We start from the raw sequence: 56563 nt of genomic DNA, 5'->3' as shown, positions 1-56563 counted from the left end.
CAATTATCACAGGGATCACCACACTGATCGGCTTTTTGGTGGGACTCTATGTACACAACATTTTTGTTTACACGATTGTCGGACTCGCAGTCGGCTATTTGATCGTCTTTTGGATTCCCTCGATCGTTGCATGGAAGCAACGGAAAAACCGCCACAAGTAAGCAAAACTCGCCATATTTTGACGCATAAATTTAAGCTAAATAAGCACTAAAAAATAGACGTTATTGAACGATTGTGATAAACTTGTTCAATACGTTTTTTAGAGTGTGGAAAGCAACGGGTTGAAATTATTGGCTAAGCCGCCAACAACTTAAAATCCTGCACTTGGATTTCAAGTTGTTGGTGCTTAGACACTAATTTCAGTTGCTTGGAACACGTTTTAATAAGAGTGTTGTGTAGCACGTTTCAATGAGAGTGTCATGTAGCACGTTTCCGTCCAGTGCAATTAGCACGTTGAATTTCAGCAAAGGTTGTGGGAGATTGTCAGATTCACGAGAACCGATTCGTAATTCGCAGGCAGCAGAACAGCGGTATTTAGATGATGTGATCCAGAAGATCCGCCGAGCAGAAAAAAAGGCACAATCTTCGATCGACCAAGCCGAAACGGACAAGCAGTCGATCAACAAGCAGTACAGTGAAGAGGTCAGGCTGAATTTTGGTGATGATGGGACGAGTTTAGAAACCGCATTGTCGATTCATCAGCAACAACAAATGTTGGCCGAGCGCGAAAATAGTTGGCAAGCCTCAAATAAACGGTTGACGATTTTGCGTCGTTTGATCGGCAATCCTTATTTTGCGCGTCTTGATTTCCAAGAGCATGGTGAGCCTAAGAAAGAAACGATTTACATTGGCTTGAGTTCATTTACAGATAAGAACGATAAGTTTCTGATTTACGATTGGCGCGCACCGATTTCATCGATTTATTATGATGGCAAGCTGGGCGATGTGACTTATCAGACGCCTGATGGTGAGCAATCAGTCAACATTTCGTTGAAGCGTCAATTTTTAATTAAAAAAGGTCAAATCGATTCGATGTTTGACACCACGGAAACAATTGGCGATCAAATGTTACTCGAAGTTCTGGGTGAGAAGTCTAGCACGCAGATGAAATCGATCGTAACCACGATTCAAAAAGAACAAAATAAAATTATTCGCAACACCAAAGCCGATTTATTATTTGTGCAAGGGGCTGCGGGTTCAGGGAAAACCTCGGCAATTTTACAACGGGTCGCTTATTTGTTGTATCGTTATCGCGGTAATTTGACGTCTAGCCAAGTGGTCATGTTCTCGCCCAATCAATTGTTCAACGATTATATCGAGAACGTTTTGCCAGAGTTAGGCGAGCAGAACATGGTCCAAATGACTTATCAGCAATTTGTTGGCCGTCGTCTACCTAATTACACGATCATTAATCCGGCTGCCCAATTCGAGGTGCCACAAACAGAGACGGCTAAGAAAATCTCGCGTGTGAAGACGGACTTGAAGTTCTTCAAGGTTTTGCAGAAATACAGTCGTTTGTTAGAAACTGGCGGGATGTTTTTCCGCGACTTGAAGTTCCAAGACAAACCTTATATTACGAAAGAAAAAATTTCAGAGATCTATTATAGTTTCAACGAAAATTATCACTTGGCTAATCGCGTGGATGCCACCAAGGAACGATTGGTACAGCTCCTGAATAATCGCGTACAACCCGAATTGCACAAGTCTTGGGTCTCGAAACAAATTGAGAATATGGATCAGGAACAGTTGCAAGCCATGTATTCAAAAGCAGATCAAGAATTCAATTCTAGCGATGATGAATACAACTATCTGGCCCGCAAAATAGTGACTAGTTCATTGAAGCCAGTTAATCAAGGCATCAATCGAATGCGTTTCTTCAATATTAATAAACAATATCTCCATTTTCTCGCACAGGTTCCGCAACTCTTGAATTTGAGTGACTATGGATTGACTGCGGAAGAATGGCAGCAGGAGTTGGCAGCAACGCAGGAAAGATTCAAGGCGCACACGATCGAGTTAGATGATGTCAGTCCTTACTTATTCTTGTTTGATTTGATCACGGGCAAGCGCGGCGATCGCACGATGCGGTTTGTTTTCATCGATGAAATTCAAGACTACACTTCCTTCCAACTTGCTTACTTGCAGTTCCAATTTCCGAAAGCTAAATACACGATGTTGGGCGATTTAAATCAGGCCATCTTCACCTCGTCTGACAGCCGCTCATTGCTAAGTCGCGTGCAAAAATTATTCGATCGCGATAAAACCGAAGTTGTGCAGTTGACGCGTTCTTATCGTTCAACGAAACAAATCACCGAATTTACGCGAGCAATTTTGAAAAATGGGCAAAAAATCGATACCTTCGAACGAATCGGTGACTTACCCAACGCGATTATTCGTGACGATCAAGATGAATTAGCCGAGCACTTGTTGGCGCAGCTGAAGAGCAATGATGAACGCAAAATCACAACGGCGATCATTTGCAAAACGAAACGCGAAAGTGAAATCGTGACCAAGTTCTTGCAGACGCGCGACTATCCCGTCACCATGATCCGTTCAGAAAACCAGCGTTTAGCTGCAGGCACACTTGTGATTCCTGCTTATTTGGCAAAAGGACTCGAATTCGACGCAGTTATCTTGTGGAATCTTTCGGCAGATAATTATGCCGATGAAGACGAACGTCAATTGGTTTACACCATCGCGTCGCGGGCAATGCATCGATTGACGATGCTAGCCGAGAATGAATTAACACCGATTTTAGCAAATGTGCCGGCGCAATTATACGAACGACAATAACGCTGTAATTTTGGAATTTTCTCAAAATAGCGATCTTGGAGTTAATTAGCATGAATTTACCGAATAACTATAATTATTTTACGCGTCAAGAATGGGCGACTTTCCACGGGCGCAATCAATTGAACACGGTCACGGCTGACGAGTTGGCGCAAATAGCTGCTCTCAATGACCGCATTAATCTAGAGGATGTGCAGGAGATTTACGTGCCTTTGCGGCATTTGCTGCATATTTATTTGCGCCGTTATCAACAATTGGTTCACGACAAAGCCGATTTCATGGATAATGAGCCGCACCAAACACCATTTCTGATCGGCATTTCTGGAAGTGTGGCGGTTGGTAAAAGTACAACGGCACGTTTATTGCAATTGTTACTGAGCCGTTCTTTTACCGATCACAAGGTACAATTGATCACGACCGATGGTTTTTTGTATCCGAATGCCGAGTTGAAACGGCAAGGACTCCTTAAACGCAAGGGTTTTCCCGAGAGTTACGATATGGAGCACCTACTGACGTTCTTAGATCAGGTTAAAAGTTGCAAGCCCCAAATTCACGTCCCGCGTTATTCTCACCAGATTTATGACATTATCCCCAATGGTTATGATGTGGTCGATCAACCGGATATTTTGATCGTCGAGGGAATTAACGTGTTGCAATTGCCAAGTAATCAGCAGTTGTATGTGAGTGATTATTTCGACTTTTCGATTTATGTGGATGCCGATCCTGATCTGATCGAGACGTGGTATTTGGATCGATTCAAGGTTTTGCTCGACACCGCGTTTACCGATCCGGATAATTATTATTATCAATATGCGATCGGGGATCGTGATGACGCGTTGAAAATGGCGGATAAGGTTTGGCGTGAAGTTAATTTGAAGAACCTGGACGAATATATCTTGCCAACGCGTAACCGCGCGGATTTGATTCTGCATAAAACGGATCGTCATTTGATCGACACGGTGGGTTTGCGGAAATATTAGGGTTTTTGTGGTTTAAGACAAAACATTTAGGGCGAAATCGGTCAGATGTGACCGATTTGGGGAATATAATCTACCTGCGGTCGAAAGTGCTGGGGCAGGCAGGTCTGTGGCTGTGGGACCGCTCCAAGCCTTTCGAAGTTCGCGAAAGTCTCGAATCGATCCACCATGTAAGGCGGGGAGAACCATCCCGCCAACATGGTTGTCACTGCCACGACTGCCTGCCCCAGCACTTTCGACCTAAACGTATTATGTTTAGTGTAGGATTTGAATTGATGGGTTCCTGAAAACTGGATTATCAAGGTAGCCTTTGCTCTAAATAACAAAGAATGTTATGCGATAAACTTCAAATTTGGACCAAATGACATGCGGTAAATATTATCGAGCTCTTCTGAATAGACTAGGCGAAATTTGTGGTGGGAACTGGGACTGCAGTGGTATTTCTGTTAACGAGTGGTCTTTACGAGTTTACAGAAAGGGGAAATGTGAGCTCCGACGGTTTTCGGAGCTCACATTTCAGGCGGAAGAATTTCCGGTCTTTGGAAATCCTGCAGCCGTCCCCACAGCAGTTTCCCAGTTGCCGCCACAAATTTAGCCGAAACCGCACAAAATCCACCTAAAATATAGATTGATTTTTAACCAAGTAGCACATATTTACATTCCCACCAAAAATCGTTATGATTAATAAGATAACTACCTGAATGAACCACCTGAACTCAATCAAAAAAATAGGAGCGTGACAAACATGGCGCAAGCCGACTTGAAAGATGTCGACAAAATTATCGTTCTCGATTACGGGAGCCAATATAATCAGCTGATCACTCGCCGTATTCGCGAATTTGGCGTTTATTCTGAACTGCTACCAAACACGATCACGGCCGCTGAAGTGAAGAAGATGAATCCTAAGGGAATTATTTTTTCTGGCGGACCAATGAGTGTTTATGATGAGGGCGCCTTTAATGTGGATCCCGAAATTTTAACGTTGGGCATTCCGATCTTGGGCATTTGTTACGGCATGCAGTTATTGGCATACAAGATGAATGGCAGGGTTGAACCTGCCAACAATCGTGAGTATGGCAAGGCAGATATTACTGTGACGGATCCAGAGACACCGCTTTTCAAGGGGTTGCCAACTGAGCAAACGGTCTGGATGAGTCACGGCGATTTAGTGCGTGAATTACCAGCCGGTTTCCACGTCGTTGCCACGAGTAAAAATGCGCCGATTTCTTCTTTTGCTAATGATGAGAAGAAAATGTACGGTATTCAATTCCATGCCGAAGTTCGAAATACAGAATATGGGAATGATATTTTACGTCACTTTACTTTTGACGTTGCCAACGCCGAAGCTAATTGGTCGATGACTGATTTTATCGATCAACAAATCGAGAAGATCCGTGCCACTGTCGGTGATAAAAAAGTATTGCTCGGTTTATCCGGCGGTGTCGATTCGAGTGTTGTCGGTGTCTTGCTCCATGAGGCAATCGGCGATCAGTTGACGAGTATTTTCGTCGATCACGGTTTGTTGCGCAAGGGTGAAGCTGATCAAGTCATGGCGAGCCTCGAGGGTAAATTCGGCCTCAATATTATTAAGGTGGATGCCAAGGCACGTTTCATGAACAAGCTTGAAGGCGTCAGTGATCCCGAACAGAAGCGGAAAATTATCGGCAATGAATTTATTCAGGTCTTTAATGACGAAGCCACAAAACTCGATGGTATCGATTTTCTCGCACAGGGAACCTTGTATACCGATGTAATCGAGAGTGGTACTAGCACCGCGCAGACAATCAAGTCACATCATAATGTCGGCGGCTTGCCCAAGGATATCCATTTCCAATTGATCGAACCACTGCGGACTTTATTTAAAGATGAAGTGCGTGATCTCGGCGAAAAATTGGGCATGCCTAGTGATCTCGTTTGGCGTCAACCATTCCCAGGTCCTGGCCTTGGAATTCGGGTTATCGGTGCAATTACCGAAGATAAATTGGAAATTGTCCGCGACAGTGATTTAATTCTTCGCGAAGAAATTAAAAACGCTGGTCTCGAAAGAGAAGTTTGGCAATACTTTACGGTTTTACCAGGCTTCAAATCCGTCGGTGTCATGGGTGACGGTCGCACGTACGATTACACCGTCGGCATTCGCGCGGTCACTTCGATCGATGGCATGACCGCCGACTTCGCACAGATTCCATGGGATGTTCTCCAGAAGATCTCGGTGCGAATTGTCAACGAAGTCGCACACGTTAATCGCGTCGTGTATGATATCACGAGCAAGCCACCAAGCACGATCGAATGGGAATGAAGTTTTAAATATTGTATCTGTTTCAGTCAATCTGTATCAGCTTAAAATGCTGATTTGATTGGCTTTTTTTGTTTTATAAGTACGATACAAATTGATATAATTTGATGCTTATACGGTACCGTTGACGGTACAAGATTTTATTTGTGTTTTGTACCGTCAAAATCGTGTAAATCCTTGCCAACATTGGAATACAATTCAAGTGATTCAAATGCAGTTGGCCGAGTGTAATCGGCGGTCATTTGCAAATTTCTGTGTCCCAACCAATGCATAACTTCTATATCAGCAGAAGTCGACGCCATGCCCTTGGTCGCAAAATAGTGTCGCAGCATATGAGGTGTTATTTGCATGTCTGATGCGTCGTTGATACGCTTGGTTAATTTATTGGCGTAATAAGGGTGCAGTGGACTACCTTTTTCGTTCAGCCAGAGCCAATGATCATTAGCGTTGATGTTATTCCTCTCTCTGATATTGTCAGACGTTGTGATTGCGTACCTGATGTTCTTGATAATTTCACCAGTAACCCACAGTGTGCGATACGAGCTTTGTGTTTTAAGCGTTGTTCCGTTCAATTCGTCAGCAGTGCGTTGCAAGTCTATTTTGATCGCGCACCTTTCTTCACCGGTATTTTTATCGGTCTCGAATTTGAACGAGCTTGTTCTTAATCCCATCAATTCACCACGACGTTCACCAAGACAACCGATATAGACCAATGACAGCATATACTTATCGAGAATATTCTCAGCTGTATCAATCCATTTTTCATAGTCTGTTGTTTGGATCGTCAGATCTTTGGCTGCACGCCCCTGAATCAGCATGCCTTTTAGTTTATTCTTAGGTATAACGTCTTCATATTCTGCGTTGTTCATGATTGCAAGCATAACTGAAGTGATTGTTCTTATGGTTGATTTTGCCAGATTTTTTATCGCCAAGCCGTCCAGAAACGACTGAAAACTTGACCGAGTAACGTCGCTTAAATAGGTATTACCAAAAACAGGTTTAAGGTAGCCCTTATAGAAATTGGTTGAGTTTTTGCGAGTGGATTCCTTCCATATTTTCAACTTAATTTTACGGGAACTCATTCGTTGCCAGTACTGATCAACTGTAACTTTTTGTGATGTAATTGCGCCGATGTTACCCGTGGCTAAATCAGCCTCAAACCTTTTCAAAATGATGTCTGCGTCACGCCAAGTCTTTAATCCTGATTTTGTGAACTCGTCGGCTTTTCCTAAACTATTTTTAAATCCACGTCTAACGCCGTATCGTTTGCCCTTGGCTGTCTGATACTCATAGATATTCGGGTGGTTCTTAACTGGCGTCCAATTTCTCATAATGATCAAATCTCCTAATTTGTGTACATATTGCAGAATAATACAAACGTATGTTCTTTTTGAAATTAAAAAAATAAGCCATTAGGCACGGTGCTTGCGAAAACTATCGATGTTGATCACATTATCGGTTCCACGTCTTAGTAATTTATTTATCACCTTCATATCTTTTAACGACGTTTGATATTCTCCTTCATTATGTGGAATCATCAAATCAAAGGCGAAGAATCCAGGGTTGTCTAAATCTTTTCGCAATCTGTTGATTAGTTGTTCATAAGTCATAAATTCATTGCCATATTGCCTATCTATTCTCAGTATATTATCGCTATCCATGCTGGTGCCTCCAATGTTTATTTGTTTAATCCCCATCCGAGAATCGAACTCGGATCGTCACCAGAGTGGGGACGTTGATTAGTTTAGAGTTACATCAACGGTTTTATCATTCCAAAAAGATGTTTGATATTGTAATTTCAATTTGGCATCTTTCTTAGCTTGACCTACCATATTTCCAGTAACGGTGGCATCTTTATCAAGCGTTCCACTATTTAAAGTATCCTTATTGTATTCTTCATTGATGAGAATTTCGTTAAGGTCAGTTGAGTTGCCATCAGCATTCAACTTAAAATCATATGGGTTATAATCTTGCTTTTCAGCGCTTTTATTAGTAATTGTTACATTAACAATTACATACTGTTTTCCACTATCTGGCGTGTCCATATCGTCACCGTCCCAGAATTTAACGCTATTTACTTTAAATGAATAACCCTTGTAAGTAGCAGTTTCTCCAACTTTGTATGAATCTTTTAATTCTGCTTCTGATTTTTTAGAAGAACTTGATTTTTTAGTCTCCGTAGTTTTTTCAGATGAATCTTTAGCATCACTATCATCGTTGCCGCCCATTTGTGATCCAACGATTGCTACCACAATCACAACTAAAATCCAGAACCATACACGTTTGTAGAAAGGTTTCTTCTCCTTTACCGTATAGGTTTTGCCATCGTCCCCTGTGATTTGTTTCTTTGCCATAATATATTCCTCCCATACCAGTTATCTGGTATAATTTATTTTGTAATAAGTAATACTTAAGTCTCTGTGCCAGCGGAGGCTTTTTTATTTGCTGTTTCTTCAATACAATTTACTTGATATTATTTCATTTTTTATTTTGAAGTTGTTGTGCTTTAGTGATTCGTTTTAGGAATTTTTCTTTATATTCATCGTATCGATATTGACCCATTTCGGTATTGATATATGACTCCAACACATTGATTTCTTGACTATATTGTTTAAGTTTACGCGAATCAATTGCAATGCGTTCAGTAATCAGGGCGCGTAAAAAGCGATTTTTGCCTTTAGCCTTGAGCAATAGGGGAATGAGTATTCCTATAGACTTTTCAGGTTCACCTTGTTTACCCAATTTCTCTGCCGCAAAATAAGGCCTACTAATTTTGTCGTATGCCTTTTCTTCTGTTATTTCTTGCCGTAATTTTTTGGCGTCGTCAGCCATTCCCAAAACTTCGTCTTGCTTGGCATAATTTTCTATCCGTTCATGGTACAACTCATTGTTTTTGGCGTTCTCTTCGGGCGTGTGCCAGTTGTTGCGGTGTTTTTCAATGAATTTAAAATTTTCTGATAAAGCAATCTTGCCTAGTTCAGTTAGTTGTCCAGACGGTTCGATATAACCGAGTGTTAATAGCCGTTGTCGTTCCGCTCCAAAGTCTTTAACATAGTTTCTTTCAAAATATAATGGAATGGCTCTATTTCTATTCCAATATTTATCCAGCCACCAAAGCATGATAATGTTGCCGATTGTCACCTCGCCATTATAAACAACATTATCGGACCAAGGATAGATTGCGTTCGGATTAATCTCTGCCATAGGATAGTTATTGATTGTCATTTTGGCATCAATTTCTCTATTTTTCTCAAAATAGTCAACCTTTTCTACAGGATTATCTTTAGATTTATCTTCAGGCTTTTTATTACCGAACAAAAAAGAAATTAACCCCATTGTTATTCCTCCACTTTTTCAACGACATCTTGAACCATAAAATAATAAGTATATGGAATCTCGAAATTATCTAGGAAATTAATAATGTTAAAATCACGAATCTCAATACCCGTCGAATTCATATAGTACCTAATCAGTAGGCTAATTGCTCCGCTGTTGGCTTCGTTCTCCACCTTCAAGTAAGTTACATAGCTACTGTCCAGATAGGCTGCAGGGACGTCGCCAAGGACGTTGTGCGTCAGCTCGTGAGCAACTAGAAAGTTAGAAAAAGGTTCGCTGACTTTTTCGTTGATGAAGATAGCTTTTTGGATTGGATCAGAAAGCCCAAGATAAGCGTCTGGTAATTTGTCTGTATAGCAGATGTCGATGCCTAATGATTCGCATATCGTTTCTGGATCTTGTCCGGACAGTTTATCAGTGTCGATAAGGAATTCGTCAAGCGTTTCGTATAACGCCATGGGCGATCACTCCTTATCGTCTTTTTTGTCGTGTTGAACTCGATTGCGTCCTTTGCGCCAGTAGTAGCCTTCAAGAAGACTTTTAACGGCTTCCTGAGCTTCATCTGAGACTGGTTCTTCACGGTAAGTTAGCTGGCCTTGATCGAGTATTCGATGTAAGTCCTTAGTTTCCTGGTTGGTTGCATCTTTGGGCGTGTTATTAATACCAAGAAGATAATCAACGGTTACATTGAAATAATTAGCTATTGCAACAAGGGTTTCTTGATCAGGTTGTCTTTTACCTTGTTCATATGAAGCAAGAGTTGTGGGAGCAAATCCAAGACGTTTTGCCGTCTCGACTTGAGTTTCACGTTTATTTTTTCGTAGTTCTTTGAGGCGTTCTGCAAACATATTTTTCCCTCCAGATATGATACTACTACACAATTTGTGTGGTTTAAATACAACAAAAGAAAATACTCAAAATGAGTAATTAATTGTTGACTATATACTCATAACGCGTTATTATATAAACATACCAATACTAAATGCGTATCGGAGGTGATATTGTGAGAAAATGGTTGAAGGATATACGTAAACAAAATAAGTTTACTCAAAACGACATGGCCGAATTTCTTAATATTCCGGTAACGACTTACGCTTCTTATGAACAAGGTAAAAGAACACCCAATGTGCGTAAGGCCGCTGAATTGTCGGAAAAGTTAAATGTTAAATGGACCATTTTTTTTGGAGTTGACGTACGCGATTCGAGTAATTAAACATCGAATAAACTATATCAATGTTAGGGAGGTGATCGCATGACACGAGAAGAAATGATCGAAGACATCATGGAATGGCGTCCGGATACTCGCAGATCAACATGGGAGCGTAAGAGCGAAAAACAGCTCAAAGCCAACTGGGTAATTCTAAACAGCATGGCTGATCGTGAAGCTGATGAAATATTGTCAAGCAACTGTTGACTATATGGTACCGGAAAACAACGTTTACATTCAACCGCAAACGTACACGAATACTGAAAGGAGGTGAATATTTTGAAAGAAATAGATATCAATCAAGAATTGAAGGATGCGCTAAATCGAAGCAATTGGACACAGACGTTACTAGCGACATCATTACATGTTACCAAGGGCGCTGTCACCAACTGGACGCTACGTGATAATATTCCAGACAAGATGTTGCTTGGATCAATGAGACTGCTTAATGATTATCGTTTCAGCCTTGCGGTTGCGGAATATTTAACGGGTGTTAAGACTTATTCGATCAAGCGGGTTGAAGATACACCGTACGCCAGATTTTTTAGCCAAGCTAAAGAAGAACACGATCGGCAAGATTTAGACCACGATTTCACGCTCCTAATGGGCAAACGTAAGGAAGACCGCACGCAAGACGATCGTAAAAAAATCGTCCATTACGCCAAAGAATTAAGCGAAGAAATTGAAGAAGAGAACAGCTTGTTGGCTGCGGTCATGGAAGACTGGGATTTGATAATTTGATGGGAGGCGAAAATTAATGCAGGCATCGGTTGAATTGAGTAATGATGACGTTAAAAAGATTGCTGCGGCTGTAATCACACTATTACCATCAGCACTTGACACAATACCCAAAAAAATAGAACCAGAAATGAATAAGAAACAAATTGCAAAGATGGTACTCGGATGTGATGTTAGCCAGATTGAAAAATTGGAAGATCTGGGGATGCCATTTGTCCTCACGGGAAACCACCATCGATACATTCCTGAAGATGTTCGCAAATGGAGAAGAAAACATCAAGAAGGTGATTGGGAATGATCAAATTTATTCGAAATTACTTTGCACTACCAGACGACATCTGGGGCGATCTGTTCGTTATCATGCTGATTATCGTTCCTGTGTTGGTAATTGCTAGCGAGGTGGTTACACATGCACTTTATTAAAACAAAAAAGACTCCCGCGTATTGGAGTACGCAGAAGTCAGTAACAAAGTAAAACATTTATACGGTAATTATATCAGAAAAGGTAGGTAAATGAAATGACTGTAATAACGCTTGAATCACTGTCTGTTCATAATTTTAAAGGCATTCGAGATTTCACGTTGGTGCCAAAAGGTAATGATAGTCAGATCTATGGCATGAACGCAACTGGTAAAACTACTATATTTGACGCGTTTACGTGGCTACTTTTTGGAAAAAATTCTGAGGAATCAAAACAATTCAACGTCAAACCACTTGATGAAAATGGCGACGAGGTGCTTGGCCTTGAGCCAGAAGTTGTTGCAACCATTGCTGTTGATGACAAGAGTATCACTTTAAAACGCGTGCTCACCGAAGTGTGGACGAAGCCGGCCGGTAAACTCGAAAAAGTCCGGAAGCCAGATAAAACAGTTCTCTATATCGACGATGTGCCACAAAAGGTCAAGGAATATGAAGACTACATCAACAGTCTGATCGATATGGATTCCTTCAAAACGCTTACGAATCCAGCAGCGTTTACCAATCTGAAATGGGACGTCCAGCGGTCAATCTTGATGAATCTTATTCCAGATATTGATGATCAGTCAGTCTTAGCTGACCACCCAGAATTGTCAGAGCTGGTCACTATTTTAGATAACAGTTCTGTCGAGGATCAGCACAAACGTATCAGTGCTCAAAAGAGCCAAATCAAAAAAGATATTGATGCCTTACCTGCAAGAATCGACGAAGCAACACGTGCAATTCCTGAAACCATCAAAACCAGCGATAAAGAACTGAATGAGATGAAGTCGACTTACGAGGCTGAAATCACTGACCGTAAAGCTAAAGCATCAATGCTCCAGCAAGATACTTCTGGTATTGAAACTCAGCAAAAGATTGCTGGTCTAAACGTAAAACTTTCTAAACGTGAATCGGAATTTCTTGGTGGCAAAAATCTTCAAATGTCGTCTTTGAGGAAAGATATCAATACCGCAGAGGACGAATATCGCAGTGCACAACGATCACTGCAAGAAATACAAGATAAGCTTAAACGGGTTACCAACGAGCTGTCTGATACAAAAGTACGCCACTCTGAATTAGCTAGTCAATATGTTGAAGCAGATAATCAGACGTTTGACGAACATGCTGAGCAGTGCCCGACTTGTGGTCAAAATTTACCGCCGGATAAAGTTGAGGAATCAAAAGAGAAATTTAATCAACAAAAATCAGTCAAGCTCGCACAGATTGCAAAAGTGGGGCAAGAATTTAGCAAAGATAAGATTGCAGAATTAACTGATCAAGTCTCAAAACTACAATTAGACGTTAAAAGCGAAATGGTCAAGGCGGCTACTACACAATCACACTACAAGAAGCTTAAGGCTGAGCTTGAGAGCCAAGAAAATGGCTTTGGCGATTTCCAATCAACTGAAATCTACACTCAGATTATTAATGAAATTGCTGAACTAAGAGCCAAACCAGATGACGCCCAAAATAATAGTGACGAAATTGAAAAGCTCGAAGCTGAAATAGCAGGTTACCGTCATGATATTGACAATATCGAGTCTGTTCTTCGTGATAAGCATGCAGCACGTGAACAGCGCAAGCGTATCACCGAACTGGAAGACCAAGATAAAGCATTGAAGCAGAAGTTCTCTGAGCTTGAAAAACAAGCCTATCTCATTGATCAATTCACCCGGGCCAAAGTTAACGTAATCGAAGACAAGTTAAACACTATGTTCCAGATGGTCAGCTTTAAACTATTCGAAAATCAAAAAAATGGTGAGTTAAAAGAAACCTGTGAAGCAACTGTTGATGGTGTGCCATTTAGCGACCTGAACAACGCTGCACGCATCAATGCAGGACTGGATATCATTAATACCCTAACTGATTATTATGGCGTCAATGTGCCAATTTTCGTCGACAACGCCGAATCAGTTAACGAGTTGATCAAGACAAAATCTCAGCAAATTAGTTTAATCGTTTCAACCGACAAAAAGATGAAAGTGGTGGCTTAACATGGAAAAAACATTTGAAACAAGCTTAGCTAAAATTAATAACACGTATGCACCAATGATTGCAGAACAACTGCATAACAACGGCATTGAAATGACGGAGTATCAGAATCAAGTTGTGCTTTCTGCAATTTCATCAATCAACGAAGTGGTTGCAAACGAAGGCTTGACGATTGGTCAAGTTGAGCAAGGTAATCTAACACAAATTCTATTGACTGTCGCTGCATTACAACTCAACGCAAGTGCGGATCCACGCGAAGTCTACTTCATTGTTCGCAACAAAAAAGATAAAAATGGGTCGCAGCATAAGATTATCGAAATGAATATTGAAGGCGACGGTAACGATGCTTTACTGGATCGGTTTGGTCGCAACATCAAAAACGTCTATCCATACTGGGTCGTCCGTGAGAATGATGAGTTTGATTATCCAAAGCATAAGGGACTGACTGTTGAGCCACCAGCGTGGTCCGAATCTGGTGTTGGCAAGGTTTTACATGTTGTTTATCCACTAGAGTATCAAGATGGAACGATCGATTATAAAATCGGCGAACGCGAAGACGTCAAGAAAAACCTGCTAGCACATGTGAGCCAAAACTTAATGTGGGACAAGAGCGGTGCTAAACAGCAGTTCATGGAAAAAACGGCTGATATGACGCTTGATGAAATCTTAGACAGTAAAGAGTTAGTTACACTTGGAAAAATTTCAGGAGCATGGTCTTCCCCTCAAGCACGCGAATCAATGATCATACGTAAAATCAGAAATAACATTGTCAAAAAGATTCCAAAGGATTTCTCAACTGGGTTCTTGGCACTCAAATATCAAGAGGCTGAGAGAACAGACATTGAAGACATGCGCAAGGACGTCACAGACAGTGCCAATCAAGAAGATTTTGAACGGGCTAAGTTAGCAACTGCCAACCAATCTTCACTAGAAGACGCGTCAGAAGCAGTGATTGAACGCCCTGAGGAAGTAGAAGAACAATCGCCAACAGAATCAGGCGAAACTCAACCAGATGAAGCGCCTGAAAGTATTGAAACGGAAACTAAAACAGTCGAGGTTCCATTCTGATGATTGGCATAACAGTATTTGGCTCAGGCAGTTCCGGAAATTGCTACTGTCTGGATAACGGTACCTCTCAATTGTTGATTGAGACCGGTATTCCGTATAAAAAAGTTGCGCCAAAGATGGGATTTGATTTTACACGCGTGACTGGAGTGCTGATCTCCCATGAGCACGGTGATCACTCTAAATACCTGAATCAGTTTTTGCAGCATACAAACTCAAACATCTATATGACTTCGGGGACAGCAGGCGTACTCAACATCGATGATTCATATAACTATCGTATCAAAGCTGTTAAACCACTTGTTGATACCGTGATAGGTGACTGGAAGGTAACACCATTCAGTGTTGAGCATGATGCTGCTGAACCGGTCGGCTTTTTGATTGAGAGTGGTGGTGACAAGCTGATTTATGTAACTGACACATACTACGTTAAATATAAATTTAAGGGCATAACTAGAATGATGGTCGAGATGAATTATTCAGCCGAGATCGCAGCTAAAAACACAACTGACGGCGTATTGAATCGGTCATTAGAAAAGCGAATACTGACATCACATTTTGAAATGGATAATTCATTATCATTTATCAAAGCTAACATGTCACTGACGCTTAGAGACGTCCTGTTGATCCATATCAGCAAGACTAACGGTGACCCTGAACTATTCCAACACAAGGTACAAGAATTGACTGGCGTGCCAGTTTATATCGCTAAATAGGAGGTGCCCGTGATTGGCAATATACAGACAGATACACACCACAATCTGGAAAGATGACTGGATAGGTGGTCTGTCTTTAGCCGACAAGAGCCTATGGCTCTATCTGTTGACTAATGACAGGACGACCCAATGTGGAGTTTATGATTTTTCCTGGCGTTATGCCACCTTTGAAACAGGAATCAGTCAAGAGTCGCTTAAAACAGCGTTACAGAAGTTTCAGGACGATGGAAAAGTTGTTTTCAACCCAAAAACCAACGAGATCATGATTGTTAATTGGCTGAAATATAATTCTGCCAGGTCACCTAAAGTTGCACCTGTAATTGACAAAGAGCTAAAAGAAGTAAAAACACTTGAATTTGAATCAGAAGTCATCAGGAAGTGTTTATCGTATCAATACCCTATTCGGACTAAAGAACCTAAAAAAAATACCGTATCGATAGGGTATCAATATGGTATAGATACGGTATTGCAACCAGAACCATCACCAACATCATCACCAGAACCATCAACAGCATCAACAGCAGAACCAGAAAAAGATGCGCCTGCTGATGTGCTAGCGGAATTGTCGCAATTTTACCAACAAAACTTCGGTGTGATCAACCCGACGATTGCGCAAGAACTTGAATATTCACTTGCTGATTTTGATGGCAATGCTGAAATGCTAAAAGAAGCAATGAGACGTGCTGCACTAGACCAGAAAGGCTTCCGCTACGCGCAAGGAATCATGAAGAACTGGAAAACAGCAAACGTAAAAACTTTGGATCAGGTCAAAGCTGAGGACGTCAGTCATGAAAATAGCGTTCGGAATAAACGACCGCAAAAGAAAACTGGCGTCACTCCGTCGTGGTTTAAGGACGTTGTTCAGCCTGAAAATAAGCCAGATGACACTCAAAAAACGACACCTGAGCAAAAAGCTTCAATAGCAGAAAAGTTAGCAGCGCTTAAACAGGCTAACGAACAGAAGGCAAAAACAACATGACAATATCAGAAATTAAAGCACAGCACCCCGACTGGCGTATTCTGGTCTATTCATATAATTGGCTAGAAGAAATTAACTGTGCTAGCTGTGGGAAATTAATGCCCTATTACGACACCTATACTTCACGAGAGCAGACAACTGATAACGGGTACTTTGGACTTCCCGTTTGCTGTCGCTGCTACGGACATGAAACACAGCACCTTATGACAAGTTGGAAGGGGAAGAAAAATGGATAAGCAAGAACTGATTGATGTACTAACCAAGAATAGCAAAGAAGCTCAAGATGTGCATGTTCGCGCGGCCAATGGATCCGTTATGAAAGCTTATTATGACGGTGTGCTAAACGCACTTCGCAACAGCTATCTTCTTGCGATTGAATTAGACGAACCCATTTATAAAAAAGTAACTTTACCAAAAGAAGTCGGAGAAGAGCTGGATATTGCCAAAGCAGATTACGCTATTCAAGATTTTGACTTATATATTGGGAATGTCATTGATGATAGTGTAAGTATTGCTAGAGCTAGTAATCATTATTATGTTGATAGCACCAATGCGATTATTAAGTTAGCTGACGCATGGCGCTACGGCTACACGGTTGAGAAAGAGCCAGTAAGTTTAGTCTATGTATCTGGAACAAACAAGAAATTTGTTTATAACAAACGTGGCGATACATCAACTCGTATGGCTAAGCTTGAAACGCCAGTCGTTCCATCACCAGTCACGTCATATGAGACTGCATATGACAAATACAAGCCACTATATGAATTTACTGATGCAGAAATTACTAAGTTTGGTTTGCAAGATTGCGAACGGGAAGAGGTAACTGATGATGGTATGGGTTGTTAAAGGCGAGGAAGCAGGCGTCACCGACTATTACTTTGATAAGTTAGCAGGCCGTCAAAAAGTCGTCATTGGGGACTTCGCAGCAATGTTTGATGACCCACTTTATCATTTCAAAAGCGAGCAGGAGGCAGAAATGGTTGCCAGAAATGTTTATTATGACGAGGAAGAAATGAACCCATATGAGGTGACTGACGATGAGCAATGAGACGAAGCAGGACGTGTTCGAAGAATTTGCAGATGAATGCGCCGGACTTAATGATGAAATATATAAGCAATACATGCAACGTTATGACGCCGCCTTGCCAGATGATCTGCCGGTGATTCCACGAGCCGTTGCAGACTGGATAGAGCATTGTAAAAACCGTAATTACTCGCTTTGGGTTGCGTTGTTTGATTTTCAAGGAGATTCAAAAATCGACAGGTGGTTTAATGATAATGGTTTACGTTCTATTCGGACACAGCGACAAGATATATTTGCCCGTGCATGGCTAGACGGATATACCGTGGAGGAAGATTAATGAGAACAATTAAGTTCAGAGCATGGAACGGGCGTGCCAAGCAAATGGCGAAATATGTAACAGCTATTCAAATGGGTGACACACAAGGTACACCGTCAAGCGTCAATGTAATTGTTAATAGACACAGCGAAACATGGGAAGTTGAGCACGATAAAGTTGAACTGTTACAGTACACGGGTCTTGAGGACACCTATGAAGGCGACATTTTGCAAGATGATGATGACGTTGGATCTGTCTATTATGAGCAAGGTCAGTTTTATGTACTTAGTGACGGCGATGAGTACCCACTAGATGAATGGCAATATGCCACGGTAATCGGTAATATCTATGAAAACCCTGAAATGTTGGAGGAAGATAAATGAAACGAGAGATTAAGTTCAGAGTGTGGAGCAAATCACAGCGACACATGGATGTTCCAACAAGTATAACTATTGATGACAGTGGACACGTCGAAGGTGTCAGAGGCTATGGTGGCGAATATCCATACAATGATATCGAGATCATGCAATTCACTGGACTACACGACAAGAACGGACGGGAAATCTACGAGTCAGATATTCTGAGAGTCACAACAGGAGAAGACGGTGAATCATATGTAGCAACCGTAAAATGGTTTGACGATGAAGACTACCCAGCGTTTGATTTGGAAGGCATACCGGCAGCATGGAATTATGATGCAAATGCACTTGCAACCATTTTTCAAAGTGGTGTTGAGACGTGCGAGGTCATCGGGAATATTTATGAGTACGGCGGTTTAATTGGTGACACTCAATGAAGTTGATCATTAATGGAGAACCAATTCCCCAAGGTCGCCCTAGGTTTGCCAACCGTGGCAAGTTCACAACAACGTATGATCCGCCTAAGTCCAAAGCGTATAAACAGTTGGTTAGAGCGCAGGCAACTCAGCAGTGGCATTCTCAGCCACTTTCAGGAGCTTTGAAGTGTGACGTGACCATTTACCGACCTATTCAGCAAAGTGGCTCAAAGAAGCTAAAATTGATGAAATCAAGTGGGCAAATCAGGCCGATAATCAAGGGTGACATCGATAATTATTTCAAGGCCGTTACTGATCCATTGACCGGAATCGTGTGGGTTGATGACGCGCTGATCGTTGAATCGCAAATAAGAAAATTCTATTCGAATGAACCACGTGTTGAAATCGAAGTTGAAGAATTAGAACAATAAAAAAGTCCAAGTAAGCAATTGTTGAGGAGCGTTGACGATGACGACTGAGTTTCTAGAACATTACTATCCGTTGGAAAGACAATATCCAACGATTAAAGAAATACCCGAAGAAGAATTACGATCGCTGCGAAAGAAATATAATCACCACCACCAATTAGATAATTACACTACTGCAGACAAAAGACCGGTAAAAAGAGCCGAAGAGCTGCAAAATTACTGGGATAAAGGTTTGACTGGTGAACAGATAGCTCAAGATATGGGAATTTCAAGGTCTACTGTTCAAAACTATCTAGCAAGAATGGGATTGACAGATCATAAACAATACACAATCAAGATAACTCGCAAGAAATCTGTTCATTATGCCAGAAATATTAGAAGCGCTGCTCGAATAGCTGGAAATTGGAACAATGCAAGTAAAGAACAGCAGTTTCATTGGCTGAAAAAGAACGGATGGACAATTGAATTTGGACATTGGAATGAAACGGAGGTGGGTTAGTTGGAAAAATAAAAAAGCCACCATCTCTGGCAGCCTCAGGTAATTACTCAACAACTAATTATACCATAAGGGGTGCTGACGTGGTGGGCTTATTACCAGAAATTGATGAGCGAGCAAGTAGAGAATTGGCTAGGGAATTATTATCGAATTATCGCAGATACTCACGCATGGCTGGCGTCAAGTTGACTGATATTAAATCGCCGACTATCGATGGTATGCCGAAGTCGCCTAGTTATGATAATCGTATAGAAGACAAGATAGTTAATCACATTGACGCAGAACAAATCATTCATAACGTTCAGCAAGCTATGCAATTTCTTGATAAAACTAGCTATTGGGTCATTTATTATTCGTATTTATGCGAGCCTCAATTATCGTATTATGACATATCACAAAAGTTAGTCGGTTACTCCGAAGAATCGATCGACTATCTTAAACGAAAGGGGTTGATAGAGTTTGCTGAAGCTTATCCGAACGGTAAATTGATTGTATACAAGTGAACTCGGCGATTGGTAGCGAACGTTCGGCTTTCTCTCAGTAACATAGCACAGATAACGTGATATATTGGTATTATCGATAAGAACAAGGTGGCGCAAAACAACCAGTAGTATCGGAAAATACGGCGCTGTTATTAGGTGCAGACGCAACTCAACGTCTTTAGAATCGGTCGTGGCTCGGTAGTTGATCGGTGGTTCGACTCCACCGCACGTTATTCGTTGCCAACTCCTTCAGAGAATGACAGACAATAGACAATAACAGGGCAACGACAATTACACTCACAGTGATGTGAGTTTTTTTGTACATAACAATAATAGTTTAGGGGATGTGGTGATCTATGTGATCCGTAAATTAACACCGAAACAACGAAAGTTCGCAGATGAATATATCAAGAGTGGTAATGCAACACAATCTGCTATTGTCGCTGGTTACAGTAAAAAGACAGCTAAGTCAATCGGTCAAGAAAACCTGACTAAACCTGACGTTAAATCTTACATCGAAGAGTGCATGAATAAGATTGAATCTCAAAAAATCATGGGAGCGAAAGAAGCAATTGAGTTATTGAGTAGCATTGCTCGTGGTGAGGTAAAAGAGACAGTAGTTGTAGGTACACCGGTTGGTTTCGAAGAAGTTAAAAAGGAAGCCGATTTCAAAACGAGAATCAGTGCTGTTCGTGAAATACTTAAACGTTATCCAGAATCTGATAAGTTGACCGAAGCTCAAGTCAGACGTGCTAACGCAGAAGCGGATATCGCCGCATATAAAGCTAAGCTGCTTACTGAATCAAATGATAGCGATGGGACGGTGATCATTGATGACATCCAAGATGAATAAAATCAAACTCACATCAATGATTAATCCTCACTTCTACAAACTATGGCGTACCAAGAAGCCATATATCATTGCTAAAGGCGGACGTGGTTCATTCAAATCATCTACAATCAGTTTGAAACTAGTCACGATGATGAAGAAGCACATTCAGCAAAACCATAAAGTTAATGTGGTGATTGTACGTGAGAATACTAATAACCTGCGTGATAGTGTTTATGCGCAGATTGGTTGGGCGTTAGATATGCTCCATATGACAGATGACTTTACATTTAACGTGTCTCCAATGAAGATCACGCATAATCGTACTAAGTCATCTTTCTACTTCTATGGCGGTGATAAGCCTGAGAAGCTTAAATCTAACACGGTACGTGATGTGATTGCTTTGTGGTATGAAGAAGCGGCTAACTTTAAGTCAGCCGAAGTATTTGACCAGACCAATCCAACATTTATCAGACAGAAGTCACCTTATGTTGATCAAGTTGACGTGTTTTACAGCTATAACCCGCCAAAGAATCCTTATTCGTGGATTAACGAGTGGGTAGACAGCTTAGCGGGTGACCCTGATTACTTGGTTGATCATTCAACTTATCTTGATGACAAGCTGAATATCACGACTAAGCAACAGCTTGAATTAATTGAGAAATATAAAAAGAATGACTATGACTATTACCGTTATCTGTACCTGGGTGAGGTGATCGGGCTTGGAACCAATGTTTATAATCTTGATCTATTCAAGCCCATTGATGAGCTGCCTGATGATGACCGCATTGTCGGTTTGGCGTATGCAGTCGATGCAGGTCATCAGCAATCAGCAACCACTTGTCTGTGCCTTGCAGTGACGGCTAGAGGTGATGTGATTTTGATTGACACTTACTATTACAGTCCAGCTGGCAGGTCGCTCAAAAAGGCTCCTAGCGAGTTATCGAAGGACATCAATGCATTTGTACTCAGGACGAGCAAGCAATTTAAGCACGTGCCAATCATTAATCGCACGATCGATAGTGCTGAAGGTGCGCTTAGAAATCAATATATGGCTGACTTTGGTATCAGGTGGAATCCAGTCAACAAATTAAAAGAAGCAGATATGGTCGACTTTGTGCAAGATTTACTCGCACAGGGTCGCTTTTCATATCTCGACAATGAAGACAATCAGATTTTTATTTCTGAGCACAAACAATATCAATGGGACGAGAAGACTGTTAATAGTGACAATCCCAAAGTCATCAAGGAAAACGATCATACAGTCGATGCTTTAAAATATTTTGCAATCGACAATGCTAGGTTACTCAAGCTCACGGCAACTCGAAAGGTGGTGTAACGGGTGTTTGAGCGATTAAAAAACTTATTCAGGAAAGGTGGTGCCAAATTAGGTATGGTAGCAAGTCTAACCAATATTACTGATCATCCCAAAATCAGTGTTGTGCAAGAAGATTATGATCGAATTCAACGAGATCTTAATATCTATGAAAACAGATTTAAACCGGTTGAATATCGCGGTGTGACTGGCAAAGACTGGAATCGTGAATATGTCGCACTGAACATGAAACAAGTGGCCGCTAGACGTATGGCCAGTATTGTGTTCAATGAGAAAGCCAAGATTGAAGTTGCAGATAAGACTGCAAAAGAGTTTGTTAACGGTGTCTTGTCTGCCAACGACTTCGAAAAGAACCTCGAAAAATATCTCGAATCTATGTTCGCGCTTGGCGGGTTGGCAATCAAGCCATACTACGACAGCACCGCCAAGACTATTAAATTATCGTGGGCACAAGCACCGACCATCTACCCATTACGATCAAACAGCAACAACATCTCCGATATTGCGATTGCCACACGAATCACTAAATCAGAAGGCAAGAAACAAGTCTATTACACGCTACTAGAATTCCACGAGTGGCGTGATAGCAAAAATTACACGATTACGAACGAGCTATATCGCTCCGAGATTAATAGCATGGTCGGCATTAAGGTGCCATTGGCAACTCTCTATCCTGACCTACAAGAACAATCAGTACTAAAAGGCTTTAGCAAATCAATGGTGACTTATATCAAGCCTGCTGGGTTTAACAATCTAGATATCACAAGTCCGTTAGGATTGGCAATCGACAGCAATGCGCGGTCAACGGCGAAACAGATCAATGATACTTATGACCAATTCCATTTGGAGATTGCGTTTGGTCAGCGACGTATTGCGGTGCCTGATAGCATGTTGCAGACCTTGACCGACGAACGCAACGGCACGATTAAAGAAGTGTTCGATCCAAAAGACCCCGTATTTAAACAAATACCAGGCATGAATATGGACGACTTTGGGATTAAGGATTTAACCTCCGATATTCGTGCAGACGCCTATATCAAGTCAATCAACCACTTCATCAAGACGTATGAATTTCAGACTGGTTTTTCACCTGGCACATTCTCGTTCGATAAAGACGGTTTGAAGACTGCCACTGAAATCGTCAGCGAAAATAGCATGACTTACCAGACTAGAAATAGCCAAGTGAGCCAAGTTGAGCGTGGTATTCGTGAAGTCATCGTTTCAATTTGTGAGTTGGCCTCCGCTGTTGGTTTATATCATGGCAAGATTCCAGCGATGGACGAGATCACCGTTGATTTTGATGATGGTGTGTTTGTCGATAAGAATGCGCAAGCCGATTACTTAATTAAGCTGTTTCAAGCGGGATTAACACCAAAATATCGTGTGCTAATGCGTATCAACGGTCTTGATGAGAAGTCAGCCAAAGCAATGGTTGCTGAGATTGATGACGAAACAATTAACTCAACGCCAACGACGCAAGAAGAGCCACCTGCAGTTGACCCAACGAAGGAATGATTAGATGGTTAAATTAACGGCTGATCCACATCAATTAACCATGTCATCAGCTCAAATACAGGACATTTATTCAGGCTTAGAGCAAGATATATTTAAAGCGTTTGTCGACCGGCTTAAAACCAAGGGATTAACTGGTGATAACGTCCAGCAATGGCAGATGCAGAAGCTAAATGAGCTACATCTCGTCAATAAGGACACCATTAAATTAGTATCAGAAGCAAGCGGTCAGTCTGAAAAGCAACTCAATAAGCTGTTTATTGATGGTGGCGTTGCAATTTACAATGATGAGATTGCCAATATCGACAGTGGTATCTCTGGAAAGGTCGTCGAGAACAATCAAATCGATCAGGTACTCGAAGGATATCTTGACCAAACGAGGCTAGATCTCGATAACAACGTCAACCAGACATTGCTGACAACTAATTTCGGGGATAGTCCGGTAGCAAAGACTTATCAGCAGATAATCAAGGAAACAACGGCTGACGTTTTAAGCGGTCTAAAGACGCCTGACAGAGCTTTGGCTGACACCATATATAAATGGCGTAATCGGGGTATAACTCCCGTCATGATTGATAAGGGCGGGCATCAGTGGTCACTTGAAGGATATGCACGCACGGTTATTGATACAACGACTAATCGAGCGTTTCAAGTAGTGCGAGATACTGCTGCAAGCGACAATGGAATTGATACATTTGTCATGAGCTCACATGCTGCGTGTCGTCCTGCGTGCGCGCCTATTCAAGGAAAGTTGGTAACTACTCGCCGAGAAGGATTCAAAGCCGAAGGAGAGTGGTTTGAGCCACTTGATAATCACGGATATGGTGAGCCTGGTGGCACATTTGGCATTAACTGCTCACATATTAAGTGGTCATATATTCCTGGAGCCAATACCAACGATCAAGAGCAATTTAATCCGAAAGAATCTGTTGAAAAGTATAAATGGCAACAGAAACAGCGTGCACTCGAACGTAAAGTACGTGAATCTAAACGGAACGAAGAACTAGCAGATCAACTCGGTGACGAAGACGGCAAAGCAAAGTTTGGTTTGCAAAAGCTAAAATACCAGTCAGCGTTGCGGAAGATAGTTGACGACCACGACTTTTTGGTGCGTGATTATAATCGTGAGAATAGTTTTGGGTTGTCAGCAACCAAACGATTAGTTAAAAAGTCTGCTCCAGTCGCTAAACAATCTGTAATTTCTAAAGATTACAAATAAAAACGGTGATGGCAAAGTTGTCTCGGCTGAATTGCACGATAGCGGGTCTTATTCGGTTGTTTGGCTCTATATTCTATTTGAAAATGGCGTTAAACAGCACTTTACTGCTGACCAGATTAAGGAGCGATTGAAATGAAAAAGGATAAACCTTTATCTATTGCCGAACGTGCCAAGGTTGAAGGAGAAGCGTACAAGAATGCTGATTCAAATCCCATTAAAACTATCAAAAAGGTAACGTTGGACGATTACAAAAAAGCAAAACAACATAAATCGGGAGGAAAATAAAATGGAATTAATTGTATTTACAAACAACGGACAAACTTATTATTTCAATAACGTTGAGGACTTTAAACCAACTACAACAGGATTTTCATTCTCGTATGTTGGTAAAGCTACCGGTGTCAAACGCTCAGCAATGTTTAACAATACGTCAACGGTTGGATATGCCCTAGCGCCAACAAAATAATATTTAAGAAGGGGGTTCTATCATGCATCATTACATCACAAAATATATTGAAGACGGTAATAAGTATGCCGTTTCATGGTTTCAAATCAATCTTTTTGGACGTTGTTACTGCTTAAACCAAAAACGCATTGAATTAAATTGATGATTCGACCTAGATAAGTCGTAAAACTGTCTATTTTTGTGCCCGAATCCACGTGGGAGCCGACCCACTTGACAACGGCTTAGGAGGAAAAGCATATGGATACAGAAGAATTAAAAGGATTAGGACTAAGCGAAGAACAGGTTAAAGGTGTTATGGCAAGTTATGGCAAGGCAGTTAATCCGTTGAAGGAACAAGTCACAACGCTAACTAGTGAGCGCGATGGCTTTAAGACTCAATTTGAAACTGTTAATGGCCAGCTTGATACGATCAAGAAAGGCCACAAAGATGATGACGATCTTAAGGCTCAAATTGAGAAACTTCAAGCGGATAACAAGACTGCCGCTGAAACTTATCAATCTGATCTCACAAAGACTAAAGTTGATTACCAGACTGAATTAGCATTGACACAAGCTGGTGCTAAGAACGTTAAGGCAGTCAAAGCTCTGTTAAATAGCGATAAGATCACGCTCAACGACAAGGGACAGTTATCCGGGCTTGATGACCAATTGGAAGCCGTCAAGAAGGATAACGATTTCTTGTTTCAAGGCGATACTACAGGTACAGCACCACAAATCGTTAATCCGGGCAACCCTAACCCAGACACTAAAACAAAAATTGATCCTGCAACTGCAAGCTACGCAGACATTGTGGCAGCGCAAACCGCAGAACAATAAATCGAAAGGATGATTTAATATGGCATTTCCTAATGCAGAAACAACAGACAAATCTACACAAGTAATTCCAGAGGTCATGGCGCAAATGATTGCCGCACGACTTCCAAAGGCTATTAAATTCTCACCACTTGCAACAGTTGACAATACGCTCGTCGGCGTTCCCGGCGATACGATCACCGTTCCACATTTCAAATATATTGGTGATGCAGTCGATTTTGCAGAAGGTGAGAAGATTGACTATTCCAAGCTTCAAACAGGCACAACCAAATCGACCATCAAACGTGCTGGTAAAGGGGTAGAAATCAGTGATTACGCTGTTCAAACTGGATTGGGTGATCCTAAGACAGAAGCGGCAAACCAATTATCTCTGTCTATCGGTTCTAAGGTTGACAGTGATGCATTAACGGCGTTGTTAAATGCTCGACTGACTTTGACACACGCTGAACCAGATCTTGATTTGATTGATGCTATCGAAGCAACGTTTGAAGATGACACAAGTGAATTTAATGTTGAAGATGCCAATCCAGTTCACGGTACATTAATCATGAATGTAAAGGACTTTTCCAAATTGCGTAAAGCTGCTTCCAACAACTTTGCCCGTGCTACTGAATTAGGCGATACAATTCTCGTTAATGGCACACTTGGTGAAATCTTTGGCTGGCAAATTCTGACTTCTCGTAAGGTCCCAGTTGGTACTTTTCTTGCGGTAAAACCTGGAGCTCTCGGTATCAATATGAAGCGCGGTGTCCAAGTCGAAACTGCTCGCGATATTGATTTCAAAACAACAAAGGTTAATGTTGACGAATATTACGGTGTATGGCTTAAAGATGATACTCGTGCATTGGTCGTTAATAAACCTACTGGAGGTACACCGGGGGAAGCATAACGCCGTCTGAGAATGATGGCGATTCTAAGCCAACCGAAGCAAATACTGTTGCAGAAATTACTGCGTGGTTAAATGCTCATAGCATCGATCATACCGGTGTGACATTGAAGGCTGACTTACTTGCCTTAGTTCCCGTAGAATAGAGGTGTATAGTTAGTGTATTTAACACAAGGAGATTATGCAACTTATCATTACGCAGAAATTGCTGACGCTGATTTTGACAGAATAGAAGCTCGTGCAGCCGATGTTATTGACGCAATCACTGATAATTTCTATCAGGTGCGTAATCTTGAATCTGATATGAATTCTTTTCGCACGAAGCAATTTAAAAAAGCTGTTGCCAAAGAGATTGAATATATGCTGCTCACTCAGCTCACAGGTACGGCAGACGTACAGAACAAACCCGCCAGTCAATCGATTGGGAGTACTTCTATTAGTGTTTCCAGTCAAAACTCGTCTAGCGGTAATTCTGGACGTCTGAGCGCGGTTATTGCTGATGAGGTGTATTCTATCTTGGCAAAAACCGGTCTGCTATATCGAGGAGTTGATTATGTCTTATGACATTACAAATTGATCCACGTTGGTTGGTCCATTCGGTTGAGGTAGCGAAGAAACTCGATGAAGATAATTGGAACAAACCAATCTACGCAGATCCAATCACCTACAATCGCGTCAGAGTGGATATGACTAAGGAATTTACGGGAACTGGTAACGATCGGACGATCACTGCAAATGCGACCGTCTTTTTGTTTGCCAAATTTACTGGTAATTTTCCAGTCGACATTGATGACACATGGTTAGATGCAAAATTGACGTTTAATGGCCATGATTACCTGGTCAAAAATTGGTCGCCATATAGTGAACCGACATCGGCAAATTTATGGTCAATTGAATTGAAGGTGATCTGATGGCAGGAATTAAGATTATAACGAATACCGTTAGGCTTGATCGAAAAATCAGTGCCCAAGCATTTATCCGCGGTCGAGTTGCAATGGCTAACCAAGTTGGCATGGACGCTAATCGTTTTGTTCCTCGGAAACATGGAGCTTTGCGTTCTAGTCAGGTAATTGCTTCCGACGGTTCGAATGTTCAATGGATATCCCCTTACGCACACCGTCACTTCACAGCTCCTGGTGGTTGGCACTATTCAACTCCCGGAACTGGACCACGGTGGACTGATAAAGCTAAGTCAGCCTACATGGGTAAGTGGACTAAGGCATTTATTAAGGGGGCTGGTATGTAATGGACTTCCCGGAACGATTAGTTGCCGAGATCAGAAAGCTAAACCTGCCTATCAAAACTAGGATTGGAAATGTTGGAACTGATGAATCAGCTGGATTTTATCCGATGCCTGGCGGTCAAGTTATCACCGAATTTATGGACGGTATGAAAGAACAACAGCTCAATTATGAATACGTCATTAAATCCAAAGATCAAGATAAGGCTGGTGACCAACTATGGGCGGTATCCAACTTCATTGAAGAATTAGACGAAATCCCGAGCTTGGATGGCAGTTACGATTTTGAAGAAATAACAATAACTAGTAAGCCCGCGCAATCTCAAGCAGATGAACAGGGCTTTTTTTATTGGGTCGTTGATTTCAGCGCCCAAATAATCACATACAAAAAGAAATAGGAGAGTGAAGTATATTGGCACGTAAAAAGAATGCCCTTCGTAAACACGAAATTGCGCCATGGACAAGTGATGATGTTAAACCAGCGGAAGACGCTTGGTTGCCATTGGCACATTTTATCGAAACCATCGAAGACGACTCAGACGAGGATACTGATGATCAAGGTTTCTACGATGGCGACGGAAACACCGAAACTGTCTTAAATGGTCGATCAGAAAAATGGAATTTCAGTGGTACTTATGACCCAGATGACAAAGCACAACAGTTGATTGCTGGCATGCGGCGGATCACAACTGATGATGGTCGTAAATTATGGCACCGAATTACTGAGTCAAATGGTGACATGGTAACAGGCGTCGCAAAGGCAATGGAAATCAAAGCCGGTGGCGGTGACGCAACAGAGTATGAGGCGTTTGAAGGCCATCTTGACTATACCAAGACGCCAACAATAACAAAGGCAACTACACCACCTGAATCATAGAAATAATAAGAGAGACGGCTAGCTTGAGAGCGGTCGTCTCTTATTTTTTTGGAGGAAAATAACATGACAGAACGCATTATAGTAGATTCCGGTAATATTTTGATTCCGATTGGTATCCGAGATAAGAACGATCCTGACAAGACACACGATTTCACTTTGAAAGTCGATATTTCTGATAACATTCTGCAAAACGCTAAGAAACATAACGATGAATTGCAGAAGGAATTGCAGAAAATTCAGGATAAATACGCAAAAACAATCGGTGATGACGAGCTTTCAGACGAGAATGTTGGCACAGTGATCGAAGGCATTTCGGAAATGGTCAAAACCCGATTCGACGATGATTTTGGTGTTGGCAAATATGAAGAGATCGCCAATGCAGGCGGTGGTAATAGCTTCTTGAATATGCTCGATCTCTACACACAAGTTTCCGATTATGTCGGCGCCAAGCTCGAACAAAAATTTGCAAAAATCAAACAAAAATCAGCCAATAAAAAAATTAAGTATCTCAAAAACCGAAACAAGAAGTAGGTGGTATCATGTTTCGCTTGTACGAAAAATTACCAAGTGAGGTGGCTGTTAACGACGTTGAGTACCGATTAAACCTAGATTTTGACAATGTTCTATTGGCGTTTTCTGCGTTAAGTGACAAAGAGATGACCGCTGATGATCGACTAGAAACTTATCTAAGACTGCTGGTCATTGGTAAATTACCAAGCGTTGATTATTGGATTGATTTATACGACGCAATTCAAGAAGTACTGACTGTTGAACAGACTAGTGCGGTCAAATATGACGTCAATGGCGATCCGATGCCAACAAAAGCTAATGATAGTAAACCTGACTTCGATTTTGATTTAGATGCCAGATATATCTATGCAGCGTTTTTACAGGCGTATGGGATTGATTTAATTGATCAACAAGGCAAGATGCAATGGATCAAGTTCGTGGCATTGCTCAATGCTTTGCCTGAAGACACGATGTTCCGACAGATCAGACAGATTAGATCTACTGATTTATCCAAAATTAAGGATAAAGAACAGCGTAAGCAGACGAAAGAGCAGCAGAAAGCACTAGCACTGCCTTCTAACGTGATAGAAGAGGAGGCGGACGACTATGGCGGCTGATGGAACGGTCAAGATTTTAATTGATGCCGATGGTCAAGAAGCGATTAGCTCTGTTGCTTCACTAAAAAAAGGGCTTGGTAGTTTAGGTGGTGAGGCTACTAAAACGGGCAGTATTTTTAAGAGTGTTTTCGGCGCAAACTTAATCAGTGGCGCAATTTCGAAGGCTATTAGCGTGATTGGTAACTCACTTGGTGGTTTAGGCAGTGATTTAAGTGAGTCAAGTGCAACATGGCAAACATTCCAAGGCAACATGTCAAACCTAAAAATGCCTCAAAAAGAAATCAACAGCACAAAAAAATCACTGCAGGATTTCGCCACCCAAACTATCTACTCAGCGTCTGACATGGCGTCAACATACAGCCAGTTAGCGGCAGTCGGTACCAAAAACACGACTCAATTGGTCAAAGGTTTTGGTGGATTGGCAGCTGCTTCTGCTGAACCAACTCAAGCAATGACGACATTAAGCCAACAAGCCACACAGATGGCTGCTAAACCTAAAGTAGCATGGGAAGATTTCAAATTGATTCTTGAGCAAACGCCTGCTGGTGTTGCCGCCGTTGCGAAAACAATGGGCATGAGCACGACAGACATGATCAAAAACGTTCAGGACGGAAAACTTGCTACTCAAGATTTCTTCGATGCGATTGCTAAAACGGGTACTAACGCTAACTTTACGAAGATGGCAACTCAATATAAAACGGTCGGACAAGCCATGGACGGATTGCGTGAAACATTAGTTACCAAGCTACAACCAGCCTATGATCAGGTTTCAAAGGCTGGGATTAATGCTATCAGTGGCGTTTCCGATGCACTTTCTGGGATTAACTTCTCGGGTATAGCCGATCAAATTATCAACGTTATAGGTGGGGCATTCAACACGCTACAGCCGGTAGCTAAGTCAGCAATTTCAAGTATTACCCCTATTTTCTTAAACCTTAAAGCTATGTTTTCTAATATGTTTGCGGGATTAAGCATTGAAAAGCTTAAAGAAGTTTTAGCTCCAATTGGCACGTTGTTCAGTGCTGTGTTTGACGGAGTCACAAGTGCTGCAAACGTATTTGTGGTTGTTATTTCGGGAATAATGAATACCGTCGGTAAGGCTTTTAACAAAGTTTTTTCTGGCGATGTTGTTAGTGGACTTGGCGATAAAGTTAAAGAACTTGGACCGGTAATCTCGGGTATATTCAACGGAATAAGCTCCGCTATTGGTCAAGTTGGTGGCATAATCGAAGGATTACCATGGGAATCAATATTCACTGGTGTTAAGGTCGTCTTGAGCGGCCTTTTAGACGTGATTAAACAAGTGGGCACCTTTGTCTCGGCAGCATTTAATAATGAAATAGTTAGAAGTTTTGCAGTTGCAATTCTTGGCGCAGTTGCTGCGTTTAAAGGTATCAGCAAAGTTGTTTCTATATTCACTGGTGTGACAACAGCAATTAAAAGCGTTGTTTCTGGATTTACAATGATAACTTCTGTTGTTAAGAATGTTGGTGGTGTCTTTAAAGCACTTCAAATGGTCATGGGCTTCATGTCGCCAGCAGGATGGATAATCATGGGTATTACTGCTATTGTCGCCGGGTTGACCTGGTTCTTTACTCAAACAACCGTCGGCAAACAAGCTTGGTCGGCATTTGTAGATTGGCTTAAAGGTGCATGGAATTCATTAACCGCAACAGCTTCATCGGTTTGGGATTCAGTTACTGGATTCTTCTCAAATGCTGTAACAGCCATCAAAGGTGTTTGGTCAGGTATTACTGATTTCTTCAGTGGAATTTGGTCTGGGATCACTGGCGGTGTGACAACAGCTGTTTCTGGTATTCAGTCAGCTTGGACTGCAATTGGCACATTCTTCTCCAATCTTTGGACTGGAATTCAGACGGTTGCAACAACCGTTTGGACAGCAATATCAGCCTTCTTTACTGGTATTTGGAATGGGATAGTAACGATTGCTACAAACGTATGGAATACCTTTGGCACGTCATTAACGGCAATTTGGAATGGTATTGTTTCTGTCGCAAGTGGCGTATGGAACATGCTTAAAACAGTAATCATGGCACCGATTCTGTTACTAATCGACTTGATTACTGGTGACTGGACTCAGCTTCAGGCTGATTTGACTTTGATTTGGAACAGCATTACAAGCGCCGCATCACAGATTTGGAACGGATTGAAGACTTATTTCTCTGGCGTACTTGATTTCATCAAGACCTATTTTCAGACTGTGTGGAACGCAATCAGGACCATTGTTGTCGCCTTATGGAACGGGATTATTTCCACTGGTAAGAATGTATGGAATGGTTTTAAATCGTTTATCAGTGCACTTTGGAACGGCATTAAATCACTTGCTTCGTCAATTTGGAACGGTATCAAGTCAGCAATCTCAAACGCAATTACTGGGACTGTCAACGGAGCAAAGTCGCTCTGGAATGGTTTAAAGTCGTTCATGTCAGGCTTGTGGTCGGGTATCAAATCAACCGCAAGTAGCGCATGGAATGGCCTTAAATCAACAATAATTGGAATCGGTAAAGGCATTGTCAGTGGCGTAAAAGGTGCCTGGGATGGTTTTAAAGGAATCGTTTCTAATGTCGTCGGTGGAATCAAAAGCGGATTTAACGTACTCAGTCACTTCAGCCTCGCAAAAGCAGGTCAAGCAATCATGAACAGTTTGTCTGATGGCTTGCAGAAAGCTTGGGGTAAGGTCAAGAAATTCGTTGGTGGAATCGGTGACTGGATCCGCGATCATAAAGGACCAATTAGTTATGATCGAAAGTTATTGATCCCAGCTGGTAAGGCAATCATGTCAGGCTTGAATGGTGGGTTGGAGAAGAACTTTAAAGATGTCCAATCAACCGTTGCGGGCATGGCTGACAAGCTGAGTTTCGCAATGTCACCGCAGTTATCCTTTGCTGGAGCTGAATCGTTGGCCGGCGGGAACATTAGAAATGCACCAATCGCAAGTAATATTTACAACTATTCAAGTAGTACAAATATGACTAAATCGGATAATAATGCAGTTGTCAACAAGCTTGACAAGTTAATTGAGATCACAAATCAAAAAGACTACAATCCAAAAATGTATCTTAAAAATGATGTACTTGTTGCAGAAACAACAAATGATTATAGCGGTGCAATGGGTCGCTCAGTTGACTTATCCGAGAGGGGTGATTAGATGCCAACGATCATTGATATTAAATTTGGTGATAAGTGGGCATTACAGAACTATGGCTTATATCTGAGCCCTGGCATTGTTTTAGAAGATCCTGAACCAAGAACGGACCTAATTGATAATCCTGCAGGAGATGGCTCAATTGATGTGAGTGAGGCCCTGACAGGTGAAATCAGGTATAAGGACAGGAATATTGAACTGACATTGGCTAAGCCTAAGTATGAAAAAGGATGGCAAAGTTCATTGTCAAGTTTTGTTAATGACGTTCACGGCAGACGGATAGATGTAGTTCTGCCATTATATCCCGATTATCATTTTGTAGGCAGGCTTCGAGCAGTCGCAGATTTTCGTGGCAATAAAGGCCTATCGATAATTAGTGTTACTGGTGTTATGGAGCCTTATCGTTACAAAAATGAGTTAACCAAAGTATCGGCGACCGTGCCTGACAGTGGTTCATTGACACTTAACTTGGTCAACGAGCGCATGACAACATTGCCAACATTCACGATCAGTGCTGACAGTCAAATCACGTTCAATGCCACGACCTACTCACACATCAAGGGGACCTTCACTCTGGCAAATGTCTTCTTAACTCAAGGCGACAATCCAATCACAATCAAGGCTACAGCAGGTACCAAGGTCACAATCACTTATCAAGAGGGGGCGTTATAGATGTATTATGCGATGCTCGATGACGAGCTCCTCTATGATCCACGGGCGAAGGGCTACGAAATATTCGACCCAAAACTATCGCTGGAAGTTAACAAGAACGGTACCTTCACTTTCACAATTCACCAGTATCACCCTTTATATAACAGAATAGCCAAGCGAAAGAGCATTGTCGAGATCTATCAAGACAATGCTCTTCGTTTCCGTGGGCGTGTTCTTGACGATCAGACAGCATTGAGTAACGCCAAGACAGTCACCGTTGAAGGTGAGATGACTTATTTCAACGACACCATTCTCCGCCCATACGAATACACCGGATCGGTTGAGGGGTATCTGTCGCTGATTATTGATCAACACAATACTCAAGTCGGCACCGACAAGCAATTTAAGCTTGGCAAGGTTACGGTCACGGATCCCAACGATGTGATTGTTCGCTCTGATTCTACTTATCCAAAAACTTGGGACGTTGTTGAAGACAAATTGATCAAGTCCTTGGGTGGTTATCTGATGATTCGGCGAGAAAACGGCGTGAATTATTTGGACTATCTCGCTGACTCTGATTATAAATCTGATCAAACAATCGAACTTGGCAAGAACATTCTCGACCTCAAAAAAACAAGTTCCGCGACTGGAATCTACACAGCAATCTTGCCGCTGGGAACACAGATCAAAGATGAGGATGGCAATGATACCGGCGAGAGGTTAACGGTTAAATCTGTCAATGATGACAATGATGTGATCGTTGACGATGAAGCAGTGGCCAAATATGGCTATATCATTGAAGTGGTGACCTGGGATGATGTGACGCTGGCCGACAATCTGTTACGCAAGGCTAAAGTCGAGTTGGCGGAGTTAGTCAAGATGGATATTACGCTGGAATTAACGGCGGTCGATCTAGCCAACGCAGGCCAGAAAGTCAATCATTTTCGGCTATTCGAATACGTGCAAGTGACTTCAAAACCCCATGATGTTGATGAGCTATTGTTGGCTGAGAAACTGGAACTCAATTTGACCAATCCTGCTGCTGACAAGTTAACGATTGGTCTGCAGCGTAAATCATTGACGGATAAACAAGTGTCTACGTCTAAAGTGATCAACAAAGTGCAGTCTGATTATGTGGTCAATGAGAAGGTCCGCGAGATCCAACAGAATGCAACTGAGAAATACTCAGAAATCAAGCAGGACTCCGAAAAGATCGGCATGGAAGTTGCAGAAATCAATAAAGGCGTCAAGGAGCAGAGTGAATTATTGTCTGACCAGCAGAAACAGATCAGGCAAGCTCTCGATGACATTGACGAAGCCAATTCTCAGTTGACCGACTTATCAGCCGATGGCAAACTCACGCCTAATGAGAAACAACAACTCAAAAAAGAGTGGGATGTCATTGCCTCTGAGAAGCCACAGCTCGATGAGAGCGCCAGTAGTTATGGTGTTGACACAACTGGGCTAGGGACCGCTTATGATTCGTTGACGGCGTTTCTAACGCCACTTTTGAGCGACTTGACAACCACAAGTACCGCTGATGGTGCCACGCTAAGAACTGATTTTCAAGCTTATTACGACGCCAAGCTAGTCACTATGAACAGCATCAATAATGTCATTCAAGGAAACGTGATCGATGCCAATGAAGACACTAAAGCGTGGACTCAAGAACAGTTGGCAGCCGAAGCGGATAGTATTCGCCAACAAAGCGATGAAGACTATGCCACTAAAGATGAGTTGGTCGATTATCAGAGCACAGTCAGCACCCAATTTGAGCAGACTAAAGATGATTTCTTGTTCCAGTTCACGAATATCCTGGAACAGATTTCCAATATTGATGGTGACACCAAGACTCAATTCCAGCAAATTGTTAAATATATCCGTTTTGAGGATGGCAACATCATCCTGGGACAAGTTGGCAATGAAGTCACACTTAAGATTCAGAATGATCGCATTGGCTTTCTACAAAGTGGTAACGAAGTTGCATATATCAACAATAACAAGCTTTATATCACAGATGGAGAGTTTCTCAACTCTTTGAGGTTAGGCAATTTCGCGTTTGTTCCGAGAGAAAACGGGAACTTATCATTTAAGTGGGTAGGAGGTGAGAGTGTATGAGTCTAAGTGGATCAGCAAGTGGGACCAAAGTAGGCGGTTGGCAGATAACGATGAAATGGTCAGCAACTCAGAATGTGGCCAACAACACATCGACAATCACGGCCACGGCTTATCTGGTTAGTGCCGCAACTTGGAATATTAACGCCGCGAATAAGTCTGGTTACATCACGATCGACGGCCAGAAAGGGACGTTCTCGCACAATCCAACAACAGGCGGTGGCAACACGCAGACGTTGGGAACGGTCACTAAGACGGTGTCACACGCTGCTAATGGAACAAAGTCACTGACTATCGGGTTTAGCTACTCGCTCAACATTACATCTGGTTCATATGGTTATCTTGGGGCATTTTCCGGCAGTTCTAAGATCACACTCAATACGATTCCGCGAGCGAGCACATTCATAACTGACAAAAGCACGTATGAGATGGATAGCAATGTCACGATGAAAATCACGGCGGCTGCAGCTGGGTTTAGTCATAAAGTCTGGATTAATTATGGATCCAAACGCATTCAGGTGCTCAACAATCCGGCGACTGGAGTCAATGTCAATTTCACGCCAAAGTTATCTGATTTTGCGGGACAGATTGCCAGTGCAACATCTGGGTACGGTAGCTTTGAACTCGAGACTTATAGTGGGTCCACAAAGATTGGATCATATAAGCAGACTCGCTATCTGACGATTCCCACTAGTGTGATTCCAACCACATCTGCAGTCTCTATTGCGGAAGGTAATACCAAGGTTGGAGCTGTTTTGGGTGATGGGGTTAATTTTGCTCAAGACATGTCAGTGCTCAATATTTCAATATCAGCTGCAGGGGTCTTGGACTCATGGATCACTGCTTCAGAAACAGTGATCGGATCCACGGCTTATCCTAGCACAACCAATAATGGACGGTCAGTGACTATTGATCTCAAGGGACAGCCGATCGCGCCGGCACAATACACGATCAAAGTGAGAACGAAGGATTCTCGTGGACGCTGGTCAGCGTATATCACTAAGTCGATCACAATCCTACCGTATGCGAATCCACAGATCGTTCTATCTGGTGAACGAATCAATGCAGAGGGTAAAGCTGATGACGACGGTACGATTGTTAAGCTGATTGTCAAAGGTAGCGTGTCTAACTTAGCCAATAAAAACGCTCATGATATTATGTTGCAGTATAAGACTATCGATGGCACTGAATGGATGTCAATCACTCACGGTATCACGGCATATGCGATCGACAACGTGGTTAACGTCAACAATATCAGTGTTGATCAAGCCTACCAGTTTCAGATTACGGTCACTGATAGTTTCAGCGCAGCCACATTCATGCTGTCGGTCCCAACCGTCTATACCACAGTCGATTATCGGGCTGGTGGTAAGGGCATCGCATTTGGTCAGGTGTCTACGCAGGATGGATTTGTAGTTGGCTCCAAGATGCCGTTTTACATTATGCAGAACACGGTTGATGGTAACCTAGTTAATTTCATTGATGCAGACTACGGTAGCTTAGGTGGGATCAGCCCGACTTTGATCGCGCGGCTAAACTCAGTAGGTCAATTACTGTGGTCAGGCGCCGTATATATGAACGCAACTCAAACCATTACACCATCAATCCCAATGGTTAATTGTCTTAGCGGATGGGAGCTTGTCTGGTCACAATTCAACACGAGTACTGGCGAAGGAAGTAATTCGCAATACGTATATTTCCGAGTGCCAAAATCACACGCAACTGATCATGGTGGTGCTGGTGTTAACTGCACGTGGAATAGCGACACCAAACAGCCGATATTTAAGTATGTATATATTAGCAATGAAACGATCAAAGGCTATGTTACCAATGATACGGCGCCTAATAATGGCTACGTTTTGCGCGAAGTCAGGGCGTACTAAGGAAGTGAAAAATCAATGAAAATAAATCTAGATATAAACCGAAGTGAACCGGTTCTAGAAACAATTAATTTGCGTCAAGGTGATGGCGGACTCCGAATGGTCGACATTCAGATCACAGAGAATAATCAACCAATTGTTGTCACAGGTTACACGTTACAATTTGAGGCAAATCTACCGTCAGGCTCAATGGTACAGCACGCTGGCGCAATCAAGGACGCAACTGCCGGACTATTCAGCTACACGTTCACGAGTTCAGACACGTCGGAAGCGGGGCAACTACCTGTTGCTTATTTCAGATTGTATGACAGTGCTAAGAATTCGGTGGCCACTCGCAATATCAGGATTGTGGTCGATCGAGCGGCGGACATCACGCAATCGCAAGCCAACGATTATCTTGCCAAAGTGAATCAGTTAATCACAGATAGCGAGGCTAAGCTGGCTGCAAATAATCAACAGATCGCGGCTCAACAGACACAACTAACTGCTTTGCAAGCTGGTATGACGGTTGGAACTCGAAACCTAATCAGGAATGGTGTCAATCCCAAGACAGTTGCCAATTGGAGTTACGGAAACCATAATGGCAAGCTATTTACAGATAGGCACTTGTATCATAAGGGGCGTAACGAGAACTTATTTAAACTTACTAATGATGGAACTGCCGATGAAACTTCAGCGAGCTCTATGCCTTTTTCCGTTAAAAGGACAGCACAATATATCTTTCAAATGGTAGCATTTGGAGATGCTAGTGTTACTGGACTGAGTATATTTTTTGTAACAAAGTCCAAATCAGATAGTGCATACACAAGCACTCAACTACTTTTGGAAAACAAGAAGTTATCTACAGCTAAAGAGGAAACTATTACCATTGCGTTCACCACAGGAGCCAATGTAGATACCGGTTATATCCGAATCGACAATAATGGATCAAGCTCGGGTACTTCTGGCGCGCTTTATTTTGGAGATGTGATTGTTGCAGAAGGATCGATTGTGGGCAGTGCAGTACCAGCATTAGAAGACCAGAATGCAATCGATGATGCCCAGGACGCCCGTATAGCAGCGTTAGAAGCTCAAATCCGCCTGGGGGGGGGTAGAAACCTCCTAATTGGCACATCTTCAATGATTACCATTAACAAGAGCTGGTTTAATATTTCTTATATAGGTAGCTTAGCCAGCAAGAAGCTTACAATCGGAGACACAATTATTTATTCAGTGTGGCTTGATAACACAAACTCATCTATAACCCGTGGTAATTCGTATGCACAGATATATTTCTACGACATCAATGACCAATTGTTGACCACTAATTCGGGTAATCAAGTTTACCATGGTGAAAGTAAATTATCTGTAGTCATGGCACAGGTTCCAGCTGGAACAGTCTCGTTTAGGCTAGCTGAGAATACAAATAACATGGAATTAAATACGTCTGCCGGTATGCGAAAACTGGAAAAGGGCACCATATTGACTCCGTGGTCGCTAGCTCCCGAAGACGATCCAACCAGCATAGAATCAAGATTAGCAGCACTAGAAAATGCAGTGAAAGGAAGTTAATTAAATGAAAACAATATGGAGTTTAGACCCGAAATCCTTAGGTCAAACCAAGCAAGTCGATGAGTCATATCAGGTCAATCCACTATTCGAGACCGAAGTCGCACTACCAACCGGATTGCTTATCCCAGCATGGGATAGCAAAGCCCAAGGCTGGTATGACGCCGGCGGTGGAGTTGGCGAAAAATACGATCCCGTTTCGAAAATGGTCGCACAATTATTACTCAAAAACGCGTCATTAGAAGCACGAGTCGCAACATTGGAAGGGGTGTCCGCTGATGTTTCCAAGTAAAACAGATATCCAATTTTTATTTGACCAGGGCTTTTACACTATTGACGATCTCGGACTATATCAAACACTTGGTTACTTGACTGCCGATGAGGTCACCGAAATTCAGGGTGCACCTGAAACCACAGAGGAAGTGATCTAGTGCATTTATTTTTAGGATTCACGATTGCCGAATGGGGTGGTATTATTGCCATTATTGCTGCAATCTATGGCGTGGCAGTCCGCCCAATCAATGAGCATCTGTCACGCTTGTCAGACTCAATCGACCAGCTGAATCAGAGCTCTCGACTGGAGCATAAGGAGTTCGATCGACGATTGGATATTCATGATCAACGATTGGTCAAGCATGGTGCTGAGCTTGATTTTTTGTACGAGCTGAATCACCTCAAACGAAAGAGAGACGATGAATATGAAGATTAATTGGAAAGTACGTGTCAAATCACCAAAGTTTTGGCTGGCCATTGTGCCGGCTTTTTTGTTACTGGCGCAAGTCGTGGCGGTTCCGTTCGGTTATGATTTCGAAATTGAGCCACTCAATTCACAACTAATCGCAATCGTTAACGCAGCGTTTGCGCTATTGTCTATTCTGGGCGTGGTAACTGACCCAACAACGCCTGGAGCATCAGACAGCGAGCGAGTATTGACTAAAAAGGAGGAAAAATAATGGCATTAAAATTTATTGATATTTTTTCGGGATCTGGAACAGAAATCGCAGGTCGTTCAGATGTTGACGGCGTGATCATTAAGGCGACTCAAGGCACGACCTATGTTAATCCGCTTTGCAACGCACAATATGCACTAGCAAAACAGAAGGGAAGATTATTAGGGCTCTATCATTACGCGGCGGGTGGTGATCCAGTTGCAGAAGCCAATTACTTCATTGCTAACATCAAAAATTATGTTGGTGAGACAGTCCTAGTTTTAGATTGGGAGTCGTATCAAAACTCAGCGTGGGGAACAATTGGTTGGGGTGAAAAGTTTGTCAATCGCATTCATGAATTAACTGGTGTCTGGCCACTATTGTACACAGGCCTTGATGGGATTCGACAGAACAAATCTTTGGCCACGAAGTGTGGTTTATGGTTTGCAGGTTATCCAGATAATCGAGACAGTTGGACAGTGCCAACATTTTCGTACAATATTAGTCCTTGGTCGACATATACACTCTGGCAGTTTAGTTCTTCAAACGGGAAATTAGATCGGAATGTGGCCGCAGTCGATGCGAATGGCTGGCGAAAGATTGCTAATCCTAGTGGCACAACAAAACCAGTTACACCATCGAAACCAGTGGTCAAACCTACCCCCGCAGTGCCTGCATACAGCACGGCGGGCAAGACACTTGAAGCCATGGCTAACGACGTGATGGCGGGTAAGGTTGGCTCAGGTGCCACTCGAGCTAAGCTGTTGGGCAGGTATGCAACTTCGGTTCAAGTTCTTGTCAACTACAAGATGAAAACAGTCAGTGCCACAAGCTTAAATAGTACGTTGGCATCGGAAGTCAAAAAGGGTGTGTTCGGTGCTGGGGCTACTCGGCAGAAGTTACTTGGCAGCTACTACAACGGAGTTCAAGCAGTGATCAACAAATCAGTGGTTGTCCACACTTACTACACCGTCAAATCTGGTGACTCGTTCTGGTCGATTGCACAGAAATATGGCGTCGACATGAACAAGTTAGCTTCGCAGAATAAGCTGACGATCAAGTCAGTGATCCACCCTGGCCAGAAATTATTGATCAAATAAGTTTAAGCCTACCTCGGCTAAGAGGTAGGCTTATTTTTTATGTTTAATTTAGTGTCAATACGATTTTAAGTTCAATCACAAAAAAGCGTTGTAAAGTTATAATTAATAAGCTATATTGGATTAAGTAACATCTACAAACATAACGGGGTAATAACAAATGACGTTCTTTCTTCCAGCGTTTAGCAATTTGCATGAATTGTTAGAAACTTTATCATACATTGCAACCATCATTGGAATAGTAGCGATTTATTTGACCGTCAAAGGATTAAAAAGAGATCAAGAAAAAGAACTGAATGCCAACAAGCAAACATTAGTAAATAATTCAGTTAAAATATTGAAGGCTTTTTCTGAAAAAATTATTCCGGAAATGAGCGATTTCGTCAATAAATACCCAGTTGAGGTTGAAATCTCCAAAAGAAAAGCCTTAGAAGAAGTCAACCATTACATTACCGACGATTTATCGAAAATCGATAAACTGCCAAAAGATGAAAAGCTAGACTGGGCAATTGAGATGCAAGCAAAGACTGCCGCTGCCGCTGGTCAAATTTTTAATGAGTTGGAACAGATAAGTGTCTACATGAACTATGATTTAGTTGAGCCAAATCTAGTTTTCGGACCAATCCATAAAGTGTTTTTGAACTTTGTTTCCACCAACAGTGATTATCTAGAATTTATTAGTAGCGAAGACGCTCCGTACGAAAATGTCCACAAGCTTTACGAAAATTGGACTAAAGTCGAACGAATGCGGATTTTGGATAAAAAACAGTCTGCACTGAACGATGAGAAACGTAAACTGACTAATAATGAGTGAAATTAGTGTATCATGGTGTTATAATTAGTTTGTCAAGTAATTGATGGAGGTATTGATCATGATTGATAAAGCGTTGAAGGAGTTTCTCATACAATTAGAAAAGAGAAATGAGCAGGACAAAGAAGAGATTAATAAGAAACTATTTTCAGGTAAAGTAATCAATTAATTACAAAGAATTAAATTAAACAGTTAAACTTGTGCTGATAAGCTTCTATCCTTTATGGATAGGGGCTTATTTTTTTGTGATTAAATACCTAGATCATGCTATAATTAACTTGTTGGAGTTTTTATAGTAATCCACTATGATGAAGCAAGCTAGTCTGCAAACTAACTTGCTTATTTTTTTGCAATTATTTTAAAATAAATTTGTCTATAGTGTAGACAAAAAGTGTCTATGGTGTTATACTGTGTATATAGTCAAGAGGAACAAAAAAGCCCAGAATTAACTGGGCTGGTCGCTAAACCTCTTCGATTATAACATAAAAAATCGGAGGTATTACAGATATGAAAATTTTACAACAAGCAAAAAATGGTGTTATGGTCAGTGGATTGAAGAGTTACGAAGAATTAGATGAAGCCGAATTATCTGTATTAAGATTTCAAAGTGGCACAAGTAAAGATGATTACACAGATTACCAAGTCCGTTACAACAAAAAAGGCGAATTGTTGGGCGTATCAGCCAACGAATTCACCGAAGATAAGAAAGTAAAAGTTGACGAGGGCGGCAAGGAAGCACAAGCATACTTTGACGGCTTCAACATCTTATATGGCAGTGGTAAAGAACGTGCAGACGCTGTTAAGCGCCATGAACAAAACACCGGTCGTAAGATGGACGCAAAAAAAGCTGGAATCGCAAGAGCATTAAAGAACCAACCAATTGATCGTGAAGAAAACAATCAAGATTCAGAAGTTAAAAGTGAAATTACATCAGATAAAATTACATCAGATAAGGAAATAAAAAATGGCGGAATTTAAATACAGTTGGCGAGATGAATACGGTTCGGACATGGATAAGGCCAAGGCTTTATTGTCTGATGACTCAATTTCAGGCACATATATCAGCAATGTGGCAGACATCAGCCGCCAAGGCGTGTCTAACTATCGGACAGGAAAGACAGATATTGAGAGCGCAAACTGGAGTGTTGTCACTAAGCTTTCCCGAGCTTACGAAGCCGACTGGATACAGAAGCAGATCGGCGATAACCAGACTGATTTTGTGTTGTTTATTCAAAAAATCAGCAGTGAACTTAACACTGTTGCCAACAATTACGAAACAAAAGGCAACGAAGAAATGACCAATGTTTTTGATCGCTTAAACGAGATGACCGGGAGCGATATTATTCAGCTGATCGATCTATACAAAGCATATAAGGACGACGAAGGATAATATGAAGAAAAGAAAATTTAATATTACTGTCGGGACTTCGGTTGGAAAAATCACAGTTTTAGAAATAATTGGTAATCGTATCACTGATCAAAAATATCGGTGTCATTGTGATGATTGTGGACGAGATGACTTCGTCGTTTCTCGTGCCACGCTAAGATGGCGAATCAAGTATAATAGCAAGGCTGGTTGTGGTTGTATTCCAACTCGACCGAGACGCGAAGAAATGCCACCTCCCAGAGATTTAACCAATAAAAAATTCGGTGAACTTACGGTTAAAAAGCTACTTAAAAAGGACGGGTATCGTTCGATTTATCTTTGCGAGTGCTCATGTACAAAAACGAAGAACGTTAGTTATCAGCTACTAGTTAACGGGAAGACTAGGTCATGTGGACACCTAGCAAAACAATCGAATAGCAAGTATGGGAAGCTGGCTGGTGATCTGTTGTCCAGCAAAGTTGATGGAGTGTCAGTTAGACAAATTGCTCAAATGTATTCAGTTCAGCAAAAAAATAATACGTCTGGCGCTAAAGGCGTTGCTGTGTACAAACGTAAGGACGGTACAGTTCGCTGTTATCGCGCGTATATAAAAGTTAATGGCAAGCAGATTTCGCATTCAGGTTTTGCGACAGTTGAGGAAGCAAGCCTTGAGCGGAAACGCCTAGAAGAAGAATATTTCGAACCCACTTTAGAAAAAGTGAAAGATAGAAAAATTACGAAAAATATCGATCGACGAGTTAACGAATATCTTGGTCGATAACTGGACGGCGAAGTTTCCTGAAAGCAATCAATGTTGGTTGCTTTTTTCATACCAGCGTGTGTGATCACATCAATATGGAGAGTATAAAAATGAATGAATACGAGAAAGAATTAGTGGAGGAATATCAGGCACATTTCAATAAGTTATATAATAGTAGATACTGGTTAGTCGTGGTCAATAATCATTTCGACGACATATATTCATTTTTCATTTATTCGGAGAAAGTCCGTGGAAAGATTCAGCGCAGTTATGAGTTAGTCCATTTCCCGCGTGATCCAGAATTATACGATAAGATGATTGCAAAATTGAAGTCGATCAGCAAACTATCAATCGAGTACCGCGATACCAGACACCTGATCCACCCAGGAGAAGACATCACGCACGACACGATCCATGGGCACGGCAGGTCTACAAAATATGATCCAAAAAAATAGCCTTCAATTGATCAATTGTTTTGATACTATATTATATGTTTTTTCTGCGGTATAATAATCCTTGAATATAGTTGCAGTAATCTTTTCACCTTGATACATGATCAGAAATTTATCATCAAGGATCAACGTGGTTGTATCTGTTGACATAGCTTTTTCCATAAAAATCACCTCAAAAATATCAAGATACGGTACCGATACGGTACAAGGGCTTATAAACTCTGGAACAACAGCACTGGTAACTATCGAATGGGAATAGGGTTTAATAACGAAACCAGGTTAAAAAATGTTTTAGCATGCAGCAAAATATATATTAGCGAACTGAACCGTCATAATTGTTTTTTAAATTATGACGGTTCAGTTCTTTTCTTTATCTAAAATCATGATTTTAGCATCAGGCAATCTAGTCCGCCTGTTTCTCTGCTAAGTAATGATCTTTTTCCAGCTGCCATTTATGCGTATCCTCTGCAGTGATTGCGCGCAATATCTGCGCTGGATTTCCGGCTACAATCACGTCATCGGGGACATCTTTTGTGACGATTGATCCCGCGCCAATCACGACGTTGCTGCCAATCGTCACGCCTGGCAGAATCACGGCATTACCACCGATCCAAACGTCACTGCCAATTGTGATTGGGCGGCCATATTCTAAATCTTCGTTTCTAATAGCCGCATCGATAGGATGACCGGCGGTGTATAACGAAACGCGAGGGCCGAGCATGACGTTATCGCCAATGCGAATCAGTCCGTCGTCGAGGAAAAAACAATCGTAATTCGCATAGAAATGTTTACCCACATGGATATGCGAGCCAATGTCCATCCGCGTAGGCAATTCAATATAGGCGTCTTTCGTCGGACAATCAATTAATTGATTGAGAATTTCGTTGCGTTGGGCTTGTTGAGATGGCGCAGTGATGTTGTATTGATAACACAGCTCTTTGGCGCGATTTCGTAATTTAACCAGCGTTGGTTCTGGCGAATAATAAAGTTTCCCGGCGAGTAAAACGTCCTCTTCTGATCTCATAATTTCCTCCTGAAGGTTGTATGTATTTGACTGCTTTCACTGTAGCAAATATTTGCAAAATTGTGAACACGTTCAAAAAATAGTTTTCTTAAAACTTTTTTATTCGCTGTTGACACGATGATCGTGGCTGGATCTAATCGCTTTTTGAAGGCCATTGTGAAGATCAGCATAGAATTCAGCCTAGTTTTGAAAACGTTTTAGTAGCTATTTAAGCAGAATAGTCCATACTGTGGATGAAAATAGTTGCCGTAATCGAAGGTGTCATAGGAGTAGAGGAGGAACTTGAAATGTTTGATTGGGAAACAAAAGAACGTGCAGAATATAGTCGCAGTAGTCAGGTGAGCTTTGTGAAATTGACGAAGCGAAGTTACCTCACAGCAAGTGGTATCGCTCCCAAACATACCAATGAGTCATCCTTTCTGGAAAAGGCGGATGTCGTTGTGAATTTGGCAAAGTTGATTAGCGAGGGTCCTGTTGCTGGCATTGACATTCCCGGATTTAAAAATTATCGACCCTATCCTGTGCAAGCCGTTTGGCAGGGGGATGCTTTTAAAATTTGGCTCAAACAACCGCTGTTTATCAATGAAACTATTTATAATCAAGCGATGAACCAGGCGAGTTTATCACAGTCGGTTGACTTTGAACAATTAGCAGAAGGCACCGAAATACAAACGATTGTCAATGGTGCCGTCACTCCAGCGCTAGTTAGTGCGTTGCAACAGGAAGTCACAGAAGTTGGCTATCAATTGATTGAGCCAGACAGCCATCGCGAATTATATTTAGATGGCTTGCCTCTAACGAATGAGAAACAAGTATTGTTGAGATTAGCGCTTGATATTAACGTGAAACAACCTTCATTGGCTGTTTATAATTAACAAATTGAAGAGAAAAGCGAGATGACAAAGATGAAAATGTCAGTCGTGGTACCAACTTATAATCTCGATTCATACGTGAGCGTCCTCTTAAAAAATCTAACCAACCAAACTGTGAATTTCGAATTATGGCTGGTTGATGATGGCTCAACTGATCAAACAGCTTCGCAACTCGGTGAATTTGTGAAGGGTAAGCCTGATTTTCATGCGATTCAATTAAAACACGGTGGGGTTTCTGTGGCACGAAATTATGGCTTGCGTCATGCAACTGGAGATGGCATTATTTTCGTCGACGGTGATGATATGATCGCGCCCAATTTTGTTGAAACGTTGAGTCAGGGATTGGCTGAGGATGCGGTAATGGCTGCCGTCGGTTACGAGTGGTATCGACGTCCAGCAACAAGAGCCGCCGGTTTTATGGCGTTAGATCAAAAATCGGTCTTTGATCAAGTTTCACATCATGGAACCGAAATCGGTGGCTATGTTTGGAATAAAGCTTTTCGAATTTCGGCGATCAAGGCTGCCAATTTAACTTTTGATGAATCCCTAAATTTAGCGGAGGATTATCTTTTCACAGCGACCTTCGTTGCCAGATCACCAGGCAAATATGTTTATTCGCCACACGTTTTGTACACGAAGCGAAATCGGCGAGACAGCACGATTCACAATGCGAGCCGCGCAGACAGACAAGAAGAGGATCGGATATTTGAGCAAATTTACGCTTTACGAAAATGGATCAAATAATCAATTAACCAGCGATATTGTGGCGGATTCTCGTTAAAAAGACAGCTAAATAATTAAAAAATTTCTAGGCAACGTTCAAGATGGCATGACTTCGATATTCTTTCGGGTCATGTCATTTATTGTTAATTGACTTAACGATAATAAATATCTAAACTTAGAGGAGCCATTATTCTATTATCAGTCCAGAATTGGGTCGGGCGTTTTAAAAAACGGGGGGAATTCTCTAAAATGAATCATCAAAAATTAGCCACACTGACGATTACAATCATGGCCGCATTAACTTTGTCGGCGTGTACGAGCCACACCAAGGGCAACACTTCTTCAAAGTCAGCGATTGTTTCAAGCAAGTCTGTGAAAAGCAAGAGTCAGAAGGCGACCGCCAAAACCGCAACTAGCACAAAAAAGGCGGGCATCATGAACCTTGCCCAAATTCAGAAGGGTGATTACAGTAGCCTTGCCGGAACTTGGACTGAAGTTCGGACGGGCGCCAATCGGCATGATGCCACTGGGATTGATTATACAGACGGCGGGACCGACCCAATTACGATGACTAAAAATAAAATTGTCAATGGTCAAATGAGTATCCAAGGGCAAACTTTGACCGATGCTGATGGCCGGAAAAATTTAATTTTTCAAACGAAAGATCATGTTTTGACCGCCTCATTGGCCGATCCGTCCGTTGCCATCAACTGGTCCGTTAGCTTTTATCCGAAAGGCACGACCGATGCTAACAAAGAAGAAATCGGTGCGGTCGGCAATGATCGAAATCTAATTGTGATCTGGACGAGCAATAATTCCTATACGCAGGTCTTTGCGCAAGGCCCCGCTAAAGCAGTAGCTACGACGACTCAGACGAGTTTAAACATCAGCCAAATCGCCCAGAATAATTTTGCCAGTCTGGTCGGAACTTGGAAAAACGAGACCGATGGCAAAACAATCGTCGTGACCAACCAAACGATGAATAAGCCTGCTGGAAGTCACGTGGCTGCGTCTATAGGCGCGGTTGTGAGTGGGGCGGATAATAATGGTTATCCAGAAGTTATCACGTCTGGCGCGATTACAGTCGGTTATATTCAAGGCGGCATCGGCACGTTTGACCCCAGCATCATGGGTTCGGCTTTCGAGCCATTTCTGATTGTTCCCAAGAATGTTAAGCTGCCAGCTGCTCAAGGGCTGTATGACACCGACGATTCGGATACGACGCGCGATCAACTCGTTCGTGGCATTCAATCGGGTAATGGTGTGCAACCACATACGTATTACAGACAATAAAAAAATAAAGAGCCACTTTCTCAAATAGAGAAAGTGGCTCTTGTTATCTGTGCACATCAGTTTCATAAAAGTTCATCATGTGAGCCTGTTTCCAGTAAATATAAAATTAATTTTTCACCGTCAATTTGGTAGAGCAAGAGCCAATCGCCGGAAATGTGCAACTCTCTGATGCCCGCGCGATCGACGAGCTGATGATCCTTAAATTTTGTGTTTAATTTAGCCGTTTCTTGAAAAACAAGAGCGTGCAAGGCATCTTCGAATAGTGTCTGATCGTAATGTTTTTTCATGAGTTTCTTGTATTGACGTTTAAATTTTGACGATCGAACAATTTCTTTAATCATTTTCATCGTCGCTGTTCAAATCGGCCATTAAACTTTCGATGCTAGTAAACGACTTGCTCTGACCATCTTTGATTTCTTGGATGGCGGCATCTAACGGAGAACCGATCGGCGTGAATGGCAGGGCATTTTTGCGAACCATTTGTGTGAGGAACATTGTGATGGCTGTTGACATGTCCATACCCATACTATTTGCGACACGCGCGGCACTCTCCTTCAATTCGACTGAAACACGCGCACTCACGGTACTTTTCTTTTCTTTAATATCCATGGATGAACACCTACCTTATCACTTTAATTATACGTTCTGTATTGCAATTGTGCAACTTCGTGATACAAAAAGTTTGGTAGAAATATTTTGTGGACTTGGTTCGCAGAATTTGTATGCCTTTAAAATCATTTGAAAATAAAAGCATACGATATGATCTACTAATCAAACAAATAAATAGACTGTTATTAAAAACGGTGTATACTAAAGATATACGAAAGGGGCGAACTTTGATGAAAGTGAAAGTCAGAACAGTTGGCAATTCAACGACTCTAACGATTCCCAAAGAATTTAAGGTTGAAAAGGGAACCGAATTTGAAGCAGAGCAACATAGTGATGGTTCAATTGTTTTCAAACCAAAACATCGTAATCCGTTTGAGGGGGACTGGTTTAACCAGAATCTTAAACAAGTTGATATCATGACTGAGGCGGAGGATCTTGACAGTGAGTGGCGTTAAAAGTTACATTCCGGGTAAGGGTGATTTAGTGCTGATAAACTTTGATCCTAGCACAGGCCACGAGATCAGGAAATACCGACCAGCTTTGGTCGTTAGCAATCAAAAATATGCAGAATTAACTGGGCTGGCGTTAGTTTGTCCAATAACACACGCAGAAAATAATCATTTAACTGATTCTGGATTGATGATTGAAATACAATCACAAAAAGTCAGCGGATTTGTGAACCCTTTGCAATTTCATACCTTCGATTTCAAAAGACGCGACATGCGATTCATTGAAAAGGTGCCGAGAAAGGTTTTGGCACAAGCTGTCCAAACCATTAATGATATTGTTAATGCCGGAGAATAGCGTTTATCTAAAGAAAGTTAAGTCAGTTTAAACGCGATCAATTTTTAAATTGGTCGCGTTTTTTTAAATATAAATTATATTTATGTGCGCCGAATGTCTAATTCGCCATTCAGAAGTCAAAATAAGATATAATTCAATCAAAGATGACAGCGCGACAAGTTTATCAAGGAGGTTGCAGCCAAATGGATGATACGATGATTCAACTTGCGCAACAGGAGGAAGATTTGGTCCTCACAGATGCGCAGATCGACTGGCTTTTAGCACACGTGGGTGATCTCGATGGAAAGATTCGCGACCAAACGGTTTATTCGTTATTTGGACGCGGGTTCTTCGAGGGCGCTGCTTCTATCGAGCAACAAAAAAGAATTATCGCGGTGACGACGCAGGAAAATAATTTGTTCAAAGATATCGAGCAGCCACAAAATGATCGTGTTTTTCTACGTAGTTTCACGGCGTTGTTGGCGGCATTATTCCTAGAAAAAGAAACGACGTCAAAAATAATGACGCCTGAGCAACTTGATTATTGGTTTACTGCGGCCAACAAATATTTGCGCACAGAACAGGATTGGCGGGGCTACGTACCAGAAAACGGTTGGGCACATGCGATTGCGCACGGCAGTGATTTGTTAGCGACCGTTGTGGCGCATCCCGATTATGCAGAAGTTGACGCGGCCTTGCAAACTGTCCGCAGTGTTTTCGCGCGGATGCAGTCGCCGTTTTTGGATGACGAAGAAGAGCGGCTCGCTAATATTCTAGTCAGCATGTTCAACGCCGAGAAATGTTCATTGCCGCAACTCGCCGACTTTTTGAACAATCTGAATACGATCTTGTGGACCGGATATGACGATGACGATTTGGCGACTTATTATCGCATCAGCGCCTTCGAAAAGTTCGTGCGCACGATCTACTTCAGATTGCCAGCTGCGGCAGAAATCACCCGACCGATCATCGATGACTATTTTCACAAAATGGGTTATGACAACTGAACCTGAAATTTATGTTTAAACGGCAAAGAAGCGGGAGACCGCTTCTTTTGTAGCTTGTGGATTACTTGGCGCGTTGTTGAAATAAACGGTTCATTCGTTTTGTGGCATTAGTTCTGCACGCGAACAGATGCCTATTTTCGGTCGTCCGATTTTGCGCAATTTAAATATTATTTGTCTAGCCACCTCGCTGATCTGGGTGGCTTTTTTGGTCATAAGCAGTGGCCATTTTATTTCCTAAAGTTAAAATTAATTTGACAAATATTGGCTCGTGCGCGATACTTTTAAAAGTTAACACCATATACTATTCATCGTGTTAATTAAATCATTGGGGAAAAGGTGGCGCTATATTTATGAGTACAGTGAAAAAGCATTCGAAGATTTTATTATTACTTAGCTTGATCGTTATTATTCCTTTGCTATTGTTATATATCGCAATGAAATTCGTCTCTTATGAACAGGAAGTCAGTACCAGCCAGATCAATGTAGCGGTGGTCAACAACGATCAGCCCGCGAAGTTTCAAGGCAAGACGGTAGATTTAGGCGGTGGCGTTCAGAAGAAGTTGGCGCAGAATCATCAAGTGACGTGGCGTTTCGTTTCGGCGAAGGCTGCCAATGCGGGTCTTAAAGATGGCACGTATCTGATGAAGGTCACGTTGCCGCAGGATTTTTCCAAAAATGCGACGACTGCGCTGAATACGAAGCCGAAAACAAGTCAAATCGACGTGGCCATGTCAGATCACAACAACTTTGCCTCGCACATGATCACCGAACAAGTCGCCGAACAATTGCGCGCGCAAGTGATCACCAATGTGCAAACGGCTTATAACGAAAATGTTTTTTCCGCGATGAAAGAATTAGGCAATGGTGTCAGCCAAGCTTATGCTGGTACGCAGCAGTTAAAAACGGGGACTGAGCAATTGAGTTCGGGCAGTCATCAACTAACGAATGGCTTGGCAGAATTACTCAGCAAGACCCAACCACTTGCCTCAGGCGTTAAGCAATTGGCGACGGGGAGCACGGCTTTAAATACCGGTGTGAAATCTTATACGGCTGGTGTGAGTCAGGTCAACAACGGAATCGGCACGTTAAAATCGGCGACGGGTCCGTTGGCGTCTGGTGTGGCACAGTTAGATGCTGGTGGGACACAATTAAACAGTGGGATCCAAGCATACACGGCTGGTACCAGTCAGCTGAATAGTGGCTTGGCAACACTGGCCAGTAATAACGCGGCTTTGAATGGGGGCACGCAACAAATTAATGACGCCATCAATCAATTAACGACTGGTAGTCAGCAATTGCATGCAGGATTAAGTGATGCTGCTAATAACATTGATAATCAGTTGGCATCTGGTCAACCACAGATTGATGAGTTAACGAGTGGTTTAAATGCGCTTAATCAAGGTGTCATTGATTTGAATTATAGTGTCAATGGTGAAGGCAGCCAGCAGCTTACAAACGATCTAACGACGGTTGGTGGCGCATTAACGAGCATGCAAACTTCGTTGATCAGCGTTTCAGGAAACATGAACGCGTTGAAAACAGATTTGACTGCTGCAGGAGCGGGCTTCACCGCGGCAGGGGACGCGGCGACACAGGTCTCAGAAATTCTAGCCGATCCCAAAATTTCTAAGGCAATTTTCTCGGCGGATCCAAGTGCTGCGATCAAATTAGCCACCTTAAAGGGCGCGTTGACTAAAGGCATGAACGATGGTAAAACCGCCTTAACAAATGCCGGCGCGGATGCAACCAATGTCGGTGTCGATCTCACCAATACCGGAACAGCTTTGGCACAAACGAAAGCACCTATGGAAGATGTGCAAAAACAATTAGAGACGTTACAAGCCGCTGTCGCAAAATTGGCGGATGGCACGCCAACCGTTACAGCCGGTGCTAAAAAAGCAATTGCCACATTACAGGCTGGACTCACCGAAGTCAGCGTTGGTCTCAAGCAACAGGGTCAGACGACGACTACCATGGGGGCAATTCAAGCCAGTGGTGCGATTCGTAATGGCTTGGTTCAAGTGAGCGCAGGCCTCAACGGTAGCAGTGGATTGATTACCGGTTTGAAAACTTATACAGCTGGTGTCCAACAGGCTGCTAATGGTGGTCAAACATTGGTTGCCAATAACAGCCAACTGAATTCTGGTTCTGCAGCTTTAGCGACAGGTTTGCGCCAACTCAATGGGCAAGTGCCGACGCTGACTGCTGGTGTTAATGAGTTAGCGAGTGGTAGTAATCAGTTGGTTGCCAATAATGATCAGCTGACAGATGGCTCAACGCAATTGGCAACAGGATTAGGCCAGCTTGATGCGCAGGTGCCCACTTTGATCGACGGCGTCACGCAATTGAACGATGGTGCCAGTGAATTGGATACTGGATTGACGCTTGAAGATGACGGCATGGGTACATTGAACGATAAGTTAGCCGATGGCAGTCAACAAGTGAGCAACTTGAATTTCACCTCGGCCAATGTGGATCAGTTTGTCACACCAGTCGTTAATAAAACGCAGGTCGATAATTTATCCAAGCCATTATTATCGGTGCTCGCACCCTTAGTCATTTTCATGGTCTTATTCATCGGCGCGGTGTTGATCGAACTCGGATTCAATCGTTACAGCCGCCGTTTCCACGCACAACCAAGATTACAAAAAATGCTCCTACTGACATTAGCGGTGATTTTACAAGCAGTTGGCATCGTTGTGGTGACAACGTGGATGGGAATTGCAGTCGCGCATCCAATTAGCCTGTTGCTGTTGTTGATTTTAGGCGGCGCCGTCTTCACCTTGATTGTCTTCAACTTTGATCGGTGGTGGGGAACATTGGGTGTCTTGGCAACCATCGCAATTTTATTCGTGCAACTGATCGTGTCTGGTGGGTTATTGCCGAACGCAATGTTATCCACAGTCTATCAAATTACCGGGAAGTTTTTACCCGGAACTTATTTACTCAATGGTCTCAATTATGTCTTAAACGGCTTGGCGACGAGTCCATTGATCAGCACTTTCATTCTGTTTGTTTTCTTGGCGATCTTTAGCTTACCATTTGTCCTAAAGCGTCATTTAAGCGCGCTAAATCAAGAATAATATGGTACGCTCAATATAGACGAATAAGAAAGTGAGTAATTCATGATGAGTGAACCACATGATGCTTTGTTAGAAGATTATATTGATGTGTACATGTCGGGTTTCAAATATATTAGTGATTTAGTTTCGGAGCCGACAAAAAAATTTAATTTATCATTTGAGCAATTCCTGATCATGCGCGATATTGCCGACGGTCAGCAAGTGGCAATGTCAGATGTTGCCCTGAAACGTGGCGTGACTAAAGCAGCTATTTCCCGGCAGATACGCGTGATGTTGGAGCATGACTACATTGCACAAGAACGGGATGCCGTTGATCGACGCCGACAATATTTGCGGTTGACGACAAAAGGCCAAGAAGTCACGCAAGCTATCGAGCAGGCGATCCGCGAGCGCTTCGATTATTGGATTGATTTGTTCGGCAAAGATGACGCGCAAGAGCTCTTGCGTCTAATGCGCCGAGTTAGCACGGAAATTCTGGGCAAAGACAAGGATTGAATGTGACTTGCCACTAAAAAAGCAGCCTCATCATCAACTTTTAAAAGTGATGGCGAGGCTGCTTTTGCGTTTGAAATCTAAATTTATTTATTTTTGGCGAGTGCTTCTTTCAGCGCCATTGTGAGGGTTGCGGAAAAATTAATGCCGCGTTCTTCTGCCTGTGTATTTCCGTTCATATTTCTTCAAATATTTCCGAAATAATGGCATAATAAACATGGATATCGTAATTTTTTTTAAGCGACATTGTTTAAATAAATAAGATAGGATTACTCGAAATGGATCTGAAAAATAAAGATATGAAGTACGCGAAGTTAGGTCAAACTGATCTCGAGGTTTCGAAAATCTGTATTGGCGCGATGAGTTTCGGCGAACCGGGAACGATGCATGATTGGTCGCTTGATTATGAGAACAGTGAAAAAATCGTTCGCCACGCATTAGGCTTGGGAATTAATTTTTTCGACACGGCTAATGTTTATTCGAAGGGGACTAGCGAAGAATATTTAGGTCGAGCGTTAAAAGTAAACCAGGTTGCGCGCGATCAAGTTGTGCTGGCTTCAAAAGTTTATTTCAATCCAGGACGCCTTTCTCGAGTTGCAATTATGCGCGAAATTGATGGCACCTTGAAACGATTAGGGACCGATTATTTAGATCTCTACATCATTCATCGCTTCGATTATGACACACCGATCGAAGAAACGATGGAGGCCCTCAACGATTTAGTCAAAGCCGGCAAGGTGCGCGCAATCGGTGCGTCAGCAATGTATGGTTATCAATTTTATAATATGCAGCAAGTCGCTAAGGATCATGGTTGGGCGCAATTCCAGACGATGGAAAATCATTATAATCTGTTGTACCGTGAGGATGAGCGGGAATTGATTCCGATCTGCAAGCAGATGAACGTTTCACTGATGCCATACAGTCCGCTGGCAGCCGGTCATTTAAGCCATCGCGAATGGCAAGTCAACACGCTGCGGAGTCAAACCGATCGAGTGGCGATGGGCAAATATGATCGCGCCGAAACCGAAGATAAACGCATCGTGATCCGCGTGGACGAAATTGCCCAGAAGCATCACGTTTCCATGTCGCAGATCGCCTTGGCGTGGCAATGGGCAAAGGGTGTCACAGCGCCGATCGTTGGTTCCACGAAGGCCAAGCATTTGGATGATGCGGTTGCGGCGTTGGCGGTTCAGTTGACCGACGAAGATATTAATTACTTGGAAGAATTGTACATGCCTCACGAGATCGTTGGGGCAGTCGATCAGAATCCCGCAGAGGGCACAGTGCTGATCGACGAGAAAAAATAACTCGGCCATAGCCTTTTCGCTATTAAGCCGAATATTGTTTTTCAACGAGTTTGATCAAATAAAGCAACTTGAAAAAATATAGTTAAGTCACACTTCGGTAATTGGAGAAATCCGATTTTGAGGTGGTGCTTAACTATTTTTTTATTTTCCCGAATTGTCAAATCAAGTGCAACACTACTGATCTATTCTTATAAATTGGTATAGTTAGTCGTCT

Annotated in this window: 69 protein-coding genes (1 of these 69 cut by a window edge); 59 read left to right on the top strand and 10 right to left on the bottom strand. The window is 42.2% G+C overall.

Going from position 1 to position 56563, the window contains the following annotated elements; all coding sequences use genetic code 11:
* From EKM67_RS10765 to guaA, 4 genes are all read left to right on the top strand, one after another.
* Window positions 1-161, top strand: the 3' portion of a protein-coding gene (locus EKM67_RS10765; RefSeq protein WP_164506555.1) for a hypothetical protein. It extends 13 nt beyond the left edge of the window; only the last 161 of its 174 coding nucleotides appear in the window; its start codon lies beyond the left edge, outside the window; the stop codon is at window positions 159-161.
* A 319-nt stretch (window positions 162-480) separates the two neighbouring features.
* Window positions 481-2793: an RNA polymerase recycling motor HelD gene (helD, locus tag EKM67_RS04045; protein WP_225417307.1), complete on the top strand. Its 2313-nt coding sequence runs from the start codon at window positions 481-483 to the stop codon at window positions 2791-2793.
* 50 nt (window positions 2794-2843) lie between these two features.
* On the top strand, window positions 2844-3770 hold the full coding sequence (gene coaA, locus EKM67_RS04040) for a type I pantothenate kinase (protein WP_125577521.1): 927 nt from the start codon (window positions 2844-2846) through the stop codon (window positions 3768-3770).
* Window positions 3771-4512: 742 nt separating this feature from the next.
* A complete protein-coding gene (gene guaA / locus EKM67_RS04035; protein WP_125577519.1) occupies window positions 4513-6066 on the top strand; it encodes a glutamine-hydrolyzing GMP synthase in 1554 nt (517 codons plus the stop codon).
* Between the two features lie 137 nt (window positions 6067-6203).
* On the opposite strand, the gene EKM67_RS04030 is transcribed toward guaA, so the two are convergent.
* The 6 genes from EKM67_RS04030 to EKM67_RS04005 form a co-directional block, all read right to left on the bottom strand.
* Complete coding sequence (locus EKM67_RS04030; RefSeq protein ID WP_125577517.1) at window positions 6204-7394, bottom strand: site-specific integrase; 1191 nt, start codon at window positions 7392-7394, stop codon at window positions 6204-6206.
* An 81-nt stretch (window positions 7395-7475) separates the two neighbouring features.
* Entirely contained in the window at window positions 7476-7724 is a 249-nt protein-coding gene (locus EKM67_RS04025; RefSeq protein WP_125577515.1) for a hypothetical protein, read from the bottom strand.
* A 78-nt stretch (window positions 7725-7802) separates the two neighbouring features.
* Window positions 7803-8417 (bottom strand): DUF4352 domain-containing protein, encoded by a 615-nt coding sequence (locus EKM67_RS04020; RefSeq protein WP_125577513.1) that lies wholly within the window; start codon window positions 8415-8417, stop codon window positions 7803-7805.
* 124 nt (window positions 8418-8541) lie between these two features.
* Window positions 8542-9399: a hypothetical protein gene (locus EKM67_RS04015; RefSeq protein ID WP_125577511.1), complete on the bottom strand. Its 858-nt coding sequence runs from the start codon at window positions 9397-9399 to the stop codon at window positions 8542-8544.
* Window positions 9400-9401: 2 nt separating this feature from the next.
* Entirely contained in the window at window positions 9402-9857 is a 456-nt protein-coding gene (locus tag EKM67_RS04010; RefSeq protein ID WP_125577509.1) for an ImmA/IrrE family metallo-endopeptidase, read from the bottom strand.
* Window positions 9858-9863: 6 nt separating this feature from the next.
* Entirely contained in the window at window positions 9864-10247 is a 384-nt protein-coding gene (locus tag EKM67_RS04005; protein WP_125577507.1) for a helix-turn-helix domain-containing protein, read from the bottom strand.
* Window positions 10248-10414: 167 nt separating this feature from the next.
* Here EKM67_RS04005 and EKM67_RS04000 point away from each other — a divergent pair, with 167 nt between their 5' ends.
* The 46 genes from EKM67_RS04000 (at window position 10415) to EKM67_RS03785 (ending at window position 45159) form a co-directional block, all read left to right on the top strand.
* Window positions 10415-10612, top strand: a complete 198-nt coding sequence (locus EKM67_RS04000) for a helix-turn-helix domain-containing protein (RefSeq protein ID WP_225417306.1) — start codon at window positions 10415-10417, stop codon at window positions 10610-10612.
* A 39-nt stretch (window positions 10613-10651) separates the two neighbouring features.
* The gene (locus EKM67_RS10760; RefSeq protein ID WP_164506554.1) at window positions 10652-10813 is read left to right on the top strand and encodes a hypothetical protein; all 162 of its coding nucleotides are present in this window, start codon (window positions 10652-10654) and stop codon (window positions 10811-10813) included.
* A 72-nt stretch (window positions 10814-10885) separates the two neighbouring features.
* Entirely contained in the window at window positions 10886-11347 is a 462-nt protein-coding gene (locus EKM67_RS03995; protein ID WP_125577503.1) for a hypothetical protein, read from the top strand.
* A gap of 16 nt (window positions 11348-11363) precedes the next feature.
* The gene (locus EKM67_RS03990; RefSeq protein ID WP_125577501.1) at window positions 11364-11642 is read left to right on the top strand and encodes a hypothetical protein; all 279 of its coding nucleotides are present in this window, start codon (window positions 11364-11366) and stop codon (window positions 11640-11642) included.
* Between the two features lie 220 nt (window positions 11643-11862).
* Complete coding sequence (locus EKM67_RS03985; protein WP_125577500.1) at window positions 11863-13797, top strand: AAA family ATPase; 1935 nt, start codon at window positions 11863-11865, stop codon at window positions 13795-13797.
* Between the two features lies 1 nt (window position 13798).
* Complete coding sequence (locus tag EKM67_RS03980; protein WP_125577498.1) at window positions 13799-14863, top strand: hypothetical protein; 1065 nt, start codon at window positions 13799-13801, stop codon at window positions 14861-14863.
* The gene (locus tag EKM67_RS03975) at window positions 14863-15576 is read left to right on the top strand and encodes an MBL fold metallo-hydrolase (protein ID WP_125577496.1); all 714 of its coding nucleotides are present in this window, start codon (window positions 14863-14865) and stop codon (window positions 15574-15576) included. The genes EKM67_RS03980 and EKM67_RS03975 overlap by 1 nt, the downstream gene beginning before the upstream one ends.
* A 13-nt stretch (window positions 15577-15589) precedes the next feature.
* On the top strand, window positions 15590-16555 hold the full coding sequence (locus tag EKM67_RS03970; RefSeq protein WP_125577494.1) for a DnaD domain-containing protein: 966 nt from the start codon (window positions 15590-15592) through the stop codon (window positions 16553-16555).
* A gap of 228 nt (window positions 16556-16783) precedes the next feature.
* Window positions 16784-17401 (top strand): DUF1642 domain-containing protein, encoded by a 618-nt coding sequence (locus EKM67_RS03965; RefSeq protein ID WP_125577492.1) that lies wholly within the window; start codon window positions 16784-16786, stop codon window positions 17399-17401.
* Complete coding sequence (locus EKM67_RS03960) at window positions 17382-17603, top strand: hypothetical protein (RefSeq protein WP_225417305.1); 222 nt, start codon at window positions 17382-17384, stop codon at window positions 17601-17603. Before EKM67_RS03965 ends, EKM67_RS03960 begins: the two co-directional genes overlap by 20 nt.
* Entirely contained in the window at window positions 17593-17916 is a 324-nt protein-coding gene (locus EKM67_RS03955) for a DUF1642 domain-containing protein (protein WP_125577490.1), read from the top strand. Before EKM67_RS03960 ends, EKM67_RS03955 begins: the two co-directional genes overlap by 11 nt.
* The gene (locus EKM67_RS03950; RefSeq protein WP_125577488.1) at window positions 17916-18278 is read left to right on the top strand and encodes a YopX family protein; all 363 of its coding nucleotides are present in this window, start codon (window positions 17916-17918) and stop codon (window positions 18276-18278) included. The genes EKM67_RS03955 and EKM67_RS03950 overlap by 1 nt, the downstream gene beginning before the upstream one ends.
* Window positions 18275-18691 (top strand): YopX family protein, encoded by a 417-nt coding sequence (locus EKM67_RS03945; RefSeq protein ID WP_125577486.1) that lies wholly within the window; start codon window positions 18275-18277, stop codon window positions 18689-18691. Before EKM67_RS03950 ends, EKM67_RS03945 begins: the two co-directional genes overlap by 4 nt.
* Window positions 18688-19101, top strand: coding sequence for a RusA family crossover junction endodeoxyribonuclease (locus tag EKM67_RS03940; protein WP_125577484.1), 414 nt, complete (start codon window positions 18688-18690; stop codon window positions 19099-19101). The genes EKM67_RS03945 and EKM67_RS03940 overlap by 4 nt, the downstream gene beginning before the upstream one ends.
* A 37-nt stretch (window positions 19102-19138) precedes the next feature.
* Window positions 19139-19597, top strand: coding sequence for a GcrA family cell cycle regulator (locus EKM67_RS03935; protein ID WP_125577483.1), 459 nt, complete (start codon window positions 19139-19141; stop codon window positions 19595-19597).
* A gap of 83 nt (window positions 19598-19680) precedes the next feature.
* On the top strand, window positions 19681-20097 hold the full coding sequence (locus EKM67_RS03930) for an ArpU family phage packaging/lysis transcriptional regulator (protein ID WP_164506553.1): 417 nt from the start codon (window positions 19681-19683) through the stop codon (window positions 20095-20097).
* A gap of 337 nt (window positions 20098-20434) precedes the next feature.
* A complete protein-coding gene (locus EKM67_RS03925) occupies window positions 20435-20929 on the top strand; it encodes a terminase small subunit (protein WP_125577479.1) in 495 nt (164 codons plus the stop codon).
* Window positions 20910-22244 (top strand): PBSX family phage terminase large subunit, encoded by a 1335-nt coding sequence (locus EKM67_RS03920; protein ID WP_125577539.1) that lies wholly within the window; start codon window positions 20910-20912, stop codon window positions 22242-22244. Before EKM67_RS03925 ends, EKM67_RS03920 begins: the two co-directional genes overlap by 20 nt.
* A gap of 54 nt (window positions 22245-22298) precedes the next feature.
* Complete coding sequence (locus EKM67_RS03915) at window positions 22299-23756, top strand: phage portal protein (RefSeq protein ID WP_125577477.1); 1458 nt, start codon at window positions 22299-22301, stop codon at window positions 23754-23756.
* 4 nt (window positions 23757-23760) lie between these two features.
* Window positions 23761-24972, top strand: a complete 1212-nt coding sequence (locus EKM67_RS03910; protein WP_125577476.1) for a phage minor capsid protein — start codon at window positions 23761-23763, stop codon at window positions 24970-24972.
* Between the two features lie 132 nt (window positions 24973-25104).
* Window positions 25105-25257, top strand: coding sequence for a hypothetical protein (locus tag EKM67_RS10755; RefSeq protein ID WP_164506552.1), 153 nt, complete (start codon window positions 25105-25107; stop codon window positions 25255-25257).
* A 1-nt stretch (window position 25258) separates the two neighbouring features.
* Window positions 25259-25438, top strand: coding sequence for a hypothetical protein (locus tag EKM67_RS03905; protein ID WP_125577474.1), 180 nt, complete (start codon window positions 25259-25261; stop codon window positions 25436-25438).
* Window positions 25439-25675: 237 nt separating this feature from the next.
* Entirely contained in the window at window positions 25676-26254 is a 579-nt protein-coding gene (locus EKM67_RS03900) for a phage scaffolding protein (protein WP_125577472.1), read from the top strand.
* 19 nt (window positions 26255-26273) lie between these two features.
* Complete coding sequence (locus tag EKM67_RS03895) at window positions 26274-27140, top strand: N4-gp56 family major capsid protein (RefSeq protein WP_125577470.1); 867 nt, start codon at window positions 26274-26276, stop codon at window positions 27138-27140.
* A 156-nt stretch (window positions 27141-27296) separates the two neighbouring features.
* Window positions 27297-27701 carry a head-tail connector protein gene (locus EKM67_RS03890; protein WP_125577468.1) on the top strand — a complete coding sequence of 135 codons (405 nt, stop codon included), beginning with the start codon at window positions 27297-27299 and terminating at the stop codon, window positions 27699-27701.
* Window positions 27698-28048 (top strand): putative minor capsid protein, encoded by a 351-nt coding sequence (locus tag EKM67_RS03885; RefSeq protein WP_125577466.1) that lies wholly within the window; start codon window positions 27698-27700, stop codon window positions 28046-28048. Before EKM67_RS03890 ends, EKM67_RS03885 begins: the two co-directional genes overlap by 4 nt.
* Window positions 28048-28383 carry a minor capsid protein gene (locus EKM67_RS03880; RefSeq protein WP_125577464.1) on the top strand — a complete coding sequence of 112 codons (336 nt, stop codon included), beginning with the start codon at window positions 28048-28050 and terminating at the stop codon, window positions 28381-28383. Before EKM67_RS03885 ends, EKM67_RS03880 begins: the two co-directional genes overlap by 1 nt.
* Complete coding sequence (locus tag EKM67_RS03875) at window positions 28383-28775, top strand: phage tail terminator protein (protein WP_125577462.1); 393 nt, start codon at window positions 28383-28385, stop codon at window positions 28773-28775. The genes EKM67_RS03880 and EKM67_RS03875 overlap by 1 nt, the downstream gene beginning before the upstream one ends.
* Window positions 28776-28789: 14 nt before the next feature.
* The gene (locus EKM67_RS03870) at window positions 28790-29254 is read left to right on the top strand and encodes a phage tail tube protein (protein ID WP_125577460.1); all 465 of its coding nucleotides are present in this window, start codon (window positions 28790-28792) and stop codon (window positions 29252-29254) included.
* Window positions 29255-29317: 63 nt separating this feature from the next.
* The gene (locus EKM67_RS03865) at window positions 29318-29785 is read left to right on the top strand and encodes a hypothetical protein (RefSeq protein WP_125577457.1); all 468 of its coding nucleotides are present in this window, start codon (window positions 29318-29320) and stop codon (window positions 29783-29785) included.
* 8 nt (window positions 29786-29793) lie between these two features.
* Window positions 29794-30381 carry a Gp15 family bacteriophage protein gene (locus EKM67_RS03860; protein ID WP_125577455.1) on the top strand — a complete coding sequence of 196 codons (588 nt, stop codon included), beginning with the start codon at window positions 29794-29796 and terminating at the stop codon, window positions 30379-30381.
* Window positions 30371-33550, top strand: coding sequence for a tape measure protein (locus tag EKM67_RS03855; protein ID WP_125577453.1), 3180 nt, complete (start codon window positions 30371-30373; stop codon window positions 33548-33550). Before EKM67_RS03860 ends, EKM67_RS03855 begins: the two co-directional genes overlap by 11 nt.
* Window positions 33551-34219: a hypothetical protein gene (locus EKM67_RS03850; RefSeq protein WP_125577451.1), complete on the top strand. Its 669-nt coding sequence runs from the start codon at window positions 33551-33553 to the stop codon at window positions 34217-34219.
* Complete coding sequence (locus tag EKM67_RS03845; RefSeq protein WP_125577449.1) at window positions 34220-36316, top strand: phage tail protein; 2097 nt, start codon at window positions 34220-34222, stop codon at window positions 36314-36316.
* The gene (locus EKM67_RS03840; RefSeq protein ID WP_125577447.1) at window positions 36313-38196 is read left to right on the top strand and encodes a DUF859 family phage minor structural protein; all 1884 of its coding nucleotides are present in this window, start codon (window positions 36313-36315) and stop codon (window positions 38194-38196) included. The genes EKM67_RS03845 and EKM67_RS03840 overlap by 4 nt, the downstream gene beginning before the upstream one ends.
* A gap of 15 nt (window positions 38197-38211) precedes the next feature.
* On the top strand, window positions 38212-39744 hold the full coding sequence (locus EKM67_RS03835) for a BppU family phage baseplate upper protein (protein WP_125577445.1): 1533 nt from the start codon (window positions 38212-38214) through the stop codon (window positions 39742-39744).
* A 4-nt stretch (window positions 39745-39748) separates the two neighbouring features.
* A complete protein-coding gene (locus EKM67_RS03830; protein WP_125577443.1) occupies window positions 39749-40033 on the top strand; it encodes a coiled-coil domain-containing protein in 285 nt (94 codons plus the stop codon).
* Complete coding sequence (locus tag EKM67_RS03825) at window positions 40020-40172, top strand: XkdX family protein (protein WP_125577441.1); 153 nt, start codon at window positions 40020-40022, stop codon at window positions 40170-40172. The genes EKM67_RS03830 and EKM67_RS03825 overlap by 14 nt, the downstream gene beginning before the upstream one ends.
* Window positions 40172-40450, top strand: coding sequence for a hypothetical protein (locus EKM67_RS03820; protein ID WP_125577439.1), 279 nt, complete (start codon window positions 40172-40174; stop codon window positions 40448-40450). Before EKM67_RS03825 ends, EKM67_RS03820 begins: the two co-directional genes overlap by 1 nt.
* Window positions 40440-40694 carry a phage holin gene (locus tag EKM67_RS03815; protein WP_379895132.1) on the top strand — a complete coding sequence of 85 codons (255 nt, stop codon included), beginning with the start codon at window positions 40440-40442 and terminating at the stop codon, window positions 40692-40694. The genes EKM67_RS03820 and EKM67_RS03815 overlap by 11 nt, the downstream gene beginning before the upstream one ends.
* Window positions 40694-41770: a GH25 family lysozyme gene (locus EKM67_RS03810; protein WP_125577435.1), complete on the top strand. Its 1077-nt coding sequence runs from the start codon at window positions 40694-40696 to the stop codon at window positions 41768-41770. The genes EKM67_RS03815 and EKM67_RS03810 overlap by 1 nt, the downstream gene beginning before the upstream one ends.
* Before the next feature lie 157 nt (window positions 41771-41927).
* Entirely contained in the window at window positions 41928-42581 is a 654-nt protein-coding gene (locus tag EKM67_RS03805; RefSeq protein ID WP_125577433.1) for a hypothetical protein, read from the top strand.
* 504 nt (window positions 42582-43085) lie between these two features.
* Window positions 43086-43556 carry a hypothetical protein gene (locus tag EKM67_RS03800; RefSeq protein ID WP_125577431.1) on the top strand — a complete coding sequence of 157 codons (471 nt, stop codon included), beginning with the start codon at window positions 43086-43088 and terminating at the stop codon, window positions 43554-43556.
* A complete protein-coding gene (locus tag EKM67_RS03795; protein ID WP_125577429.1) occupies window positions 43543-43968 on the top strand; it encodes a hypothetical protein in 426 nt (141 codons plus the stop codon). The genes EKM67_RS03800 and EKM67_RS03795 overlap by 14 nt, the downstream gene beginning before the upstream one ends.
* Window position 43969: 1 nt before the next feature.
* Window positions 43970-44725, top strand: a complete 756-nt coding sequence (locus EKM67_RS03790) for a hypothetical protein (protein WP_125577427.1) — start codon at window positions 43970-43972, stop codon at window positions 44723-44725.
* Window positions 44726-44814: 89 nt separating this feature from the next.
* Window positions 44815-45159: a hypothetical protein gene (locus tag EKM67_RS03785; RefSeq protein ID WP_125577425.1), complete on the top strand. Its 345-nt coding sequence runs from the start codon at window positions 44815-44817 to the stop codon at window positions 45157-45159.
* A 3-nt stretch (window positions 45160-45162) separates the two neighbouring features.
* Here EKM67_RS03785 and EKM67_RS10750 read toward each other — a convergent pair whose 3' ends face one another.
* Window positions 45163-45306 (bottom strand): hypothetical protein, encoded by a 144-nt coding sequence (locus EKM67_RS10750; protein ID WP_164506551.1) that lies wholly within the window; start codon window positions 45304-45306, stop codon window positions 45163-45165.
* A gap of 253 nt (window positions 45307-45559) precedes the next feature.
* Entirely contained in the window at window positions 45560-46180 is a 621-nt protein-coding gene (locus tag EKM67_RS03780; protein ID WP_125577423.1) for a sugar O-acetyltransferase, read from the bottom strand.
* 287 nt (window positions 46181-46467) lie between these two features.
* Between EKM67_RS03780 and EKM67_RS03775 the strand changes: the two genes are divergently transcribed.
* The 3 genes from EKM67_RS03775 to EKM67_RS03765 all read left to right on the top strand — a co-directional run bounded on the left by EKM67_RS03775 (window position 46468) and on the right by EKM67_RS03765 (window position 49068).
* Window positions 46468-47055 carry a hypothetical protein gene (locus tag EKM67_RS03775; RefSeq protein WP_125577421.1) on the top strand — a complete coding sequence of 196 codons (588 nt, stop codon included), beginning with the start codon at window positions 46468-46470 and terminating at the stop codon, window positions 47053-47055.
* 21 nt (window positions 47056-47076) lie between these two features.
* Entirely contained in the window at window positions 47077-47796 is a 720-nt protein-coding gene (locus EKM67_RS03770) for a glycosyltransferase family 2 protein (RefSeq protein WP_125577419.1), read from the top strand.
* 228 nt (window positions 47797-48024) lie between these two features.
* Entirely contained in the window at window positions 48025-49068 is a 1044-nt protein-coding gene (locus tag EKM67_RS03765) for a DUF6287 domain-containing protein (RefSeq protein ID WP_125577417.1), read from the top strand.
* A 62-nt stretch (window positions 49069-49130) separates the two neighbouring features.
* Here EKM67_RS03765 and EKM67_RS03760 read toward each other — a convergent pair whose 3' ends face one another.
* Together EKM67_RS03760 and EKM67_RS03755 are read right to left on the bottom strand one after the other, a co-directional pair.
* Window positions 49131-49409, bottom strand: coding sequence for a type II toxin-antitoxin system RelE/ParE family toxin (locus EKM67_RS03760; RefSeq protein ID WP_125577415.1), 279 nt, complete (start codon window positions 49407-49409; stop codon window positions 49131-49133).
* Entirely contained in the window at window positions 49402-49677 is a 276-nt protein-coding gene (locus tag EKM67_RS03755; protein WP_125577413.1) for a type II toxin-antitoxin system RelB/DinJ family antitoxin, read from the bottom strand. The genes EKM67_RS03760 and EKM67_RS03755 overlap by 8 nt, the downstream gene beginning before the upstream one ends.
* Before the next feature lie 230 nt (window positions 49678-49907).
* Here EKM67_RS03755 and mazE point away from each other — a divergent pair, with 230 nt between their 5' ends.
* The 6 genes from mazE to EKM67_RS03725 all read left to right on the top strand — a co-directional run bounded on the left by mazE (window position 49908) and on the right by EKM67_RS03725 (window position 56349).
* Window positions 49908-50132, top strand: coding sequence for a type II toxin-antitoxin system PemI/MazE family antitoxin (gene mazE / locus EKM67_RS03750; protein ID WP_191986405.1), 225 nt, complete (start codon window positions 49908-49910; stop codon window positions 50130-50132).
* Entirely contained in the window at window positions 50119-50481 is a 363-nt protein-coding gene (locus EKM67_RS03745) for a type II toxin-antitoxin system PemK/MazF family toxin (RefSeq protein WP_125577411.1), read from the top strand. Before mazE ends, EKM67_RS03745 begins: the two co-directional genes overlap by 14 nt.
* Window positions 50482-50663: 182 nt before the next feature.
* Window positions 50664-51467 carry a DUF2785 domain-containing protein gene (locus tag EKM67_RS03740; protein WP_164506550.1) on the top strand — a complete coding sequence of 268 codons (804 nt, stop codon included), beginning with the start codon at window positions 50664-50666 and terminating at the stop codon, window positions 51465-51467.
* A 350-nt stretch (window positions 51468-51817) separates the two neighbouring features.
* On the top strand, window positions 51818-54550 hold the full coding sequence (locus EKM67_RS03735) for a YhgE/Pip domain-containing protein (protein WP_125577407.1): 2733 nt from the start codon (window positions 51818-51820) through the stop codon (window positions 54548-54550).
* A gap of 42 nt (window positions 54551-54592) precedes the next feature.
* Entirely contained in the window at window positions 54593-55045 is a 453-nt protein-coding gene (locus tag EKM67_RS03730; RefSeq protein ID WP_225417304.1) for a MarR family winged helix-turn-helix transcriptional regulator, read from the top strand.
* A gap of 296 nt (window positions 55046-55341) precedes the next feature.
* Window positions 55342-56349: an aldo/keto reductase gene (locus tag EKM67_RS03725; RefSeq protein WP_125577533.1), complete on the top strand. Its 1008-nt coding sequence runs from the start codon at window positions 55342-55344 to the stop codon at window positions 56347-56349.
* Window positions 56350-56563 lie beyond the last annotated feature (214 nt).

Origin of the sequence: Lapidilactobacillus mulanensis, from assembly GCF_003946215.1 — a bacterium.
Classification (GTDB): Bacteria; Bacillota; Bacilli; order Lactobacillales; family Lactobacillaceae; genus Lapidilactobacillus; species Lapidilactobacillus mulanensis.
This window is presented reverse-complemented; position numbering and strand designations above follow the sequence as displayed.

Coding starts and splice junctions, on each gene's coding strand:
- EKM67_RS03805 (WP_125577433.1), top strand. CDS start 41,928: ATGACGTTCTTTCTTCCAGCGTTTAGCAATTTGCATGAATTGTTAGAA.
- EKM67_RS03950 (WP_125577488.1), top strand. CDS start 17,916: ATGAGAACAATTAAGTTCAGAGCATGGAACGGGCGTGCCAAGCAAATG.
- EKM67_RS03810 (WP_125577435.1), top strand. CDS start 40,694: ATGGCATTAAAATTTATTGATATTTTTTCGGGATCTGGAACAGAAATC.
- EKM67_RS03985 (WP_125577500.1), top strand. CDS start 11,863: ATGACTGTAATAACGCTTGAATCACTGTCTGTTCATAATTTTAAAGGC.
- EKM67_RS03775 (WP_125577421.1), top strand. CDS start 46,468: ATGTTTGATTGGGAAACAAAAGAACGTGCAGAATATAGTCGCAGTAGT.
- EKM67_RS03860 (WP_125577455.1), top strand. CDS start 29,794: ATGTTTCGCTTGTACGAAAAATTACCAAGTGAGGTGGCTGTTAACGAC.
- EKM67_RS03980 (WP_125577498.1), top strand. CDS start 13,799: ATGGAAAAAACATTTGAAACAAGCTTAGCTAAAATTAATAACACGTAT.
- EKM67_RS10755 (WP_164506552.1), top strand. CDS start 25,105: ATGAAAAAGGATAAACCTTTATCTATTGCCGAACGTGCCAAGGTTGAA.
- EKM67_RS03865 (WP_125577457.1), top strand. CDS start 29,318: ATGACAGAACGCATTATAGTAGATTCCGGTAATATTTTGATTCCGATT.
- EKM67_RS03755 (WP_125577413.1), bottom strand. CDS start 49,677: ATGGATATTAAAGAAAAGAAAAGTACCGTGAGTGCGCGTGTTTCAGTC.
- EKM67_RS03955 (WP_125577490.1), top strand. CDS start 17,593: ATGAGCAATGAGACGAAGCAGGACGTGTTCGAAGAATTTGCAGATGAA.
- guaA (WP_125577519.1), top strand. CDS start 4,513: ATGGCGCAAGCCGACTTGAAAGATGTCGACAAAATTATCGTTCTCGAT.
- EKM67_RS03735 (WP_125577407.1), top strand. CDS start 51,818: ATGAGTACAGTGAAAAAGCATTCGAAGATTTTATTATTACTTAGCTTG.
- EKM67_RS04025 (WP_125577515.1), bottom strand. CDS start 7,724: ATGGATAGCGATAATATACTGAGAATAGATAGGCAATATGGCAATGAA.
- EKM67_RS03840 (WP_125577447.1), top strand. CDS start 36,313: ATGAGTCTAAGTGGATCAGCAAGTGGGACCAAAGTAGGCGGTTGGCAG.
- mazE (WP_191986405.1), top strand. CDS start 49,908: ATGAAAGTGAAAGTCAGAACAGTTGGCAATTCAACGACTCTAACGATT.
- EKM67_RS03935 (WP_125577483.1), top strand. CDS start 19,139: ATGACGACTGAGTTTCTAGAACATTACTATCCGTTGGAAAGACAATAT.
- EKM67_RS03960 (WP_225417305.1), top strand. CDS start 17,382: ATGATGGTATGGGTTGTTAAAGGCGAGGAAGCAGGCGTCACCGACTAT.
- EKM67_RS03770 (WP_125577419.1), top strand. CDS start 47,077: ATGACAAAGATGAAAATGTCAGTCGTGGTACCAACTTATAATCTCGAT.
- EKM67_RS03850 (WP_125577451.1), top strand. CDS start 33,551: ATGCCAACGATCATTGATATTAAATTTGGTGATAAGTGGGCATTACAG.
- EKM67_RS03915 (WP_125577477.1), top strand. CDS start 22,299: ATGGTAGCAAGTCTAACCAATATTACTGATCATCCCAAAATCAGTGTT.
- EKM67_RS03885 (WP_125577466.1), top strand. CDS start 27,698: ATGACATTACAAATTGATCCACGTTGGTTGGTCCATTCGGTTGAGGTA.
- EKM67_RS03880 (WP_125577464.1), top strand. CDS start 28,048: ATGGCAGGAATTAAGATTATAACGAATACCGTTAGGCTTGATCGAAAA.
- EKM67_RS03780 (WP_125577423.1), bottom strand. CDS start 46,180: ATGAGATCAGAAGAGGACGTTTTACTCGCCGGGAAACTTTATTATTCG.
- EKM67_RS03795 (WP_125577429.1), top strand. CDS start 43,543: ATGGCGGAATTTAAATACAGTTGGCGAGATGAATACGGTTCGGACATG.
- EKM67_RS03965 (WP_125577492.1), top strand. CDS start 16,784: ATGGATAAGCAAGAACTGATTGATGTACTAACCAAGAATAGCAAAGAA.
- EKM67_RS03830 (WP_125577443.1), top strand. CDS start 39,749: ATGAAAACAATATGGAGTTTAGACCCGAAATCCTTAGGTCAAACCAAG.
- EKM67_RS03990 (WP_125577501.1), top strand. CDS start 11,364: ATGCAGGCATCGGTTGAATTGAGTAATGATGACGTTAAAAAGATTGCT.
- coaA (WP_125577521.1), top strand. CDS start 2,844: ATGAATTTACCGAATAACTATAATTATTTTACGCGTCAAGAATGGGCG.
- EKM67_RS03835 (WP_125577445.1), top strand. CDS start 38,212: ATGAAAATAAATCTAGATATAAACCGAAGTGAACCGGTTCTAGAAACA.
- EKM67_RS10750 (WP_164506551.1), bottom strand. CDS start 45,306: ATGTCAACAGATACAACCACGTTGATCCTTGATGATAAATTTCTGATC.
- EKM67_RS04030 (WP_125577517.1), bottom strand. CDS start 7,394: ATGAGAAATTGGACGCCAGTTAAGAACCACCCGAATATCTATGAGTAT.
- EKM67_RS04020 (WP_125577513.1), bottom strand. CDS start 8,417: ATGGCAAAGAAACAAATCACAGGGGACGATGGCAAAACCTATACGGTA.
- EKM67_RS03800 (WP_125577431.1), top strand. CDS start 43,086: ATGAAAATTTTACAACAAGCAAAAAATGGTGTTATGGTCAGTGGATTG.
- EKM67_RS03765 (WP_125577417.1), top strand. CDS start 48,025: ATGAATCATCAAAAATTAGCCACACTGACGATTACAATCATGGCCGCA.
- EKM67_RS03940 (WP_125577484.1), top strand. CDS start 18,688: ATGAAGTTGATCATTAATGGAGAACCAATTCCCCAAGGTCGCCCTAGG.
- EKM67_RS03825 (WP_125577441.1), top strand. CDS start 40,020: ATGTTTCCAAGTAAAACAGATATCCAATTTTTATTTGACCAGGGCTTT.
- EKM67_RS04010 (WP_125577509.1), bottom strand. CDS start 9,857: ATGGCGTTATACGAAACGCTTGACGAATTCCTTATCGACACTGATAAA.
- EKM67_RS03815 (WP_379895132.1), top strand. CDS start 40,440: ATGAAGATTAATTGGAAAGTACGTGTCAAATCACCAAAGTTTTGGCTG.
- EKM67_RS03785 (WP_125577425.1), top strand. CDS start 44,815: ATGAATGAATACGAGAAAGAATTAGTGGAGGAATATCAGGCACATTTC.
- EKM67_RS03760 (WP_125577415.1), bottom strand. CDS start 49,409: ATGATTAAAGAAATTGTTCGATCGTCAAAATTTAAACGTCAATACAAG.
- EKM67_RS03740 (WP_164506550.1), top strand. CDS start 50,664: ATGGATGATACGATGATTCAACTTGCGCAACAGGAGGAAGATTTGGTC.
- EKM67_RS03920 (WP_125577539.1), top strand. CDS start 20,910: ATGACATCCAAGATGAATAAAATCAAACTCACATCAATGATTAATCCT.
- EKM67_RS04005 (WP_125577507.1), bottom strand. CDS start 10,247: ATGTTTGCAGAACGCCTCAAAGAACTACGAAAAAATAAACGTGAAACT.
- EKM67_RS03875 (WP_125577462.1), top strand. CDS start 28,383: ATGGACTTCCCGGAACGATTAGTTGCCGAGATCAGAAAGCTAAACCTG.
- EKM67_RS03855 (WP_125577453.1), top strand. CDS start 30,371: ATGGCGGCTGATGGAACGGTCAAGATTTTAATTGATGCCGATGGTCAA.
- EKM67_RS03730 (WP_225417304.1), top strand. CDS start 54,593: ATGATGAGTGAACCACATGATGCTTTGTTAGAAGATTATATTGATGTG.
- EKM67_RS03895 (WP_125577470.1), top strand. CDS start 26,274: ATGGCATTTCCTAATGCAGAAACAACAGACAAATCTACACAAGTAATT.
- EKM67_RS03945 (WP_125577486.1), top strand. CDS start 18,275: ATGAAACGAGAGATTAAGTTCAGAGTGTGGAGCAAATCACAGCGACAC.
- EKM67_RS03845 (WP_125577449.1), top strand. CDS start 34,220: ATGTATTATGCGATGCTCGATGACGAGCTCCTCTATGATCCACGGGCG.
- EKM67_RS03900 (WP_125577472.1), top strand. CDS start 25,676: ATGGATACAGAAGAATTAAAAGGATTAGGACTAAGCGAAGAACAGGTT.
- EKM67_RS03725 (WP_125577533.1), top strand. CDS start 55,342: ATGAAGTACGCGAAGTTAGGTCAAACTGATCTCGAGGTTTCGAAAATC.
- EKM67_RS10760 (WP_164506554.1), top strand. CDS start 10,652: ATGACACGAGAAGAAATGATCGAAGACATCATGGAATGGCGTCCGGAT.
- EKM67_RS03975 (WP_125577496.1), top strand. CDS start 14,863: ATGATTGGCATAACAGTATTTGGCTCAGGCAGTTCCGGAAATTGCTAC.
- EKM67_RS03905 (WP_125577474.1), top strand. CDS start 25,259: ATGGAATTAATTGTATTTACAAACAACGGACAAACTTATTATTTCAAT.
- EKM67_RS04015 (WP_125577511.1), bottom strand. CDS start 9,399: ATGGGGTTAATTTCTTTTTTGTTCGGTAATAAAAAGCCTGAAGATAAA.
- EKM67_RS03790 (WP_125577427.1), top strand. CDS start 43,970: ATGAAGAAAAGAAAATTTAATATTACTGTCGGGACTTCGGTTGGAAAA.
- EKM67_RS03910 (WP_125577476.1), top strand. CDS start 23,761: ATGGTTAAATTAACGGCTGATCCACATCAATTAACCATGTCATCAGCT.